A 57,671-nucleotide genomic window follows, 5' to 3' on the forward strand; every position below is an offset into this window, starting at 1 on the left:
CAGAAACTTCCTTGGCATTTTCTCGGGTAGTCGTGGCATTGAATCCCAAATCAATATGCCCTTCATATGGGGGGGATGTCGTGATTTCTTTCAGTTGGAGGCGTGTGCGAACGCCGGAGATTAAAAGAGGCTTCTGGGGAGTCGTTTCTAATAGTTGGATGCCTTTTTTAATGCGCCCTTTTCCCCCTGTCAAAATCACGATCCCCTCTGTCAGAGGGTGAGTTTCTTTAAAATGATGAATTTGGTAGAGGTAGAGAAAGAACCCTCCTACCCATGCGATCAAGAGGCAAGAGACAAGTGTTTTGAAGAAAGCGCTCCAACTCATCTTATTCCTTTATCTTAGAGGCCATTTTTAAGGGCTATCCTAACACTTAATCGGGCAGAAATCATAATAAAAAAAGTGATGATCAGGGCCGTTAAGGCAAAGACAAACGTGGCAAACGAAACGGTGATGAGTTTATCTAAAAATAAAATGCCAGAGCCAAAAAGGGCAATACTTATTAAGGTAAGCGCGCCCAGAACAAGACTGATAAGGCTGCCTCTCACGCCAATGCGGAAGGCGTGGGATTGAAACTGCCCTCCAATATAAGACTTCGTTGCCCCCACGAGATAAAGAATTTCAACCACATTGCGGTGGATGATGAGGCTGGTTTGAGAGGTGAAGGCAATAATAGAAATCGTGCCGAGAATAATCATGCTGACAATCCCAAAGCTGATGGCTTGGGTGGATTTGGCAATGTTGAGCACAATATTTTTTATGTCTTTATGGTCTTCCACTTGAGCATGTGGGGCGAGGGCGGAGAGGTTTTTTTTAAAAGAGTTCAGATGAAAAAGGTCTCGTTTAGAGATCTGGATTTCTAAAATTTTAGGCAGAATTTTTAGATCTTCTTCTGAAAAAGTGTTAGACCCTAGCTGTTCTAAAGCCTCTTTCAGGGAAAGGGCTTTAATGGATCCGAGTCCAGGGGTTGATTGGATGAGTTGAAAAATTTTGAACTCGGTTTCAATGTTGGTTTCTTCATTTTCCTCTCGCGGCGGCATTTCAAGAATGAGAGAATCGGTTAATCCTTGAACCCACTGGGAAGTGAGTTGATTCACCGATAGTCCAATAACAATGGCAAGGCTGGCCAAATAAATCATGAGTCCAATAATCCAAGGCAAAAAACGACTGGAGGGATCGGCATTCAGAGGCAAATCGGTATGAGTCTTCATTTTACCTCTCTTCCAGGAGAGCGTCGGTTATTTAACAGAACGGCTTGCCCTTTTTTTAAGAAAATTTCAGGATGATGAAACTCTTTGGCAAAAGAACGATTGTGGGTGGCCAGAATAACCGTGGTGCCAGACTTGTGCAGCTCTTCAAAGAGATACAAGATTTTTCTGGCTGCTTCTTCGTCCACATTGCCGGTGGGCTCGTCTGCCAAAAGGAGTTTGGGTTTTCCCATCACGGCGCGGGTAATGGCCGCGCGCTGTTGTTGGCCGCCCGAGAGGGTATGGGGAAAACTGTTTAAAACATCTTCTAAGCCTACCCAAGCGAGCAGCTCTTTGGCCTGTTGGCGCGCCTTGCGAGGATCTACTCCCCGAACTTTTAGGGGTAAGGCGACGTTTTCAACGGTTGTCAGATGGGGCAACAAACGAAAATCTTGGAAGACAATCCCCATTTTCCGACGAATGTGGGCAATGGAATGGGGAACAATCCGGGATAGATCCTCACCAAATAAGGATAAATGCCCACTAGTCGGGGGAATACCCATGTAAATAAGCTTTAACAGAGTTGATTTTCCCGCTCCACTGAGCCCCGTCAGAAAATAAAACCCTCCTTCGATAATATCTAGGTTCAGCTTGGAGAACAGGCGCACGTTTCCTTTAAAGGTAAGGCCAGTATTCTGAAAAGAAACGATATTAGGATGAGGTGTGATCATAAGGAATCATGATAAAGCATGCGGGGGTGAAAAAAAAGCATGAAAATAATCCCGTTGCAATTTAGGGGAGGAGTGATTAAATTGAACAAGTACGAAAAATCAGCAAATGCCATGTATACACAAGACATCAGAAGTTCTTTTTTAAGATTTTTTCAAAAAAATGGTCATCAAGTGGTGCCGTCGAGTTCCCTTGTGCCGCACAATGATCCTTCCCTCATGTTTACCAACTCGGGCATGGTGCAGTTCAAAAATGTTTTTACAGGGCTGGAGACTCGTCCATACTCCACGGCCACGACAGCTCAGAAATGTGTACGGGCAGGGGGCAAACACAATGATTTAGAGAATGTGGGGTACACGGCGCGTCACCATACCTTTTTCGAAATGTTGGGCAACTTTTCCTTTGGTGATTATTTCAAAGAAGAGGCCATTACCTATGCTTGGGAGTTGCTGACAAAAGAATTTAAGATTTCTCCTGAGAAATTATACATCACTGTTTTTTCGGAAGATGAGGAAACTTTCACTCTTTGGAAAAAGATTTCAGGGGTTTCGGATCACAAGATTATTAAAATCTCCACCTCGGATAACTTTTGGTCCATGGGCGATACAGGCCCCTGTGGACCGTGTACAGAAATTTTCTATGACCATGGAGAGCATATCTCTGGCGGACTCCCCGGAACGGCCGATCAGGATGGCGACCGGTTTGTGGAAATCTGGAATCTGGTCTTTATGCAATACGAGCAGCAAAAAGATGGCTCTCGTCTCCTGTTGCCGAAAACGTCAGTGGATACCGGGATGGGACTCGAGCGTATGGCTGCGGTTCTGCAAGGTGTCACGAATAACTATGACACAGATGTGTTGAAGTCTTTGGTGGTGGCTGTGGCAGAAAAAACACACACCAAGCTAGAGGGAGAAGCTCTTGTGTCTCAGCGGGTGATTGCGGACCATCTGCGCGCCAGTTGCTTCTTGATTGCGGAGGGGGTGCTGCCTTCTAACGAAGGGCGTGGGTACGTATTGCGCCGCATCATGCGTCGGGCCATGCGTCACGCGTATATGTTAAAGGCAAAGGAACCTTTGCTCTGCCAGTTGGTCCCTTTTTTGATCGAGAAGATGGGAGAGACCTACCCTGAGCTCGAGCGTGCGAAGGAATTGACCACCTTGACCCTGAGATTAGAAGAAGAGCGTTTTAGTGAGGCTTTCTCGCGAGGGCTCAGGGTTTTGGAAGAGGAAGTGAGTCAGTTGGGGGGGGCCGTTTTATCTGGGCAAGCTGCCTTTAAATTATACGACACTTATGGATTTCCTCTGGATTTGACCCAAGACATTCTTAAAAATAGGCACATCGATGTTAATACGGATGAATTTACCTTGTTGATGCAACGACAACGGGAGGCCGCACGAGCTTCGTGGGTGGGATCGGGAGACAGTCAAACAGAGACCCTATGGTTTGATCTCTGGGAAAAATGGGGAGCCACCGAATTTGTGGGGTATCAGGTTGACACCATTGAAGCCACTGTTCTAGCTCTCGTGAAAGACGGCCAAAAAGTCTCTACCCTGAAAGAGGGTGACACAGGGTTTGTGATCGTAAATCAAACCCCCTTTTATGGAGAATCGGGGGGCCAGATGGGGGACGAAGGCACTCTCTCTACCCTTACCGGGAAAGCAATCGTCACCAACACGCTCAAAAAGGTGGAAGGTCTTTTTGTCCATGAGGTAACAATCAAGCAGGGTCAGGTGGCTGTGGGCGACCAGGTGATGTTGAAAATTGACAAAGAGCGTCGCACAAAATTGCGAGCCAACCATTCAGCAACCCATTTATTGCATGAAGCTCTGCGGCGGTTGCTGGGGTCTTCTGTGATACAAAAAGGATCCTTGGTGGCGGAGGATCGTCTGCGATTTGATTTTAGCTATCCCCAAGCGGTGTCGAAGGAAATCTTGTATCAAGTGGAGCAAGACATTAATGCCCAAATCCGTGGGAATGCTTTGGTCTCAACCCAGATCTCGAGCCCTGAAGCGGCCATGAAGGCGGGGGCCCAGGCCTTGTTCGGGGAGAAGTATGGCGACGAAGTGCGCGTGGTTTCCATGGGGCATGAGCATGATCTCTATTCTGTGGAGCTCTGTGGCGGAACCCATGTGGAACGTTTAGGCGATATTGGCGCCTTTAAGATTATGGCTGAGTCAAGCGTGTCGTCGGGCGTGCGTCGTATCGAAGCCATGACGGGGGCCGCGGTGACTGACTATGTCCATGACATGGAAGAGACTCTCTTTACCCTCGCGGAGTCTTTGAGGTCTTCGGTGCGCGTGTTGCCAGATCGCCTGAAGGCGTTGTTGGAAGAACGCAAGAGCTTGGAAAAAGAGATCAAAAGTTTACGGTCTTCCAGGGGGAAAGCTCAGGGTCAAGAAACGGTGGAAACCATCAAGGGAATTTCCTTTGTGACACATCATACCAAAGACATGCCCGGTGGAGAGCTGAAACCCTTCATGGATGTACTCAAGAAAAAAATCGGGTCGGGGGTGATTTTGTTGACTTCCGTGACAGATGACAAAGCAACGGTTTTGGTGGGTGTGACGGAAGATCTGAGGAGACGGTATGATGCTAAGGATTTGATTCAACCTGTCGCCATGGCTCTCGGGGGCAAAGGCGGTGGTCGCCCTGATCTCGCCCAATGTGGGGGCAGTGCGGATAAGATTAGGGAAGCAGCCGCAGCTTTGAAGCTCACTCTTTAGTTATTTCATTTTCCTAAACACCAAATTCTTTATGACATCTTCAACGCCTAAATCCTTCAAATTCTCTTGTTTCAAAACCTTACTAACCCCATCCGTGGGGCCGCACAAATCGACCCCCGAAGAGTACGAGAAAAGGTATAAGGATGGGCATCCACTGAAATAGCAGAGGTGCATAGGGCCGGTGTCATTACCGAGGGCGCCGATGGCATGGCGGGCAATTTCGGGAATGTCAAAGAGGTTGGTTTTCCCCAACAAACTGAGGGCAGAAGGGCAGAGCGCGTGAATTTCTTCCCAAGCCTCGCGCTCATTTTTCGTGCCGAGCACGACAGGGGTGATCCCCTTGTCTGTTAGGTGCTGGGCGACTCTGCCGTAAAAAGAGGCAGGCCATTTCTTATGATCTTGACCGGGGGAGGTGCCTGGCACCAGCAGAAAATATTTTTTGGGGAGATGAAGCGGCTTAATATCGGCTCTCAACCAACTGAGATCGGGTTTAAGCACCTTTTTAATGCCAGCGACTTCAAGTTGGGTTCTGTTGATTTCCAAAATATGGTTTCCATAGACAGAGGGAACATCATAGTGGAAATCACAGCCTGGGAAGATCCCACTCCACTCTGGGCTGGGGTTAAAAAAGTGTTTCATGATTTTTAAGTACCACCGCGTGCGTTTCGACCGTTGGAGATCGTAAACGCGGGCAAATTTTTCTTGCCTCAGACGACGGAAAAGAGAAAGGATTTTAAAAGGATGTTGCCAAGGGCGTAGGCGATCGTCAATCCAGACCTCATCAAAGTAGGGAGACGCTTCAGCAAGGCGTTTAAAAGGGGGGGAGGTTAAGAGAACAACTTTATCTTTTTTGTGATGGTCTCGGATGGCCTTAAAAGCCCCCATGGCAAAAATCATATCACCCAGGGCGCCATGTTTAATGACAAGAATCCCCTTTTGCATTATTGAAACAAAACTTCCTGGTATAATTTGAGGGTTTTAGTCAGCATGGTCACGTTATCGAAATTTTTTCTCACATGGGCCATGGCAGCTTCTCGGATCTGATGGCGCTCATCAAGGGTCATATCCAAAACTTTTTCGATCACATAAGCGAGGCTGCGGCTGTCTTCGGGAGGAAATAAAAAGCCTGTTTTTCCTTCCACCACAATTTCTTTGGTGCCCCCATGGTTGCTACCGATAACAGGACAGCCCATAGCGCCGGCTTCAGCGGCGGTGCGTCCAAAGGTTTCAGGCTGGGTAGAGGGACAAATGGTGGCGGTGGCGAGTCTGTACAAAGCAGGCATATCTTTGCATTCATTAATGATGAACAAACGATCACGCAATCCATAGTTTTTCGCTTGTTCCTCTAGTTCTTCTACAAAGTTTTTCTTTTCTGTGGATCCTACAAATAAACAAATAAAATCCTGGCGATTAAGACGTGACATGGCGTCTAATAGAACTTCGTGGCCCTTTAATCGTGTAATGCGCCCCGGAAGGAGGAGAATGTATTTATCATCTGGAAGTTGCATTTGATTCATGATGGCTTCCATGCGGGCATCTGTCATTTTATCAGGATTAAAAACATCCAAATCTACCCCGCGCAGGATTGTGGTAATTTTTCCAGGGTTAATATCATATTTTTTTTGAATGTCTTGAGCTATAAACTTTGAGACAGCGATCACACGTTTGCCCCGGATCATAACGCTGTTGTAGAGCTTTTTGAACCTGTTTTGAAAGGGGTGAGTGCCATGAAAGGTGGTGATAAAAGGGACCCTCGTTTTTTTGGCGGCAAAATAGGCGCTCCAGGCGGGGGCGCGACTGCGGGCATGTACCACTTGGATCTGGTGATTTTTAATAATGCGTACCAACCGAGCAATGTTCATCCAGATGGTAAAAGGGTTCTTGGAGTGCAGAGGCAGATACTCGTGAATAATACCATTTTTGCGAAGATGGGAGACCAAACGTCCCCCATAGGAGGCGATCACGGGAAAGTGCCCTTTTTGTTTGAGAGCAATGGCCACGTCAATGGTGCCACGTTCCACGCCACCCATTTCTAGAGCAGGCAATACTTGTAAGACTCGGAGCTCACTTTTTTTCTTCACGTGTCAGATATCCTTATATTGGGAGTCATTATATCATATAGCTGGCCACTTATAAACTGAATACATCGTCACCGCGTCGCTCCTCGTTCCTCGTCTCATTTTAAAGTATCTCAGCTATAGATCGCTGTAAAAGGAAGAGAGCGTGCGCGGATATTCTCAGTTAATGGGAGGGGAGAGGGAGGCGCATCATTGGGAAATTCTTTAGTCTTTCCGTGCTTTAAGACTTGACTTTTGTGTCAAGACTGCTAAAAGAGACACTTAAGTTAAAAATGCTATGACCAATTTTTATGGATAAGATGATGTTTGCAATTATTCGCACAGGCGGAAAGCAGTATAAAGTTTCAAAAGATGCCAAGATTGTGGTGGAAAAGTTAGAATCTGCCGTTGGGTCTCAAATTATTATCACAGACGTTTTGATGGTGGGAACTGATACATCAACGGTGATGGGCAATCCCGTCCTTGAGGGGGCTCAAGTGATCACAACGGTTGAGAAGCACACGCGGGATGATAAGGTCATTGTTTTTAAGAAAAAGCGTCGTCATAACTATCGTCGTAAAAAGGGCCACAAGCAACATAAGACCATGTTGCGCATAGTTGATATCTTGCACGGTGGCAAAGTTTTAGCCGCGGCAGAAAAGCCAGCGGTTGTCAAAGAAGCGAAAGCTAAGGTTGAAGGTGCTGTAAAAAAGGCGCCGGCTGAAAAAGCCAAACAGGCTCCAGCAGCAAAGAAAAAGGATTAAGAAATGGCTCATAAGAAAGCGGGCGGTAGCTCTAGAAACGGAAGAGATTCGGCAGGACGTCGACTCGGCCTTAAAAAATTCGGAGACCAAGCGGTTATTCCTGGAAACATTATTCTGCGTCAACGTGGCACCAAAGTGCGTGCGGGAGAAAACGTGGGCATGGGGCGTGACCATACTCTCTTTGCTTTAACGGCGGGACGTGTGGTGTTTAAGCGCAAAGCACAAGATCGGATGTACGTATCCGTCTCTAGATTTTTGTTGTATGCAATGAATTGAAGTTGAAAAACCCAGGGCGAACATTCTGGGTTTTTTATTAGAGTTTTTTCGTACAAATGAAGAGAGGGAAAAATGAAGTTTCTAATTGTTGTTAGTCTTGTCTGTGGGTTGGTAGGGATCCATGCCCCTTTATTAGCTTCAAAATCAGTTTCATCAGAGAAGGGGTATCCTTTGCCAATTCTATCAAAGCATAAGGTCGCCAGTAATTTTCAAAAAGCCAAAAAAGGGTTTGAAGATCGCTGGAAAAAGTTTTCTAAAAATAGAAAGTTTATGCCTTTTAATCCCAAGCTTAGTGACGCTGAAATCGAAAAGAAGTTCGATAGTTTGAAAGATACAAGAAACAGTCTCTATTATGAAAACCCCTCTGAACAGCCCTTATTTGCTACAACAGATTTTGAACGAGCGCAAGACTTGCTCACCTCTGGTTTTTATAAAGCTCCGCATCTTTTAGCTTTTGAATATAACTGCAGCCACCCAAGTTTTAATTCGAGCAATGTAATTGTGAATGGGCATAGATTTTTGGCCCTAGAGGGGCCTCAAAAGTCTGCTCACGTTAGAAACTTCCTGCAACTATTGGTAAATTATAATGTGAAACATGTGATTCGGTTGACGAATGATATGGAAAAAGGAGTTTTCAAGACTGAAAACTACTGGAAAGACTCCCTGCAGACGAATAAAGAGGGGCCAGACAAGTTAGTCTATAAAATTCCAGAAGAGGAAAACAACCTGCCTTATTCATTTAACTATTATGCCATTGATCACTGGGGAGATAACTCAGGAACATGCCCTAAAGGGTTGCTTGATTTTGTGAAGCGGGTAAGGAAAGGCTATAATCCAGGAGATCTTATTGCGGTTCACTGTAGCGCAGGTGTGGGAAGGACGGGGACTTTTATTACAGCCTTCTTGCTTCTGGATGACATTGATCGGCAACTTAAAAAGGGTATTAAAAAAGAAAAGCTAAAATTAAGCATTGAGGAGTTGGTTTATAAGCTCTCTTTGCAACGAGCCTACTTGGTAGGAGAGCGATCACAGTATGTAACCTTGCATAGACTGGTGTCACTGTACTTACAGGAAGTATGAACAAACGAAACTTTTGTTAATAAAGCATTCAAGAGCGACATAAGGTCAGAACCTCTCGTTAAGGGGGGGGCATCCAGTGCATACTTCCCGTTGCGCAAGCAATAACATAGATGGAAAGATATTTAGAAAAAGCTCTTAGAAAACCTAAAAGGAAATTGGTGGCGGGGGCAGGATTCGAACCTGCGGCCTTCAGGTTATGAGCCTGACGAGCTACCGGGCTGCTCTACCCCGCGACAAGAAACCTCAACCGATTGAGATTAAGGGATGTATACCATACTTTTCAGGAGCATGTCTATCCCCTTGACGCTAAAGGCAAAATATTCCTTAACTGCGAAAAAACAGGTGTTAAGGATCTGCCCAATTCATCTTGCTTTTTCTCTAAAAACCTTTGATACTAAAGAAAAGACGAAACGAACCGGGGGCGTATAATGACAATAATGAACACGTGGAAATTTTACCTATTACCAATCATTCTCAGCGTTTGCGTTTTAGAGGTCAGAGGGGCTTATGATAGTCCCAGAGGTAATCCCAGAGATACCCCAAGAGATACCCCAAGACTTCGCCGGACGGTGACTGTTGCCCCACAGAATGTTCGCGTACGCAAAAATCCGAAAATAAAAGCGTCTGACGTTAATTTTGATATAAACACAACCAAAATCAACCGAGGGATGGAGCCGACGATTGAGCGACTCGCCAATGAGATGGCCATTTTGGTGAACAATCTTTACAAACGACGGGAACTTGACGAAGTTAATGTGCGCTCATTGGTGCGGATTCGTTTTTATCTTGCGGCGGTTTATAGAGAAACAAGGAACCAAAAATTGAAAGCTAGAATTCTGGAAGCAGTGCGCGAAATTAATGAAGAGTTACGCCATCGCTTAGACTTTGAAGAACGATATAAGGCGGGACTCATTAAAATTCCTGCTCGTACAAGTCCTATGGCTCGATCCGTGGGTACCCAAACAGAGAATATTGGGATAGTTCCGCGTCAGTCTCTTTCTTACTCTAGGCCCACACCACCGCTTGTTGAGTATGGTCCTCAACCCCAAACAAGGCAGCCCAGTGAGCTTAGGGCCGGATCTATTTCTAAATTAAGAGGGGCGGCTGATCGGGCACGTGAAAGAGTCTCGGCAAGAAAGCAATCTGTGGCTCCGTCTATACCTCCTCAAAGCACTGAAAAGTTGGTGGCGTTAATCCAGCAGGGGAAGATTGATAAACGTCAGCTGACGCGTGAAGATCAGGCACGCCTCGAGGCATACTCCCAAAATCTTCCTGTGCCAGTTTCGAGCGTAAGGCCACAAGCCAATCCTGTACCCCCAATATCCTTGATACCTCGCGCAGAGCTCCCTGCCAGATCTCGTGCCTTATTAGATTTTGTGGAGAGTGGCAAACTTAATCCAAATCAGCTTTCACCGAAAGATCGGGCTATGGTCAATGCGTATCTCGGCGGTAATGCACCGGCTCTTTCCCAACAGGCGGCAGGACCTTCTCGTTTGACGAGGGGCAGTGGTGTTTTTCAGTCCCAACAGCCTGAACCGCGCCCTCAACAAAGACCTTCTCAGCAGAAGCCTGTTGGGTCTCCTGCCAGCGTCACGAGCCCCGATTTCACTCAATCGGTGATAGCCAACCGGGGACGCCGTTTACAGGCTTTGTTAGATAAAAAGTATATCGACTCCGACCAATTAGGTGAAGAGGATAAAAAAATCTTAGAAGAGTATCGGGCAAGCCCAGAGTATCTGAAACGGTTACCTCCCCCTCCACCAGAGATGCTTGCGCAACCATTTGAGACGACTACAACAGCAGAAAATATACCGCCTCCACCCCCTCCACCTTCTTAATCCAAGATGAGGTTGTTAAAAACGATAAAATTAACCTAAGGTCAATAAAGAGATGAGGCACAGCAGACAAACTCTTGGAAAGGATCAGATAAAAAAAGGTCTTTTTCTTCTTCTCATTCTTTTTTGGGGGAATGAGGGGTTAACTGATGCCGCGGCAGATGACAGCTATTTGAAAAAATCTCCCACTTCAGAACTTAGCGCAGAAATGGATAAAGACAAGACAGATGAAGCGCCTAAAGAGGAAGAGGGGCCAAAGCACGAAGAATTAGAAAAATCATCTAAGCAGAAAGAAGCAGAAGAAGAACAGGCAGACGCTAAAAAAGATTTAGAAGAGGCAGAAGGGCGAGAAGCCGCCGCACAGAAAAAACAAGATGAAGCAGATGCTGAGTTAAAAAAACTAAGGGCGGCAAACCCTCAAGACAAAGAGGCCATTGCTGCTGCTGAAAAAAAGAAAGAGGAAGCCAGGCAAGAAAGAACAGAAGCTGCGGCAGATCAGAAAAAGGCGAAAGACAAGGTTGCCGCTGCTGATAAAAAGATAGAGACGGCAAACAAAGATCAAAAGAAAGCTCAAGACGCTGCCGATGCTGCGAGTGACGCAAAGTACGAAGAAGGTCAAAAGCAGAAAGCGGCAGATGACGCTGATAAGCAGCTTGAAGATGCCAAAAAAAGCAAAGACCCGAAAAAGATCAAAGAAGCGGAAGATAATAAGAAAAAAGCTGATGCTGAGTTGAAAACAGCAAAAGATAAGTCTGCTAAGACTGCACGCAAAGCCGAGTCTACAAAGAGTGCCACCCAAACCGTTGAAGAAAGGAATGCCAACGCGGCTCAAGCAGCGCAAAATGAAAGTCAAGAGGCTCAAGACAAAGCAGATGAGGCGGCTCAAGACCACGAAAATGCGAAACAAGACGTCTCAAATGCCCAAGACAAACTGAATAATGCTAAAACTCCAGAAGAAAAAGCGGCTGCTAAGGCAGACTTAGATAAGGCAAAGAAAAACGAAATGGAGGCAGCAGATAAATCGAAAAAGGCACAACAAACAGCCGATAAGGCTAAAGAACGAGAAGATGCTGCTTTGGCGAAAACAGAGACGACGGAAGAAACAAATGCCCGTCGTGCGGCGGCAGCTCAAGCAGATCATGAAGCTGCTCAAGAAAAACTACAAGATGCGGAAAACAAGCATGCGGACGCTCAACAAAAAGTATTGGATGCCCAAGCAGACTTAGATGTGGCCAAGAAAAAAGATGATAAGAAAGCCATAGCGGATGCACAGGAGAAATTAACCCAAGCTAAACGTGAAGAGTCTGCCGCGGGTAAAGACTCTAAAGCTGCCGCAGCCAACGCGGCGGCAGCAGAGAAGAAGGCCAATTCTGCACTGGCTAAAACAGAAACCGCTGATCAAACAGCCAAGCGTCAGGCCGCAGAAGCCGTAGGGACAGAAGATAAGGCAAAATCAGAGCTAACGAAGGCGCAGCAAAGCCAAGCGAATGCTCAATCCGATGTGGATCAAGCGAAAGCAGATTTGGTAACGGCTGAGAAAACATCAGGTCCTAATTCTCCAGAAGCTGACAAAGCAAGAACTGATTTGAGTGCAGCCCAATTTAAACTTCAAAAAGAAAAGGGAATGGTGGCGCAAGCACAGGGAAATCTGACTGGGGCAACGGCGGCAGCGGACCTCTCTTTGTCTAGAATCGAATCAAAACAAGAGGCAGCTCAGCGCAGAGCCAGTGCAGCCACGGCGCAATGTGATGATTTGCAACAGCAGGTATTAGCATCGCAGGCCAAGATTAGTTCTTTGAATCAACAAATTGTTGCGGCACAGGCAACGGGAGATACGGCAAAAGTTGCGGAGCTCTCTGCTGAAAAAAGAACAGAACAGAAACATCTTGATAAACTGAATCAGCAATTAGAAACAGCCCAAGAGAAGAAAAGGCAGGCCCAAAAAGATCTTGAAAGAGCTCAGCAAGACATAGATGCGGTTGAAACAGCTAAAGCAGCCTTTGAAACAGCTCTAAAAAATCAACAGGAGGCAGAAAAGAAGGTGGAAGAGGCAGAGGCAGCCTTGAAAAAAGCAGAAGCCGGAAGCAATGTGAATGCCATTGCGGCAGCTAAAAAGAACTTAGAGACGGCGAAGTTTAACTTGTCTCAAGCCGAAAACGATGTTTTACAAAAAGAAGGGGAATATAAGAAAGCATTGTATAAAACAGAAACAGTCTATCAGTTGCGGCAACGTAGGGAAAAAGAACTTAAAAAGGAAGCTGTTGATTTGGAAAATCAAGGGACGAACTTATCGTCAAGTATCCAAGAAAAAAAAGCAGCCTTAGAACGGGCGATAGCTGCTAATGATCGGCCGACGGCAGATCGACTGGCGAGAGAAATTGCGGCCGATGAAGATAATATGGCGTCCATGGAACAAGACTGGACAGAAGTTCAACAGAACAGACGTCAACTCACGGATCAAGGGAACAGAATGAGTCAGAATGAGGATTTTGAAGAAGGGCAACCCCCAGAACAGGATGATCGTGGGCCTCAAGGCGATTCCGAGGAGGGGGAAGATTTTGGAGAAGAAGATCTGGGAGAGAATGGACCTGAAGGAAACCAGGGGCCAGGTATGGAAGAGTCCGAGGAAGAAGTGGACGAAAGAGATTTAGAGTTGGGAGAATTAGAAGATGGGACTGGCCGACCTGGTTTTGGCCAATCCCCCCAATTTTCGACGAATCCAAACTTTGGAGGTCCCACTCCTTCCTTTGGAGGGGGATATTCCCCAACTTTCGGGCAATCAGGGAGCCCGTTTGGGGCTCAACCAACTTTTGGACAGAGTCCTCAGTTTTCTAGTCCAAATTTCTCTAATGGGCCCTCCTTTTCTGGTGGCCCTTCTTTTGCTACTCCGTCCTTTGATACACCTTCTTTTGGAGGAGCGTCCAGTCCCTTTGGTCAAGGGCCTGACTCTGGTCAAGGGGCTAATAAGGGAGCTGGAAATTTGCTTTGGGCGCCTTCGACCTCACGTGAGGGTCTTTATAAAGTAGAAAATGTACAAAGAAAATTTGATAAAACAGCTCTTCAGATTACAAAAGACAAAATTGAGGCTGTCAAAAGAACTAAGATGGCTTTGAAACGCGCGCAAGAAAATTTGAGAGAAGTAGAAAAAACAGAAGATTTGAGAAAAATAATAACCGCTCAGATTCAGGTGGATAGAGCGCGGCGAGACTATTATGAGGCGCGAAATAATGCGAGCCCTCTTGGAGTGCCTGTAAAAAGAAAAGATGGATGGTGGGATTCTTTCGGAGCAGATGAGAAAAACTATAGAATTGACGAGGAAGCAGGAGGTGTTGAGGCGTACGACCTAGGTGTTTCAGAGAACGTGGGAGACTTTGTGGAAGCCAGAACGCTGGCTGATCGAGTCTATTCTGAAAGCTTTCCCCGAGCAAGAAAACTGCAAGTATTAGAGAAGATCGGATTTGTGGTTCAAAATCCTGTAGGGGCACTTCGTCGAGCTTTAAACCGGTTTTAGAATCGTTTAGCGGCGCTTTTCAAGAAAGGTTAGTAAGTTCCAAATCGGATGGTCGGGCTGGAAGAATCAGTGTTCTTTGGTCTAGAGACAGGATTGTGAGATTCAAGAGGGGGAGTACTTGTTTCAATCGTCCAAGCGGACTTATCATTGAGGAGTTTTCTCAGAAGGGTATTATTCATAGAGTGTCCTGAGCAATGACCTTCGAAGGATCCAATGAGGGGCATCCCGGCCAAATAAAGATCGCCTACCACATCTAAGGCTTTGTGTCGGGCACATTCATCGGGGAAACGCAGCCCTTCAGGATTTAAAACTTTGCCTTGATCAAAGACAACGGCGTTTTCTAGGGAACTTCCTTTGGCAAGCCCCGCATCATACAACTTTTGAACATCCTCTAAGAATCCAAAGGTGCGTGCGGGGGCAAGCCCCTCTGAAAAATCTTGTAAAACATCTTGGGACTCATAAGTTTCAAAGGTATTTGTTCCTCGATTGCGGAAGGTATAATTCAAAGAAAATCCGGTGAGGCTTGGTCTGATTTCAGCCCAAATGTCGTCCGTGCTCAGGGTGATGGTTTTCAAAACTCTTAAGTAATGACGAGGAGATTTTTGTTTGGCGGTTCCAGTGGTGTCAATCGTCTCGAAAAAGGGCTGTGCACTTCCATCTAGAATGGGGATCTCCGGGCCATTAATCTCAACGAGGAGATTGTCAATCTTCTTGGCCGCAAGGGCAGCCATGAGATGTTCAATGGTGGCAACAGATGCTCCATAATTATTGGAAACTTTTGTACAAAATTGTGTGTCTGTTACATAGCTCCAGAGGGCAGGAATAATGTTCTGAGTTTGAGGAAGATCTACCCTTTTAAAAACAATGCCATGGTTTTCTGGGGCGGGGAAAAGAGTGATGGTGGTTGTGTTTCCAGAGTGGGCGCCAATGCCGGTGAGTGAAATGGCATTTTTAATTGTTTGTTGATACATCTTGTTTTCCTAAAACATCCTACCTTTACTGTAAGCTGTTCTGCGCGCGACAGGAAATCAACATATGTTTCATTTTGTTACTAATGGGTGTATCAATTGGCCATGCTACCACCCTTGTGCACAAAACTCCCTACCCTCTCCTCGGTTCAACCATAAAGAGGGCGGCAATCTCAGCGCGCAGTTCTGGGATGCCATGACCCTCAAGAGAAGAGGAGAGGATAATTTCGGGATAGAGAGCAATAAACTCTTTTGTTTGGGCTCTCAAAGACTGACGGATGGATTCCTTTTCAACTTTCGTGAGTTTGTCCGCCTTCGTTAAAATAATCTGGTAAGAGACAGCGGATTTGTCGAGGGCTAAGAAAAGGTCTTTGTCCGTGGGTTTCAACCCATGGCGACTATCAATGAGTACATACACCCGCTTTAATGTCGAGCGGCCTTGCAAAAAGTCAAAAATGAAAGCCCCCCATTCCAGACGCTTTTCTTTGGACACCTGGGCGTATCCATACCCGGGGAGGTCAACCAGATGCCCCTTATTGCCCAAATTAAAAAAGTTAATTTCTTGGGTGCGTCCGGGGGTATTGGAAACGCGGGCTAGTTTCTTTTGGTTGACGAGCGCATTAATCAGAGACGACTTGCCCACGTTCGATCGCCCTGCAAAGGCTACTTCACTGAGAGACTCTGCGGGCAGGTTTGCGACGCGCGTGGCAGCGCCCTGGAAATCACACGTTTGGGCAAAGAGCCACCTCCCGGTTTCAATCCAGGCCTCATCCTCTGCGGGGAAAAGGGGTGCTTGGGGGGTCACCCTATTTCTTTCCCTTCTTCTTATGGTCCATCTGCATGATGGCCCATTGCTGTGCAATGGCCAGGATGTTGGTTAAGGTCCAGTAAAACACCACACCTGCTGGAAATTGGGCCAGCATGTACGTAAAGATAAACGGCATGATCAAAAACATTTTTGATTGCATAGCATCCATGGGCTGGGGGCTGAGCTTTTGTTGCAAGAACATAGTCCCTCCCATGAGAAGAGGCAGGGCGCCAATCATCAAGAAAGAGGGGGGTGCCCAAGGAATCAGCCCAAACAAATTAAAGAAGCTGGTGGGGTCTGGGGCTGACATGTCTTTAATCCATCCAAAGAGAGGGGCATGACGCATCTCGATGCTGATCAACAAGACTTTATAAATGGCAAATAGTACTGGGATTTGCAGGAACATGGGCAAGCATCCTGATACAGGATTTACCTTGTGTTGTTTATAGAGCGCCATCATATCTCGGTTGAGCTTGACCTTGTCGTCCCCCGCTTGCTCTTTAATGCGCGTGAGTTGAGGCTGAAGATCCTTCATCTTTGCCATGGATTGATAGGATTTATTGGCAAGAGGGAAAAGCAGGGCCCGAATCATCAACGTCAGAACAATGATGGAAAGGGCAAAGTTGCCCAAAACGTCGTACAATTTCTGTAATACAAAGAACAACGGCTTGGTGATGAAGTAGAACCATCCAAAGTCTATGGCGAGGTCAAAATGCGGGATGTTCAGCGTTTTTTCATATCCGTCCAGAATATCCACCGACTTCGCGCCGGCATAGAAATGGAACGTGTTTTGAACTGTCATCCCTGGCTGTACTAGGGTGGCCGGGCTCGTGAAATCAGCTTGATAGCGATTTTGTCCCTCTGTCCCAACAGAGCGGAACTTTGCCGTCACATTCTGAGATTGGAAGGGCACGAGCGCCGTGAGCCAATATTTGTCGGTAAATCCAAACCAGCCGCCTGTGCTGCCGTAGGTAAAGGCTTTCTCGTTTTGGATATCCTTAAACTTTTCTTCTTTGAGTTTGCCTTCTAAATATCCCACCGCGCCTTCGTGCAGGGCATAAGAGTTGCTATTCTCTTCCGGATTTGTACGCGAGATGAGTCCAAAAGAATGGGCTTGGAAATTATGGGTTGATCCATTTTGAATGCTGTCTGTCACGGTGATCATATACTGATCGTCGATGGTAACGAGGCGTCGGAATTCAACACCTTGAGGATTTTTCCAGGACAAAGTCACAGGGTTTCCAGGAGATAGGGTAGATTTGTCGGCGGTCCATACGGTTGTGGCTGTGGGCATTCCAATTGTTTTATCAGGACTCACCCACCCAGATTCCATATAATAGGCATGGGCTGTACCAGCCGGAGACAAAAGACGCACTGAACCACTGTCAGGGTTGGTTGTTTCTTTATATTGGGTCAAAAGCAAATCATCTAAGCGCGCGCCCGTTAAGGACAAAGACCCACTCAACGTATTGGTTTTAATCGCAATTTGTGTGCCTTTTTTGGCCTCTTCATAGGAAAGAGGAACGGAGGACAGCGGTAGGGGGAGATCTTGAGCCACTGTCTGTTGCGGAGCCGCCTCCGCCGTTTGAGCTGGTTGCTGCTGGGTCACGGGGTGCTGATGACGTTCATAAAAATAATAGTATCCAGCAAAGATGGCGAGAGATGCCATCATGGCAAGCATTAAATTTCTTTTTTCTGAGTCCATGGGAGGTCCTTTCTGATGCAGTGAGGGGGTACGGGATCGTACAAAGGGGTGGCGGCGTTTTTCCAAGGATGACAGCGCAAAATGCGCTTTGTTCCCAGGAAAGTTCCCCTGAATACTCCGTGAGTTCTGAGGGCGTCTTTCATATAAAGAGAGCAAGAAGGGGCATAGCAACACCCTTCGTTCACCAAGATAAACTTAAGAAGATACCGATAGATGTCTATCAAAAGGAGCAGGACAAACAAAATCACCTTTTGGAGAGAGAAGAGAATTTTTCTAGCGGTCTTTGTCATCTTTTAACAATTTTTTTTCAAACAGCGTCTTATATTCTTTAAAAGCCCACTCTAGCATTTTGGCGAGATCTTGAAAGGGCTCTTCGATACAACCAGCCCTAGAGATAATCACATAATCTAAGGGCGGCAGGTGGGGATCTTTTTTTATATAGCCTTGAATGAGGGCACGGAAACGGCGTTTAATCCGATTTCGGCACACAGCATTGCCATTTTTCTTTGTCACAATAAATCCAAATCGGGGAACAGCTACATCTTCTGTGAGAGGAGGGCATGCTTGTATAATAAAAGATTTTGTAACGAGTTTCTTTCCTTGTTGCTTAACACGCAAAAACTCATGTTGTTTCTTAAGACTAATGATAATCTTAATACCTTATTCTTAAGCGGAAAGCTTCGCGCGACCTTTAGCTCGTCTATTGCTCAGAACCTTGCGCCCACCGACGGTTGACATGCGAGAACGAAACCCATGGCGGCGCTTGCGTACCAGCTTACTTGGTCTGTATGTTGTGATCTTCATTTTCTATTCGTCTCCGTCAACTAAAAATATATAAGCTCGATATATAGCCGTAGACAACGGAAAAGTCAATTCCCTATTCGTGTATCCAAGATTTGAATCCCTCACCCAGTCTCACATGTGTTTGGACTTTGACAGTTTAGTTAATCATTAACGCTGTGTTTTCATCCTTTATATCATCGACAGGAATCCCCGCGTTTGCGGCCTCAGTGCGAAGGGCGGGTAATAAGTTCCCAATGCCTTTATGAGTGACTTTATTTGCAATAAATAGGCGTCGTTCAGAGAGCATGTTCTGTAATTTATCAGGATGAATAATAACATTGTTGTAGGAGTTGTTTTGATCAATAAATGGTTGTAAAAAGGTACCGATTCCTCCCACCCCTCTCTTTCTCCAAAGCAATTTAAAAGTACCTTTTATGTCCCTTTTTGCTAAGTCTTGATCTGCCTGTGCAGCCTCAGGGTAGTTGCGGGCATGCTCTTTCTCTTGTTGGATATTTTGTCCTACCTTCCGATAGCCTTCGATAATGGTATCATCCTCCCTCTTCAGGTAGTTCAAAATATCTTGAAAATCCTCTTGAAAACCCACTCTAGATCTCAGGCCAGTTTGGCCACTCTTCTTTAGGAGATGATCTCTCAATATTTTTTGTACGGCTTCTTCAATTGGAATAGGAGAGTGACGCCGATGATAGGCAGTAATATTTTCCGCCAGGCTTTGTCGAGGATCATAAGGGCGTGTCTGCCACACAGCCTTATATAAGCTTATGCGATCATTCGCACTGAATCGAGACAAGAGAGCAGGCTGAGGACATTCATTCCGACATGTGTCCTTGATTATAGGATCTGCTGCTTGTAAACAGACGGCATGACAAAATTGATAGAGACAATTACCATTAGCCTTCACACACCCAAGCTTTTTTTCGGCTTCAAACCCTTCAATAGTCCGGCATCTTTTACTGCTGTGCATCCCACAGGGAAAGTGCGATCGAGACTGTGTTGTGCCTTCTGACTCTAAAGCTAAAAAAGAGATTATAACACCAAAAATGAAGAGAAAAATTGTGCGCATAGAACCCCCACCTTTTTAAGTCTAAGGGTTCTAAAAACAGCTGTCAATACTTGGAGTTCATACAATAACACCCTATTCGTATTTTTGGGTTATGGCATTGACACTGGCCCGATCAGAGGATTTGTACCCTTTGGTTCTTTTCTTGATTTCCGGGGGGATGGAGAGTTGCTGAACGATTACCTGGGTATTATCGTTTTTTTTTTCAAACAATCCAGACGAAAAAGAATCGGGTAATAATTTTTCCAAATACGTGCTGGTGAGGCAGGTCAATTGCCATACTTTAGAATCGTTAAAGGCGTTCTTTTTGTGGAGCGTATGAAGATAGGCCCGATCAACGAGGCAAATCAGGGCCAGCAAAAATAATCCCGTAATAATCCCGAGCACAACGCCCAAGCTTCTGTCCAAAGCCCCAAGAGGGCTTCCTCTCACGCTGGAGGAGATAAAGCTGGTGCCTAAGCGAAAGGTGATGAGGAGGACCAGAAAAATGGCTGAGGCCGTGACAATGCTGGCCAGCGTCTCATTGGTTACATGCTGCTGCGTAAAGGGCTTGAGCCAAGGGTAGAGATGCAGGGTGCAAATACCAGCTCCCACCCAGCTGAGGATGGAGAAAAACTTCTCAGTAAATCCTGCAATGAACCCAAAGACGGCAAAGAAAAGAAGGATGGCCAGTAAAACAATGTCGACCCAATTAATAAACTCCATGATGCTCCTTCTCCTTGGGGGAGGGCTGTTGATACGAGACCAGGGCGAAAATTTCTCCCAATGTCTTTAATTCCTTTAAAGCAAATTTTTTGGAAGAAGACAAATCTTCTTTTTTGTTTTGTTTGGGCATGATCGCCCCTTTGAATCCTAATTTCTCTGCCTCTTTCAGTCGGGAGGCTATTTGGCCCACAGGGCGAATCTCGCCAGACAATCCAATCTCGCCAAAAACCACGTAGTCTTCAAGGATGGGTTCGCCGCTGAGGGAGGATAAAAGGCTGGCGGCAACGGCCAAATCAGCGGCAGGTTCTAGGATGCGCAACCCTCCGGCCACATTAAGATACACATCTTTGCCGGCAAAGGACACGCCACACCGGGCTTCAAGCACCGCCATCACCATGGCCAAGCGCCCACTATCCCACCCAATGACGGTGCGACGGGGGGTCCCCAAAGAAGAGGGTGCCACAAGACTTTGAATTTCGACGAGCAAAGGGCGGGTTCCTTCAATGCCGGCGAAAATGCACGAGCCATTAATACCCTCACGATCATGGGAAATAAAGGCAGCTGAAGGGTTTTCAATTTGTTGAAGACCCAGATTGGTCATTTCAAACACGCCAATCTCATCAGTGGGGCCAAAGCGATTCTTAACAGAACGCATAATTCGGAACTGGTGACCACGGTCGCCTTCGAAATACAACACGGTATCCACCATGTGTTCTAAAACTCGAGGCCCGGCAATGTTTCCTTCTTTGGTGACGTGTCCCACCAGAACCAAAATGATATTTGATTTTTTTGCCACTCGAATCAGCTCTTGGGCACAAGTGCGTACTTGGGCCACCGTCCCGGGGGCGGATTCTAGGGTATCTAAATACATGGTTTGGATAGAGTCAATAATGGCCACACGGGGAGGATCTTTAGTTTCCAACGCTGCAATGATGCGCCGCAAGTCTGTATCGGAGGCGAGGTGCATAGGGGATTCGTCCACCTTGAGGCGCTCGGCTCGTAAGCGGATTTGATCAAGGCCTTCCTCCCCAGAAATATATGCACATTGGTGATTTTGCGAGAGCATGGCCACTACTTGCAGCAAGAGCGTTGATTTGCCAATGCCAGGATCGCCGCCCACCAACAAGACAGACCCGGGCACCAAACCACCCCCGCAGACTCGGTCAAACTCCTCAATCCCTGTAATATACCGGGGGGGAGGGGAAGTCTCCCCTTTTAACTTATGAAATTCAAGGGGGCGCGTGGACAGATCTCGCTTAAGTCCCTTGGGGACAGAAGAGATTGCTTCCTCATGAAGAGAATTCCATCCTCCGCAATCGGGGCACCTTCCCACCCATTTTGGATGCTGGGTGCCACAGGCATTACAAACGTAAAGGGTGGATATCTTACTCACGACGAGACGCGCTTCTTAGCTGTAGCAGAGATAAGGTGGGTGGGGGTTTTTTTAGGGGCAGGTTTAGGCCTCTTGTGTACATGACCCGTAATAAATTCGTGGACCACCCTGTTTTTGGTTTTATCCAGTTCGCTGGCTTTGCCTACCCAGACCAATTGTCCATCTTTTAACATGGCTATTTTATCAGCCACATAACGAGCGGTCGTAACATCATGCGTAATGGTGATGCTGGAAGCCCCCAGGCTTTGGACTGATTCCACAATGAGGCGATCGATCACGCCACACATGATGGGATCAAGGCCGGTTGTGGGCTCGTCAAAGAAAATAATTTGGGGATCGGATGCAATGGCGCGCGCGAGTCCCACTCGCTTTTGCATGCCGCCCGAAAGTTCGGCTGGAGAAAGCTCCATCACCCGGTTATCCACTAGGCCCACAGCTTTGAGTTTTTTCTTCACCAGCGTTTTGACTTTTTCGAGGGGTAATTTCTGATTGTAAATCAGCTCAAACCCAACATTCCGCCAGACGCTCAGACTGTCAAACAAGGCAGACCCTTGAAACAGCATACCAAATTGGTGACGCACTTGGTCTCTTTCTTTAGAGCTCATGGTCAACACATCTTTACCGTCAATAAGGACTTTGCCTTTATCTGGCGTTATGAGTCCGATAATGCATTTCAGAAGAACAGATTTGCCACTGCCCGAGCCCCCCATGACCACCAGAGACTCTCCCGCCATTATCTCAAAGTTGATGCCGCGGAGAACATAGTTGCTGCCGAAGCTTTTGTGCAAATCTACGATTTGAATTTTAGGTGTTTTAGGGGAAGGGGCTGGGGCAGGGTTCATTTTGAAAACAATACAGAGGTTAAAAAATAGTTTAGAATTAGAATCATAATGGAGGCAGACACGACAGCGTTCGTGGTTGCTTGACCCACTCCCTGGGCGCCCCCTCGAGAGCGATATCCTTGATAGCAGCCCGCAATAGCAATCACAAACCCAAACACGCCCGCTTTTTGAAGACCAGAAATCACATCTTCAGCTTCCAGGTACTTAAAGGTTTGCTCAATATAAAGGGCAGAGTTAAAGTCTAGTTTGTGAATGCACACAATATATCCTCCTAGCACGCCGATAGCATCAGCACAAAGAACAAGGAGGGGCAACGAAATAACGGCAGCGATGATGCGAGGGACTACCAGGTATTTATAGGGATTTGTGGCAAGAGTTGTGAGAGCATCAATTTGCTCAGTCACGCGCATGGTACCGATCTCCGCTGCCATGGATGCCCCCACGCGTCCTGCCACCATAAGCCCCCCCATCACGGGCCCGAGCTCTCGAGTGATGGAAAGAACCACCACCGTGGCAATAGCACTTTCAGCAGAAAATCTGGAAAATCCTGTATAACTCTGTAACGCTAAAACCATTCCTGTGAAAATGGCAGTGAGGCCCACAACTGGTAGAGAAAGATACCCAATTTTGTACATCTCGAGGCCAAGCTGCCTCCAATAATAAGGCGGGCGGAAACAGCTCAACACAGATTCAAAGGTAAAGACAGAGAAGTCTCCCACATACCGGAAGAAGCTGAGGGTTCTGGCACCAATTGAACTAAGCGTTAATAAGATCATTGTTTATATACACGGTTACATCTTCGTCCAAGGCGGGTGAGCATTTCGTGTGGACTAGATCCCGCGGCCTTGGACATCTCGTAGAATGACATGGGATCATGAATGAGGTCAACCCATTCTCCCACACGACCTATAGATTCAGGGATACCTGTTATGTCGATAACAGTCAAATCCATTGAAACGCGCCCTATAATGGGGACGGGATGATTGTGAAGCCAGAAATGATTCCTATTGCTGTACGAAACTGGGATACCATCCGCATATCCTGCCCCTATGCTGGCAATGCGGCGAGGATTCACGGCTGTGTAGGTGGCGTTGTAGCCCACGCTTTCCCCTTTTTTCAAGGATTTTACTTCTAAGATTTGGGCCCGCATGCGAAGAGCCATGGGGAGCTTTTTACTGATCTCTGTTTCGGTGGAGGGTGTGATGCCATAGAGGTAAATACCAGGACGCGTTTGATCAAAAAAGTACTCAGCGCCTAAATTAGTGCCCTTTGAGGCGACGAGGGAATACTTGGATCTCGGGAAATGTTGGATAATGGATTTAAAGAGGGTGAGCTGCTGTTTATTTTGAGGACCCTCCAAATCATCGGCGGACGCCAAGTGGCTCATCACCCAATCAACTCTGTCAGCGGGAATGATTTTCAGAACATCGGCCACACTTTCGGCGGGTAAAGATAGACGCTTCATGCCCGTGTCAAAATGTAAAACATAATGGGTGCCCCCATGCTTTTTATAAAGTTTGATTTGGTCGAGGCTGGTGAGAACGGGAATGATATTTTTTTCAAAAAGAAGAGGAAGATGTTCTTCAATAAAGCAATTAAAAACATAAATAATGGCTTCAGGGGGCAAGACTTCGCGGAGTTCGATTGCTTCATCAATGGTGGCCACATAAAATTTGCGACAACCGGCCTGGAAGAGGGCTTGTGCGACCGGTATCGCTCCCACGCCATACGCGTCAGCCTTTATCACGGCAGACGTTTCTGTTCCCGTTATTTGGTGGAGGGTTTTATAGTTGGCAACTATTTTCCCAAGATCAATTTCTAATTTTAAAAAGGGGTTTAAGTTCGTCATTTTATTTCAGCGGCTTTCTTAAGCTTCATCCTCACCTTTTCTAGTATCAAACATAGAACGATTGAAAGCAAAAAGAATTTGCTGATTCCCTTGATTTTTATTTTGAGAGGTTAAGAATAGATTGTCATCAAATCTTTCTTCTGTAAGCGTTGTTTCTCTGTCCCTTGGACATCAAGAACAATCTCCCCGTCTTTGAGCGCCATGATGCGCGTTCCATATGTGAGGGCATGCTGAATGTTATGGGTCACCATCACAGCCGTTAAGCCTCGGTTTCTAATCTCTTGGTTAGTTAGTTCCATCAGGGCGCTCGCAATCTTGGGGTCGAGGGCGCTGGTGTGTTCGTCCAGCAACAAAAAGTCTGGATCTTGTTTGAGTACGAGGCCAAGCGCGAGGCTTTGGCGTTCACCTCCCGACAGTTTGCTTACTTCTGTGGCCATTTTGTGAGGCATATGGGGGTGGAAGTCCTTTAAATAAAATGAATACGCCCTTTGTTCCGATTCAGGAGAGATCTTAAAAAGAGAGGGATTCACTTTCTGCTCATTCAAACAACAATTTTCTAAAACAGTTAAATCATGGAACAACGTCTGAGAGGTGTCTTGGGAAAGATACGCCAAACTTCTGGCTTCGTTTGTAACCTTGCCGTTTGGGGCTTGGTACTCTCCGCTCATGAGCTTCAGGAGAGAACTCTTGCCTGACCCGTTGGCTCCCAAAATAAGGACAAACTCTTTTGGTTGAAGGGTAAAATCCAGCCCCTTCAAAATGGGCTTTTCCTGGGAGGGAACGACAAAGGTAACGTGAGCAAATTTAAGCATGTCGGGCTCCTTTCAGAAGGTGGGGGGAGCGTAAGCAGATAATCAGGATGATGCCGAGACAGAGCCTTAAGTTGACCGGGTCGATGTTAAAGGACAGCAACAGATGGCTGATGAGGAAGTACAAATAGATTCCGGCAAAGCAGGCCATAATTTCAAGGAAAGGGTTAAATTCTTTGCTCTGTCTTACGTGCAACAATAGGTGATGGCCGATGACCACGGCGCCAATTCCCACCAGCGCCATGCCAAATCCCATATGAATGTCGGCATAGCCACTGAATTGTGCCGTGAGGACGCCACAAAAAGAGGCCAAGCTGTTGGAGAGCATCAGCCCTATGAGGCGATAGGTCTCGGGGTTCTTGTCGTATTTCTTGAGCAGAAGGGGTTGATACCCAAAGGCTCGGAGGGTGAGGCCCAACCTTGTTTTCAGAAGCAACCCCAGCGTAACGGTCAAGAAGATCCCCAGTATGCCTAGAATCAGAAGCTTAGCATACGAACCCAACGAAGATTCTACGGCACTGAGAAGATCATATCCCAAAAGGTTGATATTGGGCCGCCCCATGATCTGTAAGTTAACGCTGTAGAGCATAAACAGCATGATGATGCTGGACACGAGCGCGTTCATCCGTCCTTTCCTTTGCATGAGGGCCACGCTCAGTCCACAGAGAGCTCCTCCCATGATGGCCAAGAGGAGGGCGAGGACGTGATTATCACAGAGGATGAGGAGGCGCGCATAAATCGCGGCCCCCAACACGAAGCTTCCCTCTGCGGTGAGGTCTGTGGTTTTCAGAATCTGGTAACTCACATAAATGCCAAGCACCAGAGGATAAAGAAGGAGGCTTTGTTCTAAGCTGGCTAAGATCATTTTGAGGTCTCCGTTTGGATGAGAACCAATCGATAGTGGTGTTGGGTTGAGATCTTTTCCAGAAGTGGTTTTAGGGTCTCATTCTTTTCCAGGAACTGGACATTCACAAATATCTTGAGGTCTGAAAGATGCTGAATGGGAATGGTCTGGATTGGTGTGCCGGTCAAAATCTTGACGGCCAATTTCCCGCCTTCAATCCCAATGTCTTTTTCAGTGACACCAAACCCCAAAGAGGCGCCCTTTTTAATCGTTCCTTCATCCGAGGTGATCAGCAGGATCTTTTTGTCGTCACATACCTTCTTCAGCACCGTCACCCCACTAGCCACCAAATTATCTTTGAACATCACAACCGAGCCCGTGTCTTGGGGGAGAGAATGGCTGATGGTATAGAGGTCATTGAGGGTTTGGATCATCAGGCGCTTCACGGGAATCTGCTGTGCCTTTAGCAGCCCCTCCAATTCCGTTGCCTCTTTCACCCGACGATCGTCGGCACTATAAATCACGACAACTCTGGAAGAATCAGTGTGGATGGCTTTTAAGAAAGAGACGAACTGAGTGGGCTCAATCTCGTCCAAGACCCCAGTGATCTGATGCCCTGTGCGATCGGCTTCTCTGTACATGGCGGCCAAAGAGAGGATGGGCTTGTCTTTGATCAGCTTGAGGGCCAATTGGGTTGTGGTGGTGGTCACGGGAACAACAAGGGCTGCCTTTTCTTGGGCCAGTTGTTGGAAAATAGAGCGCTGAAGGTTGGCGTCACCCTGGGCATTATGAACCTTGTAAGAAACTTTGCCGGGTAACTGGGCAGAGAGTGTTTCTTCGAACCCTGCCACAATATCATTCAGCGCTTGATGTTCAATGGGAATCACCAGATGTACCGCGAGGGTCTCAGAGGGGTGCGCGTCTAAAAATTTAACTTTGAGTCCATAGATGGTGAGGCCGAGAGTCATCATCAAGAGACTTATTTTAACTATTGTTTTCATCCTAAAAATCCTTTTAAGTTTGTCGTAAAATTAAAGCAATAAGGTTGAGAAAAAGACTTACAGAGTGGCGCACATGCGCCATGGACCCATGACAATAAGAGCAGCAAATAAAAAGAGATTTGTGAGGTAGAAGGTGGATAACATAGTAAAACTTTCTAAAAATAAAAATACAAAAAAGGGCAAGACGCTAGAGAGAGCGCCGCCAACTGTATTTCTTATTTAAGAAAATTTCATATATCATGCCTTTATATTTATGGATGTTCAGAGAATTTGTCAACTATTTAAGGAATGGAACTCCACAAAGAAAAATCCACACCTTAAACGACGACAATTTAGGTAGCTAGGTCAATGTGGTCTTGTCATTCTATATATGTAGCTGAGATGTGGAGAAGGAGGGTGGCTTTAGTCACAGCTATCCTGAAGGAGAGAGAGCTGTTTAAAAAAGTTGCATGCGTTATCTTGTTATATATCCTTAAGGACTATTATCAGGTATCAGCCTCTAAATTTTATGCGCCTTAAAACCACGGGGTTAACCCCGTGGAGCGGTTTATCACCACCGTGCGGGCTGTAAGGGCTGTAAAACACCTTTTGTACTTAAAATCATGAAAGTTGCACGTGGAAAGAGGATCTCGATTGATCTTTTCAAACCAGGTTCCCACTCACGACTTGTTCCCACTAGAGACGGATCTACGATCCAAACAAAAACTTTTAAGTTTGGAAAAACATGCCTAAGGGCCAATAAGAGCCTATTAAAAAAATTATTTCTACCGGAGGGTAGATGCTCCAACCTATACCAAAAATAAGGATCAAACATCAAGGTGGTGATACTATACACATCTCCTTTATACTGCTCGATCTCTTCGATGAGATTGAGAAGGAATTTAAAAGCCTCATCTTTGCTCATTTCATCTGCTGCAGGACTCCTTCTTATAATAACATTCTGCAAAAGCTTTATTTTCTCTTGAGCCGCCTCTGCGTTAGGATTATACCCCGGGCGGAAAGAAGAACGCACTAGATCCTTCCTTAGATCGGATAGAACCTTAGATGTATCACTCCCCGGATTCAAATCAATGAAAGTAGAGCCAAGGGATTGCCCTTTTACATCAATGGGATCCTTATGTTGTGGGCCAGCAGTTGCCGCGTTAACAGACAACGAAAAAGTCGACGTAACTGCAATGAAAACCATAGTTTTTAATGATATCACCATAAACTCCCCATATTAAGAATACATAGTTTATTTTTATCATTTATTAATGTTAAAAACAATGAATTCTTATAAGTTTCAGATCTATCTGAATTTCTGCACTAACTATAAGGTATGGTGGGCAGTATCCATCGCGAGTTGTTTTTTCGCACGGCGCGCCTCGGCATAGGATAAATACGAAGTGCTACCAATGATAACAGCAGCCCCCATATGCACGATGATACCGGGGAGTTCATTAAAGAACAAATACCCAAAGTCGCAAAAACGAGCTCTGTATACCGGAAAGGTACGAGAAGAAACGCGCAGTATATCTACGCTAGCGACGAGTAACGCTGTCATAAAATTATAAGAGGTTAGCTATATTTTAATAATTTTATGAGAGATAACAGACCACAAAAAACACAAAGATGAAGGGCCTTGGCAGAATGCTGAAATCTGCGGTAGTGGTGGGCACTACGGGATTCGAACCTGTGACCTACTGATTAAGAGTCAGCTGCTCTACCAACTGAGCTAAGTGCCCCCGAGTGGGGAAGGTATGACTGGATGTACCAAATATTTGGTCTTTTGTCGATAGAGTTCTTTTACGGCCGGCCCAGGGGATAAGAGGGTGATCTTTGTTTTTCAAGGAAGGCAAAGCATATTTTAATGGAAAAAATCCTGGTTTTTGATAGGATGGAAAAATCTTTTTTAAAAGTGAGGGAATTTTATGTGGAATAAATCATTCATTATTGTTGTGTTTTCAAGTTTTTTCTTGTCCTGTATCGCGCTGTGGAGAGCGTCCGTTGGTCCGTCAGCAGAGCGTGTGATGGAATCGGTCTTGTCCGAAATGAACAAGCAGCCAGAAGTGGTGGCTAAGATTGTGATCGAAGGGGCCAGCAAGCTCCAAAAAACGCAGGAAGAGCAAGATCGACTTCGGCGAATAGAAAAAATAAGGTCCAAAAAGCTTGAGCTTTTGCAAGACAAACACTCTCCTTTTATGGGAAATCCAAATGGGGATGTGGTTATTCTTTCTTTCTTTGATTACCATTGTGGATATTGTCGATCTGCCCATGACACGCTGCAAAAACTGTTGGCTCAAGATAAGAACATCAAAATAATTTACAAAGAATATCCTGTTTTAGGAGATTTAACGTTGTCTCGGGCGGCACTAGCTGCTCAAAAGCAGGGTAAGTATTCAGATTTCCACACAATTCTGATGAAATCAGATGCAAATTTTTCCCAAGAAAACCTCATTGAGTTGGCTCATAAATTAAAGATTGATGTAAAAAAGTTTAGTACTGATATGAATAGTATGGAAACGGAAAACCGTATTAAGCAGAATATGAGTTTGGGCCAGTCTCTTGATATTTCAGCCACACCCACCTTTGTCTTTGGGGATAATGTTATCCCGGGCGCTATTTCTTTGGCGGAATTTCAGGCAGAGATTAGAAAAGAACGCCTAAAGAAAGCACGTTAAGACTTGCTAAAGTTAAGATCGTCGAAATATAAATTTGGGTTTTGGCAAGCGACGTCCCTCGTTGTAGGGAATATCGTGGGCTCTGGTATTCTGATGTTGCCAGTGGCCTTGGCGTATTATGGCACATTTGGTCTCTTTGGGTGGGCGCTCACATCCTTGGGGGCCATTTTTCTTGGTCTTGTCTTTGCCAGCTTAAGTCATCGGTTTACAAAATCAGGCGGTCCGTACGTATATGCTCGCGAAGTTTTTGGGCGGTTTTTCGGATTTGAGGTGGCATGGACGTATTGGTTGGCTAACATCATCAGTAATTTGGCAGTGGTTATTGCCTTTGTGAGTTATCTGTCGGCCGCTTACCCTGTTTTGAAAGAACACCCTTTGTATGCCTTTGGGGTTGGATTGATAGCCCTTTGGGTGTCTGTGGCCATAAACCTGATTAGCCTTAAGCTTTTTGCACGGATGCAGGTGTTGGTCACCGTTGCAAAAGTTTTGCCGTTAATAGTTCTTTCCGTCGTTGGTATTTTCTATGTGGATTGGTCGAATCTGTATCCCTTTACATTGCCCATGGGGATTACGCCTTGGCAGGCTATTCTGGCCACCATGTCGCTCAGCATTTTTTCTTTCATTGGTATTGAGTCAGCCACCATCCCTTCCGAGCATATAGAGCATCCCAAAAAAATTGTGGCTCAGGCAACGGTGGTGGGCACGCTGATCTCTGCCGTGATTTATATATGGATTGCCATGGTAATCATGGGGATATTGGGCACGGGGAAGCTTTCCATGTCTCAAGCTCCCTTTGCGGATGCGGTTGGATCCATGTTTGGATCTGGGTCAGCTCGGGTCATTGCGCTTATGGCTGCCTTTTCTTGTTTCAGTACGTTAAATGGGTGGATTTTGCTTCAAGGGCAAATTCCTCTGGCGGTTGCGCGCGACAACTTATTCCCCAAGATTTTTGGATACCAATCTTCCCAGGGAACACCCGTTGCGGCGTTATTAATTTCGGCCTCTTTTATGAGTCTTCTGCTCTTTTTAAATTACAGCGCTTCTTTAATTGATCAATTTGCCCTGATTATTCATTTAACCTCCTTCTCGATTCTGCTGCCCTATCTTTTTTCAGGCTTGGCGGATCTTGTCCTGCTCTGGAGAGAGGGCAGAAAAGCCCAATTTTCGTGGGGATCTATTCTCGTGGCTGTGGTTGCCATTCTCTATGCGGGGGTGGCTATTTGTGGTGTAGGCTTCCAAAGCTTTTTAATGGGCGTTGGGCTTGTGGTGATTGGTGTCCCCATTTTCTGGATCATGAAAAAAGAAGCCTAAATCATTCCCCCCCATCGTGGAGGCTTGAAAAGAGTCCTCTTGCATTTCAAAACGGCATCGGCTACACATCTAACACAGATAAAGGGGCGTATAGCTCAGTGGTAGAGCACTACGTTGACATCGTAGGGGTCACTGGTTCAATCCCGGTTACGCCCACCATCTATTGATCAATAGAAACAGGTAGAAGTTCCCTAGAGAAAAACAAATAACTAGACCCGTTAGCCGGGGGATGGTGTGGATCGATTCGCATCACTTTGAAGGCCGTGGGGGCGGTCGGGCTGAGTTGGTAGAAATAGTACCCTTCCTTCTTCAGTCGATTGATCCAGGATTGGTGTTGGCTTTGAGCTAACGAAAAGCTGGGGACGATCAGGATGGGAGGCCACTTGGACTGGGCGAGGAAGTCATATCCGCCGGCGAGCGCCTGCGACACATCAATGTCGTTTTCGATCAATAGAAAATCTATGGCGGGGAGGGAGAGGTTGTCCAGAGGTTTTAATTGGATGTCATAGCAATGGGTGCCCGTGAGCCCTTGCTCGTAAGAGGTGTTCACCGTCGTGTCATCAGAGGTCACGGAGGCCGCCTCCAGGCAGACAGAGAGAGTCCCTTCTTTCTCAGAGGGGATGAGAGGGAAGGGCTGGATGGTGGAATCAAGATTGTGTAATGTGGCGTTCTCTTTTAAGAGAGCAAAGAATTTGGGATGTCCTTCAAAGGCCAAAATTTTTCCTTTATCGTTCAATTGCTTGGCGATTAAGAACGTATGAAGGCCAGCGTGTGTGCCCAGATGCAAAACAGTGGCATCCTGCGCCACGAGCTTTTTCAGCATGAAGGGAAGGGTGGCAGATTCTTTTTCTGTGAGAGATCTATCCAAACTTAAGAGGGGAAATCCATACCGGGAATATACTAAAAACCGCTGGTCAGAAAGCTGATAAGATTCTAAAGAAGCTAAACGTCGTTGGGTTGCGTGATGAGTCTTATAATAGAAAATAGTAAATCCGACCAAACAGAGAGCGAAAACCGCACTTAAAATTCTTGAAACTGAAATCACGTTAACCTCCTACTACCTTTTTCAGGTTTAAGGACAAACAGGATTAAGTCAATAATTTTCTTGAAATTCACGTGCAATTAATGTATACAAAATCCAACTGAGAGGCTCGTTTGGGTCTTTTTTATAGTAAACATCTCACACAAGGGTATGGGGATTCCCCTCCGGTCTTTGGATTATCCAGAGCAGATCTTGTGGAGGATTAACCGGAGAAGAATAATGTCTAAAACAACTTTTACCATGCGTCAGCTATTAGAAGCCGGCGTGCACTTTGGTCACCACCCTCGTCGTTGGAATCCGAAAATGGCCACGTACCTATTCGGCGTTCGTAACAACGTTCATATCATTGATTTACAGCAAACGGTTCCTTTATTGTACCGTGCCTTAGAAGCTATCAAAGAAATTGTTTCTAAGGGAGGCCGTATCCTTTTTGTGGGAACGAAGCACCAAGCTTCAGGGCCCATCGCGGAAGCGGCCACATCGTGTGGTCAATATTATGTGAACCATCGTTGGCTTGGTGGGATGCTGACGAACTGGGGAACCATTTCTAAGTCGATTAACCGTCTTGAGGAATTGGAAAAGAAGCTTGACCAACAGTCTGGTTTTACAAAGAAAGAACATCTCAAGCTTTCAAGAGAAAGACAAAAACTAGAGATGACTTTGGGGGGGATTCGTTCCATGGGAGGTCGTCCGAACGCTTTGTTTGTGATTGATACCAATAAAGAGGCTTTGGCCATTGAAGAAGCACATAAGTTGGGCATTCCCGTTATTGCGGTCGTAGATAGCAACTCAAACCCTGAAAAGGTGGATTATGTGATTCCAGGCAATGATGATGCAAGCCGGGCCATTAACCTTTATTGCCAGCTTGTTGTGTTGTCTGTTTTAGAAGGTCTTCAAGCAGAGATTAGAACATCAGGTGTGGATGTGGGGACGGTACAGGCTCCCATAGAAACCATCGCAGAGTTTGAATCCGTAGAAGTTTTGCCAGAAGCAGGATCTGTCACAGAAGAGATCATTGTTGAAACCCCGCAAGAAGAATCTCAAGAATAATTTAAGGTGAGTAAGAAAATAAAGAGTAAAGAATAATGCAAATTACAGCTGCCCTTGTCAAAGAATTAAGAGAACGTACGGGTGCCGGAATGATGGATTGCAAAAAAGCCTTGAGCGAATGTGGGGCTGATTTGGAGTTGGCCATCGATTGGCTTAGAAAGAAAGGCTTGTCTGCTGCTGCTAAGAAAGCTGATCGTATCGCTGCGGAAGGGCTTATTGGCATTGCCGTAAAAGGAAATGTGGGTGTGGCCGTTGAAGTAAACGCTGAAACCGATTTTGTTGGCCGTAATGAGCAATTCCAAAATTATGTTCGGCGGGTATCAGAAGCAGCCCTCGATATGGATTACTCCGTTCCTTCTCTTTTGGCGAAAACGTTTTCTGCTGAAACAGGAAGGACAAACCAAGAAGAACTCACCCATTTGGTAGCCGTCATTGGCGAAAATATGGGGCTGCGTCGTGTCTCCAGATTGGTTGTTTCGTCCGGTGTTGTGGTGGGATATGTGCACAATGCAGTGGGTGAGCATCTCGGGCGAATTGGTGTTTTGGTTGCCTTGGAATCCACAGGTAATGAATCTAAGCTGACGGCCATGGGGAAACAGATTGCCATGCATGTTGCGGCGATGAGCCCTCGGTCTCTTTCCATCGAAGAATTGGATCCTGCCTTGGTTGAACGTGAAAAGGCCATTATTTCAGAGCAAGCTAGCGGATCTGGAAAGCCGGCAGAGGTTATGGAGAAAATGGTCGCTGGTCGGTTGCGGAAATTCTACGAAGAAGTTGTGCTGCTAGAGCAAACATTTATCATGGATCCGGATAAAAAAGTTAAAGATATTATTTCAGACTATGCCAAAGAAATGGGGTGTTCTGTTTCTTTGGTTGCCTACACGTGTTTTAAGTTAGGCGATGGTATTGAAAAGAAAGTTGATGACTTTGCGTCAGAAGTTTCAAAGCTTACCAAGTAAGACGTAGCTTTTAAATTTTTGCAGCAAAGATATTTAAGGGGGGCTTCAACATGAAGCGAGTATTGGTTAAATTATCAGGAGAGGCGTTGAAGGGAAACTCTTTAACGTCTTTTTCGCAAGACGTCATGACCGACATTGGTCACAAGATTGAATCCTTGCGAGCGAAGGGTATTCAGATTGCCATCGTTGTGGGCGGAGGGAATATCTTCCGTGGAAAGGAAGAAAGTATTTCTTCTTTGAATCGGTGCCAGGCGGATCAGATGGGTATGCTCGCCACCGTTATTAACGGGATTGCTCTTCAAAGTATTTTAACGGATCTAGGCATTAAAACGCGCGTGTTCTCGGCGCTCCCTCTCTTGGGTGTTTGTGAGACTTTCAATCAGCAAGCAGCAACCGAGGCCCTTGATCTGGGCCAGGTGGTCATTTGTGTTGGAGGAAGTGGTAATCCTTATTTTACCACGGATACAGCTTCTGTTTTAAGAGCCTTAGAGCTCAAGTGCGATGGATTGATGAAGGCTACAAAAGTAGATGGGGTTTATGATTGTGATCCCCATCACAATAAAGCGGCCAAACGGTTTGATAGGCTCTCCTATGCGCAGGTGAAGGAGAGAAATCTAAAGGTTATGGATGCAACGGCTATTTCTTTAGCAGCGGAACATAATCTTCCTATTATGGTTTTTTCTTTACTGGAAAAAAACTGTTTTGAAAGAGTATTAAGCAATCAGCTGACCCACACCGTTATTTCTTAGGAGTTTAAAATGACAATGGATTTTTCAATAGATTTAAGAAAAAGAATGACCGGCACCCTCGAGTCTTTGAAGAAAGACTTCAATAGCTTGCGGACAGGGAGAGCCTCAACAGCCCTTTTGGATAACGTGATGGTGGAAGTTTATGGGGCCTCCCTGCCGCTCGCTCAAGTGGCCACCATTACTGTTCCTGAAGCGCGCATGCTTTCCGTGCAAGTTTGGGATAGAGGCGTTGTCAAGAGTGTAGAGAAAGCCATTATGGAAGCGGGATTGGGATTAAACCCTATCTGTGATGGACAACTCATTCGCTTGCCTTTGCCAGACCTCAGTGAAGAAAGAAGACGCGAGCTTGTAAAAGTCGCTGCCAAATATACCGAAGCTGCAAAGATCAGTATTCGTAATGTGCGGCGTGATGGAATGGACGAATTAAAACTAAGGGAAAAAGGGGGGGATATCTCAGAAGATGATCTGCGTCGTTCTTCAGAAGAAGTTCAAAAAATCACGGATGACTATATCAAGAAAATTGATGAGCTCTTTTCCCAAAAAGAGCGAGATGTTATGAGTCTTTAATGTCTTTGAATGTGGCAATCATGCCACGGCATGTCGCCATTATTATGGATGGAAATGGACGGTGGGCCAAGGCAAAGGGCAAACCCCGCATGAGGGGCCATCAGCAAGGGGCTGAAACCTTGCGCGCCATTATTGAAGAATCAATTCAGCTCGGTGTGTCCTACTTAACTGTCTATGCATTTTCCACAGAGAATTGGAAAAGACCCGCTGAAGAAGTCAAGGGCCTGATGACGCTTCTTAAACTTTACTTAGAAAAAGAACTCAAAACACTGCAAAAAGAAGGTATTAAGGTCAAATTCATTGGGGGTCGGACCTCTTTGTCAGAAAATATTTTAGATGTTATTCGGACGGCCGAAGAAAAAACGAAAGATAATAGCCGGTTTACCCTGATCGTGGCTTTTAATTACGGGGCGCGCGATGAGATTATAAGAGCTGTGCGTCACCTAGTCTCTGCCTGTGAAGACCATACCCTGAAGGCAGAAGAAATTTCGGCAGAGACATTTTCTGATTTTTTGGATACAAAGGGGGTTCCCGATCCGGATTTGCTCATCAGAACCAGTGGGGAGTACAGAATAAGTAATTTTTTGCTTTGGCAATGTTCGTATGCAGAGCTCTTTTTTACAAAAACATTGTGGCCTGATTTCTCAAAAGAAGAATATAAATCAATTCTCCATGACTTTTCCCAACGAGAAAGACGGTGTGGAAAAACGTCAGAACAGCTTAAAAAGGTATAGTTAAGGATATGCATTTATGATGACTTTAGACTTAGAAAAATTTTCAGACCTGCAGAAAAGAATAGCCTCTGGTTTTATTATGATTACTTTGCTGGGACTTATTTTCTGGGGGGGCATGTGGCCTTTAAAAATTTTGGTTCTTTTTTTGGTGGGAGCCCTCAGCTTTGAGTGGGCAAAAATCTGTAAGTTTTCTTTGAAAGCTGTTCCTTTTCTCATCATGATCCTAATCTATGCGGCGGGATACGCAACGTCTGTGAGTCGATCCACTCTTGGGGTGGGGGTTCTTTTGTGCCTGGCAAGCTTGGGGGTTTTTCTAAGCTGGCTTTCTTGGTATCGTCGATTTTTGTGGTTTACCTTAGGGCTTCTTTATATCGGACTGCCGTGTCTCTCTATTTTCTGGCTTCTTGATCACCTAGAAGATGGGGTACTTATTTTGGCGTGGGTTGTCTCCGTTGCGGCCGTTAATGATATGACCGCCTACTTCATCGGAAACTGGCTTAAGGGCCCTAAGTTAATGGAGGCCATCAGCCCGAGCAAAACATGGTCAGGGTTTTTTGGAGGTCTTATTTGTTCAAGTTTAATGGGAGGATTGTTTTATTTCTTTATTCAATCCAATATTTCTTTGCAGCAATTCATGGGACTTTGTGCCGTTGTAGCTTTGTTTTCGACCATCGGCGATTTATGTGAGTCTAAAATTAAAAGAGTTCACAAAATTAAGGATAGTGGAGATATAATCCCAGGGCACGGAGGACTTTTTGATAGACTAGATGGATTTCTGTTTGTTGTACCGTTTTTAACATTAGCCATTTTCCTCTGGCCTCAAATTGTGTTATTTACTTGGAAGTAAATTAGAAGATAAAGGTTATTTTTATGTTGTTAGAGTCTTTGATTCCTATTGTGTCGTGGATCTTTCCCTTTTTGGTTGTGCTCACTGTTTTGGTTTTCGTTCACGAATTGGGCCATTATTTAGTTGCCCGTTACAATGGAGTGAAAGTTGAAGTGTTTTCAATAGGATTTGGACCTGAACTCTTTGGATGGATGGATTCCAAAGGCACACGATGGAAATTCAGTCTTATTCCTTTAGGGGGATATGTGCGTATGTTTGGAGATGCGAATGAGGCTAGTGTGCCTGATTTCGAACAAATAAATGCCTTATCCAAATCTGATCGTGAGCAGACCTTGATGGGAAAGACGGTCTGGCAAAGAATGGTGGTATCCATTGCGGGGCCGGTGGCGAACATTTTCCTTACGTTCATGCTTTTTTCTTTGGTCTTTTTCTTTTACGGTAAAGCCAGTGAAACACCAATCATTGGCGACATAGTGGCAGGCAGCGTGGCAGAAAAAGCGGGCATCCAGTCGGAAGATCGAATTGTTCGGATAAACGAGTTTATGCCGCACTCCTTTAAAGAGGTTCAAACCTATATCAATAACCATCCCAGTGAACGTCTCTCGGTTGAGGTTGAACGGGGGGGAAGCTCTCTTACATATCAAATCACGCCAGAGGCTATGGAAGTGACAGCTCATAAGAAAATAGGATTTATCGGAGTATCTCCCCTAAGAGTGAAAAAGTCCTTATGGGACGCCCCTTATGAATCCTTAAAGTCTGTGGGGGTTATGAGTGCTGATTTGCTCAAGTCGTTGGCTGCCATTGTGTCTTCTGGGGAAAATGCTGGAAAATTGGGCAGCGTTTTGAGTATTGCAAAAATGTCTAAAGACAGCCTACATGGGGGTCTATTTTCCTTATTCTTTTTTATGGCGGTGTTGTCTTTAAATTTAGGCATCATTAACTTGCTGCCCATTCCTATGCTGGATGGGGGTCATCTTTTATTCTACATCATTGAAGTTGTTCGCGGAAAACCAGTGGGAGAAAAAGGCCAAAACATTGCTTATAAAATTGGATTTGGTGTCCTACTTTTTGTTATGCTATTCACTTTATGGAATGATCTTACTCGTTTTAAGGTGGTTGAATACTTTTTAGCTCTCTTCAAATAAAGGGGCGATTCTAAGCGAGAATCTTACAACTTGAAATAGTTAAGAAAACTATAAAATAAATAAGATTTGATATTAGGTTTAGCCTCGTGCTATTTACAATAAATAACTTAAGCCCTGTCACATTGCGACTTTTTATCGTAAGAGGGAAACGAAAGAGGAATTAGCGTGTTTTTCCGAACAGTCTTTAAGCGTTCTGTTTTTTTTGTTTTTGTTGTTGTTTGGGGATGTTTTTCAGAGCCAGTTTCTTCTTTTCATGTGGAGGGAAATCAGCGAATAGAATCAGAAACAATCCTGAATTCTCTGACCATTAAGAAAGGGTCATTCCCGACAGAATCAGACATGGATGAGAGTCTGAAGGCTCTTTATGCCTCTGGACATTTTTCGGATGTTTCCATCAAACAGATTGGTTCCTCTCTGGTTATCACCGTTGTTGAGAACCCCAGTATTAACCGCATTGTGTTTGAAGGAAATAGTGCCCTGAGCGATAAGATCTTGAACACAGAAATGCGCATCAATCCTCGTGAGCTTTTGGATAAATCAAAAATTCAACTAGAAGTTCAAAGAATTATGGCTTTTTATCGAGCTAAGGGGCACTTCGGAGCGAAGGTGACTCCCAAGATTATTACAAGAGAGCAAAATCGGGTGGACATCATCTTTGAAATAGAAGAGGGCACCTCGGCAAAAGTACAACAAATTAACTTTACAGGGAATAAACGTTTCAGCGACGATACTCTCCAGCATGTTCTCATGACCAAAGAGAAAAAATGGTGGCGTTTTTTCGCGAATGACGATTTCTATGACCCAGATCGTTTGGAAGCTGATAAAGATAATTTGAGAAAATTCTATTTATCAAAAGGATATGCAGATTTTCGAGTTGTCTCAGCTGTTGCAGAACTTGTGCCTTCTCAAGATGGGTTCATTATTTCTTTCACTCTTGATGAAGGGGAGCGCTATCGGTTTGGGGAAATTTTAGTTAAAAGTGAGATTCCTGGTTTGCATGTGCAAGAAATGCAAAAAAAGATTCAGTCTGCAAAAGGGGATTGGTATTCTTTCTCTGTCATTGAAAAAGATAGAGATACGTTAAATAATATTGCGGGTGATCATGGATATGCGTTTGTGGACATCCGAATTATTCCGGTGCCAAACGAAAAAGAAAAAACAATCAATCTTACCTATCAGCTTTTGGAAGGCCCAAAAGTTTTCATCAATAAAATCGACATTATGGGGAATACACGTACCATTGATTCAGTCATCCGCCGCCAACTTTTCTTGGCTGAAGGGGATGCCTATAACTCTACAAAGCTAAGAAACTCGAACCGACGATTAGAGAATCTTGGATTTTTTAAGAAAGTTAATATTCAACAGAAACCTGTTTTGGGAGATGCGACAAAAACAGATCTGGAGATCGAAGTGCAAGAACAATCAACAGGAGAAATTAACTTTTCTGCCGGATACAATACTGCAAGTGGCCCTTTTGGAATGATCACTTTTATTGAGCGCAACCTCTTTGGGCGTGCGTATGAGTTTAGCTCTCGTCTTTACTATGGTAAAAAAAATAAAAGCCTTAACGTCTCCTTGGAAGATCCGTATTTCCTCAACAAAGAACTGCTCGTGGGCGTTGGCGCGGTTCGATCCCAAGATGACCAAGAATCTGAAAGCTCTTACAAGCAGACTTCCACGGGGGGGCGTGTATGGATGGAGTATCACCTGTCCGAACCGTTGACCCAACGTTGGTCTTATGGATTATCTGAAGATAACTTGGGGTCGATACCCGCAACAGCGGCTCCTCAGATTCGAGATCAGGCAGGCAAAAAGACCACCTCTTCTGTTACCCATGGATTGAACTATGATAAGAGAAACTTTCGCTTTAACCCGTCCGAAGGATATATTGCATCCATGTCTAACCAATGGGCTGGCCTTGGAGGGAATCTTAAATTCTTAAAGAATATCGTGAGTGGTGCAATTTATTACATGCCCATTGATGACTTAATCCTCAGCTTAGATGGTCAATTGGGTATCCTGAATGGAATTGGAGGACAACGGCCCCGTGTTTCTGATAAATTTACCTTAGGAGGCACCAGCCTCAGAGGATTTGATTATTCCGGTGTTGGTCCACGATATAAAGCTGGATTTAAAGAAGCATTGGGGGGAGATAGGGTGATTTCAGCAACGGCTGAAGCTACGTTCCCCATTGGTATTTCAAAAGATTTTGGGATAAGAGGGGCTCTTTTCGTGGACGCGGGGACCACATGGGACTCAAAAGAAACCGGCAGTACAGTCTACAATAATAAATCATTACGTATGTCAGCAGGATTTGGATTTGGGTGGGCGTCCCCGATGGGGCTCATTCGAATCGACTTTGGGTTCCCTTTCATGTCGAGACCTGAAGATAAGAAAAGCATGTTGCTCATCAACTTTGGCACTGGCAGATTCTAATGCCTTTAAAAAAGAGCAAAAACAATACTCTGATTTTTTTTGTGTTTGGATTCATTCTTTTATTAGGAAGTATGGGATCTTATTTCTTAGTTTGGCGTGAAAATTCTGTCTGTCCTCAATCAGGCACCAAAATCGGCCTGCTGAATGGAGATAGGCTTTGGACTCAATTACCGATGATTATACATTTAAAAGAAGATCTTCATAAGAATCTCACGATCCATCAAAAAAAGTTCTCTCGTCTTGAAGCTGAATTAAGAAAAGAAAACCAAGAGCTCATAGAGGCACAACGGGCATTAATCTCAAATTCTAAGAGTCATAGAACCAATCTAGAACAGAGACAAAAAGTGTTTTCTGCTAAAGTTATGAACTTACAAAAGAATGCAGAAGACACCCAGAAAAAAATTAATAGTTTATATGAGCAATCCATGATCGTTATTAAAGAAAAAATCAATCTATCTATCCAGAAGATTGCCCGTCAAAAAAATCTATCTTTGGTTTTATATGAAAACCAAGTAGCCTATCATAAGGCAGCTCTGAATATTACGGATGATGTTTTTAGGGATCTGAAAGACTTTCAGTATCCTCCTTTAAAGTGGTGAGTTTTATGCCAGATACCAGATTCTATCCAAAACCCTCTCTCGTTTCTTTAAAAGAAATAACTGATTTTTTGGGAATTTCTTGTCCGGAAGAAAAGAAAAAAATTTCCGGAATTAATACCTTAGAAGAGGCGACCGAAGGGGAGATTGTGGCTTGCTTTGACAAGAAAGCTATTTCTGCTTTGCATTTAACAAAAGCAGGAGTTTGTCTTGTCAGTGAGGATCTTTTGGACGCCGTGCCAACGACTATAATCTCCCTATGCGTTAAAAATCCAAAGGTTTCCTTTGCAAAAGTAGCCCATTTTTTATATCCGCATGCTCGAACTGTCAGTATAAACGAGGGAAGACAAGAGTCGAAAATTTCCAATTCTGCCTCTGTTGCCGCGACCGCCTTTATCGGGAAAGGAGTGGAAATTGGAGACCATACAGTTATTGGGGCAGGAGCCTATGTGGGTGACGGGGTTAAGTTAGGGAATAACTCTTGTATTCATGACCATGTTTCTCTGATGAAGACAATTATTGGGAATGGTGTACATGTTCATTCGGGCGCCCGCATCGGGGGGGAGGGCTTCGGTTTTGCGAATGAAGGAGCAGAACTGGTCGACATTCCCCACTTAGGGCGTGTGGTGATTAAAGACAATGTGCGCATTGGTGCTAATACCACCATTGATCGTGGCGTGTTGGGAGATACCCTGATCGAAGAAAACTGTCGTATTGATAATTTAGTACAAATCGCGCACAATGTTCATCTGGGAAAAGGGTGTATTATTGTGTCCCAAGTGGGCATTTCGGGCAGCACACAAATTGGGGACTTTTCTATTTTGGCCGGCCAGGTGGGGTTAGCTGGGCACCTTAAAATAGGAAAACATGTTACCATTGCGGCTCAGAGTGGTGTTATGAGAGATATCCCAGATGGAGAAACGGTAGGGGGGAGCCCTTCTATGCCTATCCGAGACTGGCATCGCCAAGTCATTTATTTATCAAAAATTATTAAGAAGTAGGAAGAAAAATGCTTGTTTTAAACATACAGGAAATTCAGAAACTCATTCCTCATCGTTATCCCATGCTCCTTATTGATCGGTTAGAGAAGATCGTTAAGGGGGAGAGCGCGGTGGGTATTAAAAATGTGACCATGAATGAATGGTTTTTTCAGGGGCATTTCCCTGAAAATCCGGTGATGCCAGGTGTTTTGATTGTGGAGGCCATGGCTCAGGCAGCCGGAACTCTGGTGATGTATTCTACAGAGAAAAAAGCCAGCGATAAACTCGTCTATTTCATGACGATTTCTGAAGCAAAATTCCGGAAGCCTGTTTTGCCGGGGGATACTTTAGAGATCTTTGTGGAGAAGATAAAAGGAAGAGATCCTCTCTGGAAGTTTTCTGGCAGAGCACAGGTTAATGGTGTTCTTGTCTCGGAAGCCATTTTTTCTGCCATGATTGTGGATAAGCCAAATGAGTAAATCTGTTGTTCATCCCACAGCTATTGTCTCTAAAAAAGCCATTATTGGTAAGAATGTCCACATTGGACCCTATTGCTGCATTGGAGAAGACGTTGTTTTAGGAGATGGCGTGACACTCCATTCTCATGTGGTGATTGAGGGGAAAACCTCAGTGGGAGAAGGGACGGAAATTTTTTCTTTTGCTGTTATTGGAGCAGCCCCCCAATTTTTGAGTTCCCTTCCGGAATATTCTAAAATAACGATCGGAAAAAACAACAAGATCCGAGAACATGTCACAATTCATGCGGGAACTCAACCGGAAGGAACCCTGGTGGGGGATAATGGATTTTTTATGGTGGCGTGTCACATTGCCCATGATTGCCGGGTCGGAAATAAGGTCGTCATGGCTAACAATGCAACGCTCGGTGGCCATGTGGAAATAGGAGACAATGTTATTCTTGGTGGACTGTGTGCCATTCACCAGAAAGTGCGCTTGGGGAAGGGCTGCATTATTGGAGGGGTCTCCCCCGTTGTGGGGGATGTTATTCCTTATGGATCTGTGATGGGGAACCGTGCGGTTTTGTGTGGACTAAATCTAGTGGGGTTGCGCCGTCATGGAATAGATCGTGAAAGTATTCACAAGCTGCGGACAGCCTATCGGTTATTATTTGCAGACGAGGGAACACTGACCGAACGTATCCAGGGGACTGTAGAGCTTTTTTCAGAGGATCCGATCGTTATGGGGGTCGTAGAATTTTTGCAGCAAAATGCTGCCAATAACTTGCGTCCTCTTTGTCTGCCGAGGTAGACTATGGAGAATCAACCCCTTGGTATTGTTATGGGTAAAGGAGACTTGCCCTCTCTTCTCATCGACTTCTGTAAAAAAAATAAACGTCCCTATCTTCTATTTCCGATCAAATATCAAGTTGACGTGTCTTTTATAAGAAAGCATCCTCATGTGTGGGTTTCTTTTGGTCAGATCAAAAAGAATCTTGATTTGCTTAGAAAATACAATATTAAAGAATTGGTTTTCGTTGGGACTGTTCAGCGTCCTCGGCTCCTTTCTTTGAATTTGGATTGGATGGGCTGGAAATGGTTAGTAACCATTGGTTGGAAAGCTTTCGGAGATGATGGGTTGTTGTCAGGCATTATTGGGCTCTTTGAGAAGGAAGGGTTTAAAATTGTGGGAGCTCATCAGTTGATTCGAGACTTGTTGATGCCTCAAGGAAAGTTAGGAAAAATAGATCCAACCGGTGAAGATAAAAAAAATATTGCTTTAGGATTTGAGGCTGCCAAAGAATTAGGACGTCAGGATAGAGGGCAGGGGGTGATTGTGGAAAATGGATTCATCCTTGCGAGAGAAACCATGGAAGGCACAGATTGGATGCTGAAAGAAACAGCTCCCTTGCTGAGCAAGACAGGATCAGCCATTTTGGTAAAGGTTTCCAAACCACAACAAGAGAAAAGAGTAGACCTCCCCACTATTGGACCAGAAACTATAGAAAATTTAGCGCGTTACGGGTATAAAGGAATCGCCTTAGAGGCGGAAAATGGATTTCTTTTGCATCCAGAAAAAGTCATAAAATTGGCTGATCAGAAAGGGATTTTTGTTTACGGTGTCACAGAAAAAAAAGTTTAAAGTCGTCCTCGTTGCAGGCGAGCCTTCCGGAGATTTTCTGGGAGCACAACTGATGAAGGCCCTCAAGAAAAAAACAGATTTCATCGAATTCTTTGGGATTGGGGGCTATTTAATGGAGAAGGAAGGCATTCGCTCTTTTTTTCCTCTTTCAGACCTTTCCATCATGGGTATCTTTGAAAACTGGCGCCAAACGCTTAAAGCCTGGAAACGGTTAAAAGAAACAAAAAATCTAATTGTTGGGATTAATCCGGATCTTGTTGTGACCATGGATTTCCCGGGGTTTAATTTTAGATTGGGAAAAGGATTAAGAAAACGGTTAAAGGAGACTCCTTTGATTCATTATGTGGCTCCTACCGTTTGGGCTTGGCGACCGGGACGTGCTAAGAAAGTATCTAAGTTCTTAACCCATCTTTTAACGCTTTTTCCTTTTGAGCCTCCTTACTTCAAAAAGTACAAACTACCCACCACCTTTGTGGGACATCCCGTCGTAGAGTTGGGGTTTGATGAGGGCAGTAAACAGCGTTTCATGAAAAGGTACGAAATTTCTAAAGAGGAAACCTTATTAACCATTTTACCGGGAAGTCGGATAGTGGAATTAAAACATCATCTGGATATTTTTCAGAAGACAGTGGATATGATAAGCACTCGTATTCCGCGGTTGAAAGTCGTTATTCCAACTTTGCCTGATTTGGAAGGCTACCTGAAAAGCCATTGGTCTTCTTCTGTTCCCATGATCTTGGTTACCGAGATTCAAGAAAAAAAAGATGCGTATGCTGCAAGCTCCATGGCCATTGCGGCCTCTGGCACCATCGCTTTAGAGCTTGCCCAGGCAAATCTACCCATGATTATTGCTTATAAAGTGTCTCCCGTGAGTGCTTGGATCATCAGAGCGTCAGTGCAGGTAAAATATTGCTGCATGGTGAACATTTTGTTGAGGAAGTACATCGTTCCTGAGTTTTTACAAAAAGACTGTACACCCACCAAATTATGTTTGGAAGCTTTGAAAATTCTGAAAAACCCCCAAAAACGTCAGCAACAGTTAGAAGCTTTCGCCCGCGTGAACGAGCTTTTAAGGCCGGCAACTATGACTCCCAGTGAAAAGGCCGCTTCTGTTGTTTTGCGTTACTTACAACCAACAGAAGGGGGATAATTTCCCAAAAAGATTTGCAGTTTTTGGGAAATAAGGTATAACCAACAGAACAGAATAGCTGACAATATATGGGTACGGTGTTGCTTGCGTAGAATACCGTGCGGTGCTCCTTGGCTTTTAAAGTATCGGAGCCATGCAAAACGCGAAAGAGGGAACGACTTATGATTATGACCGGCGGTTTTTTTTCTTATGATAACTTATTCTTGATCATTCTATGTTCAGGCATTTTAGCCCTGTTTTATGGGATGTGTGTTTCACACTCTATTTTGAAATTGCCCGCTGGAACCCAGCGCATGCAAGAGATTGCGGCTGCCATTCAGGAGGGTGCCAAAGCGTACCTTAATCGCCAATATCAAACCATTGCCGTGGTGGGCAGCGTCATTGCTATAGCTCTCTGGCTGTTGATGGGGCTTCATATTTCCTTAGGCTTTATTTTAGGAGCGGTTCTCTCTGGTGTTGCCGGGTATATTGGTATGTATATCTCTGTACGTGCCAATGTGCGGACGGCAGAAGCGGCTAGAACAGGGCTTGAGAAAGCATTATCCCTTTCTTTTAGATCTGGAGCGGTCACCGGCATGTTAGTTGTGGGGCTCGGACTTTTAGGGGTGACGGCTGCTTTTGGGGGTCTTGAACGCCTTGGGTTTGAAACACGTAAGATTCTTGAAACTTTGGTAGCGCTCAGCTTTGGGGCGTCATTAATTTCTATTTTTGCCCGGTTGGGGGGAGGCATTTTCACCAAGGGCGCTGACGTGGGGGCGGACCTTGTGGGGAAGATTGAAGCCGGTATTCCGGAAGATGATCCTCGTAATCCGGCGGTTATTGCCGATAACGTGGGAGATAACGTGGGCGACTGTGCTGGAATGGCGGCAGACCTTTTTGAAACCTATGTGGTTACGATTGTGGCGACCATGTTGATGGGGGCTATTCTCTTTACGGGAGAGGCACAAAAAACCCTTATGATTTACCCTCTTTTGATTGGGGCAGTCTCAATTATTGGGTCATTGCTTGGGACTTTCTGTGTGAAATTAGGGTCCGATAATAACATTATGGGGGCTCTTTACAAGGGGTTCATTGCCAGTGCAGTTTTCTCGGGTATCTTTGTGATGGGGTTAACTTATTTTCTCTTCGATGGGGTGATGGTTGAAGTAGGCAATGTGCTGATTACAAGAGATAATATGATTATGTGTAGCGTGATCGGGTTATTGGTGACAGGTGCCTTGGTGTGGATCACAGAGTATTATACGTCCACGAAGTATCGTCCGGTTAAAAGTATTGCGGCGGCTTCTCAAACAGGGCATGGAACCAATATCATTCAAGGGTTGGCCATTTCTATGGAGGCAACAGCCCTTCCCGTATTGATTATTTGTGCAGGGATTATTTCTTCTTACCTGACAGCGGGACTTTATGGAATCGCTGTCGCTGCCACCATCATGCTGTCTTTGGCGGGGATTGTGATTGCTTTGGATGCGTATGGTCCTGTGACAGATAACGCCGGAGGTATTGCGGAAATGTCTGACTTGCCAGAATCTGTACGCAAGGTAACCGATGCGTTGGACGCCGTGGGAAATACCACGAAAGCCGTTACAAAGGGATATGCTATTGGATCTGCAGCGCTTGCCTCGCTTGTTTTGTTTGCGGCCTACACAGAAGACCTAAAACACTATTTTCCAAATATCACCTGTGGCTTTGACCTCAGAGATCCGTATGTGGTGGTGGGGCTCTTCTTGGGCGGATTATTGCCATACCTCTTTGGTTCCATGGGTATGATGGCGGTTGGTCGTGCAGCGGGGGCTGTGGTGATGGAAGTGCGTCGACAGTTCAAAGAAATCAAGGGGATCATGACAGGTAAGGCAAAGCCAGAGTATGGAACGGCCGTTGACTTGCTCACCATTGCAGCCATTAAAGAAATGATTTTGCCGTCGTTGTTGCCCATTGTTGCACCCATCGCTCTTTATACAGTGATCTACTATGTAGCGGGCATGTCCCATGCGTTTGCCGCTCTTGGGGCCATGCTTTTAGGCACAATCGTCACGGGCATCTTCGTCGCCCTTTCCATGACTTCTGGAGGAGGTGCGTGGGATAATGCCAAGAAGTATATCGAAGAGGGACATTTTGGGGGCAAGAATTCTCCGGCGCATCATGCTTCCATTACGGGGGACACGGTGGGTGATCCTTACAAGGACACAGCGGGCCCCGCCATCAACCCCATGATTAAGATTATCAACATCGTGGCGTTGCTGCTGCTCGCGGCTCTCGCCCGGTTCTAATAGAAGCCTACTTGTAAACTAAAGGCGTCGTCTTTCTTTTTAGAGGAGTGCGGGGTTTTTTGTTATCTCTTAACTTTAAATAAAAAAGCTTACATAAAAAGATGCCTGTCAAAAAATGACAGGCATTCATAGTTTAAATGATGAAGGACTAAACCGATCTTTTCGGTTTTACTAACTCTGCAAAATATTATGGCATTTTCATGATGATATCCTCCTCTTTTTGTTGGACTTTCTGTGTGCAAGATAGATCGTCTTTTTCTTAAAGAAAAGTTGACTTAAAAGAAATTTTCAACTCTGGCATGACTCATAATTCTACACGGCCAGTCATCTGAATAAAGTTCTTGTTTTGAGAGTATATAAGCAGTAGAAAAGAATGAATATTTTGAAAGGGGATACAATTATGACTTTACTAAAGACGATGTCTTTCATTGCGGTTACATCAGCATTTTTGTGCACTGTTAATGCAGCCTCTTCTGCTGAAGATGCCACTCAAGAACGGTTTAATCCTACTGTTTCTAGAGTAGGAGACATTGGGGATTGCATTGATCTTCATCCGGGATTAGATAGAAACCAAATAGATTTGGCTCTGCTCAATCCAAATGGTAACCTGAAGATGATTTTACGGAGAGATCCTAACAGCATCTGGAACGGAGGGGATGAAGCTGAATTCATTAGAAACCTTACTGGCTCCCTCCGACTCCTGCCCGATGCGAGTCTCAGCAGCATTACTGAATTTAGACTCGATCCTTGGTTTCTTGACCCAGAGAGCCGACGAGCTTATGTGGGTCTCTTAGCAACCCTTCGGTGTGTTTCTCCAAATTTGAAAACTTTTGTATGGGTAAGGGATGGACAATGGGGGCAGAGTCGTTTTTGGACAGATGATTATATACAGTTAACCAGGGATGTATTTCCAAATTTGAAAATGACTGATTTCAAGGTATTGAATCTAAAGGGTCAGCTAAAAAATAATTTCAAATGGATTGATGGTCCAAATGGAAAACGAGGTCTTGCCAATAATCAGGATTTCCTTGAATTCAATTCAGAGCTCAGATCTGAGTGGTAACATCTAGCACAGAGGAGGAGATTTCTCTTCAGGAGATATTCCTTATTGTAGATTTTTAAACATTAAACCTGAAGTGGAGAATGTCGCCGTCTTGAACGACGTATTCTTTTCCTTCTTGGCGGAACTTTCCCGCTTCCTTGGCGCCGGCTTCCCCTTTGCAGTTAATAAAATCTGCGTAGGCGATGGTTTCGGCGCGGATAAATCCTCGTTCAAAGTCTGAGTGAATGCAGCCAGCGGCCTCTGGGGCGGTAGCTCCTTTAAAAGTGGTCCAAGCGCGCGTTTCTTTGGGCCCACAGGTAAAGAAGGTTAAAAGATTTAAAAGCCCGTATCCTTTCTCAATCACGCGGTCGAGACCTGATTGGGTGAGACCCAGTTCGTTGAGGAACATCTCTTTTTCTTCACGGGAGCCAAGCGTAGAAATCTCTGACTCAATGGAGGCAGAAATCACCACAGAGGAGGCATTTTCTTGGCTTGCCATGACGGCCACTTTTTGTGTCCAATCATTGCCGGTGCTCGCCTCTGATTCTTGAACATTGCAAACGTACAAAACAGGTTTTAGGGTGATGAGGCCAAATCCGTTGGCGATCAGGGATTCTGCTGACGTAAGCGAGACAGATCGTGCGGGGCGTCCGTCTTCAAGAGCCGCCAATAATTTGGTGCAAATGAGATCTTCTTCCTTAGCGTCTTTGTCTTGTGATTTCAGTTTCTTGGAGAGGGCCTCTTTTCTTTTGGTCAGAGAGGCCAAATCGGACAGCATCAATTCAGTATCAATAATTTCTTTGTCGCGCAAGGGGTCAATGCTGTGCTCCACATGGGTAATGTCAGCATCTTCAAAGCAGCGCAACACATGAATGATGGCATCAACGGATCGGATGTGTCCCAAGAATTGGTTGCCGAGACCTTCGCCTTTGCTGGCACCCCTCACAAGCCCTGCAATATCCACAAATTCGAGAGTTGTGGGAATGATGGCTTCTGATTTAGCAATGACAGAAATTTTAGAGAGGCGTTCATCGGGCACGCCTACTTTTCCAATATTGGGTTCAATGGTGCAAAAGGGATAATTGGCGGCCTCTGCCTTAGCAGTGGAGGTGAGAGCGTTAAAAAGAGTTGATTTTCCCACATTGGGCAATCCAACGATGCCACAGTTAAATCCCATTACTTTTCTCCTAGTACGGAAGGAACATAAGTTTCCATTGCTTCTAAAAGTTTTGGAAAATGTTCGGCCATTTTGTCATATAAAGGAACCAGATCTTCCAGTTCTCTCTTATCAAAGTCATTGAGTACGTAATTAGACACATCCTCTGCATGAAGAGGGCGGCCAATACCAATGCGGAGACGCCAGAAGTTAGGAGACCCGAGCATTTGTTCAATGTTTTTAATCCCATTATGCCCGCCGGAGCTTCCTCCCTGTTTTACGCGTATCTTGCCAAATTCGATATCTAAATCATCATGAATAACCAAAATTTCTTCCGGCGGAATTTTGAAAAACTGGGCAAGGGCAGCAACGGATTGACCCGAGACATTCATAAAGGTAAGAGGCTTTAGAAAGTATAATTTATGGCCCTGGATCGTCCCTTCAGTGAGGGCACCTTTGAATTTGGGCTGATACTCAGGAAGAGAAAAAAAATCAACTAAATGATCTAAAAATAAAAACCCAGCGTTGTGCCGGGTTTTTAAATATTTTTCGCCCGGATTTCCAAGGGCGGCAATAAGTTTCATTGTTACTCAGATTTGCTGCTGTCGTTAGGGGCCGCGTCTACTGTTGTAGGCGCAGTTTCTGCAGATTCATCTGATTCTGAGGAAACTTTTGGCTGAGTCAGAGTTAGAATTGTTTCAATTCTCTCTGGGTGTTCAACTTCCACACCGGCTGGTAATGTCAGATCAGCTAAGTGGATGGTAGAACCAATCTTCATCCCACCTACATCAATGGCGATGAACTCAGGAATAGATTCAGGCGAACAGGTGATGGGAAGGGAGTGGCGCAGAAGACTTAAAAGCCCTCCTTGCTTTAATCCTGGCGCTTTATCTTCATTTAAGATCTTAATGCTAACTTCTAGGCGAATACGGCTGTCCACGTCTACGGTGATGAGATCAATGTGTAAAGGGCGATCACTCACAGGGTGTTTTTGAACACTCTTAATCAAAACTTTCTTAGAAGCGCCGTCTACAGACACTTGGAAAAGGTGGCTTGAAAAGCCTTTTTCTTTCATCTCTTTCACAAGAACGCGCTCTTCAACAGACATGTTCTTGGGAGACTGATTCTTTCCATACAAAGAAACAGGCACATAACCTGTCAGGCGCAATGCTCGTGTGGGGCCTGTTCCAAGTTCACTTCTCACTTGCAAACTGAGAGATCTGATTTCAGTCACTTTAACGTCTCCTTAACCAATACTCATGGCATTCAATAAAAAACATATATCTGATTTTCTACGCGTTCTTGCCTTGAAGATCAAGAGAAAAATGGGATTTTAGCCTTAGATATCAATGTTTTTTGCGAGACTTGCGTTTTGTTGAATAAACTCGTAGCGTGTTTCGGGTCTCTTCCCCATGAGATTTTCCACGAAAAGTTCCAGTTCTTCCGGGGTTTTATCCTTTACATGAAAGAGCTTGACTTGAAGAAGAGAGCGCTTGTTTTTATCCATGGTGGTTTCGCGAAGTTGAGCTGCGCCCATTTCACCCAAGCCTTTGAAACGGCTAATGGAAACTTTACCCGCATTTTTGAATTCTGTTTTTAGAACATAGTCTTTTTCTTTATCGTCGCGGACATAAACAGACTTTGATCCATTGTGTACGCGATAGAGGGGAGGTTGGGCCAAATAAAGATGACCATTTTCAATCATGGGGCGCATCTCTTTATAAAAATAGGTCATTAAGAGAGAGGCAATGTGCGCGCCATCCACGTCAGCATCGGTCATGATGATGATCTTTTCGTACCGAAGCCGTTCTTCGTCGTAGGCAGAGCGTGTGCCACAGCCAAGAGTCTGCTCAATATTGAAAATCTCTTGATTGTTTTTGATTTTATCTGTGGTGGTATGGGCAACGTTCAGAATCTTTCCACGGAGAGGCAAGATGGCTTGGGTTGCTCGATCTCGGGCTGTTTTGGCGGATCCGCCCGCGCTGTCACCCTCCACTAAGAAGAGCTCTGTCCCGTTTTTGGTTTGTTGAGAACAATCGGCTAATTTTCCAGGCAAGCGCAATCTTTGGGTGGGCGTCTTTCTGAGTTCTTCTCGTTCCTGTTTTTGACGTTCTCTCATCTCTGCGGATTCAATCATGGAATCTAAAAGGGTATGAGCCATGTCTGGATTGCCACTCAGCCAATGGTCAAAATGGTCCCGTACAGCAGCTTCCACAAGTTTTGTGGCTTTAGGGCTGGATAATTTTTCCTTGGTTTGGCCTTGGAATTGGGGATCCTTAATGAAGACAGAAACAACGCTGATACTTTTCGAAAATACATCATCTGCTGTAATTTTCGAGGCCCTTTTGTTTTTTGCAAAATCGCCGAACTCTTTCATTCCCTTTAAGAGGGCATGTCTGAATCCCTGCTCGTGGGTTCCGCCCAAGGTGGTGGCGATGGTGTTACAATAAGATGTAAACGAACCATCTCCTCTGCTGACCCAAGCCACAGCCCACTCAATGCGTCCTTCCTTGTGGGGAAAATCCATGGCGCCTTGGAAGAAAGAGGGCGTAATCAGTTCCCTTTTTTCTAGTAAAGTTTGTAAGAAATCGGAAATACCGCCTGGAAAATGAAACGTCTCGGTTTCGGGGGTGGACCCAGCGATTTCAGGATCGCAAGACCACAAGATTTCTACGCCGCGGTGAAGATAGGCCCGGGAACGTGCCATTTTATAGAGAACGGATGCCTTAAAATCTGAATGTTTTTCAAAAATTTCGGCATCAGGTTTAAAGGAAATCAGGGTGCTGGATTCTACTTTTTTACCCACTTCTTTTTTAACTGTTAACTTTGAGGTGGGATGTCCTTTTTCATAGTTTTGGTGCCAAATTTTACCATCTCGTGTTACCTCGACGCGGAGATGTTCGGACAACGCATTCACCACAGAGATACCGACTCCATGAAGTCCTCCAGAGGTTTGGTAAACTTTGTCAGAGAATTTTCCGCCAGAGTGCAGGGTGGTTAAAATAACTTCTAACGCCGATTGCTTAGGAAATTTGGGGTGAGGGTCTATGGGAATACCGCGTCCATTATCTTTGATGGTTAAATAACCATTTTTGGCCAAATGAATCTCTATGTGGTTAGAAAAACCGGACACAACTTCGTCCATGGCATTGTCCAGAACTTCGGCGGCTAAGTGATGGAGTGCTTTCTCATCTGTGCCCCCCACATACATTCCAGGGCGTCGACGGACAGGCTCCAGGCCTTCCAACACCTCAATATCTTTGGCAGAGTATTCCTGAGAACGGCTCTTTTTAGGAGATTTTTCCATTTTTTCTAATAAATCGGACATGCTTTGATTATGGGTTATATTTTTTTTAGGTGCAAGAGTATCTAATGTTTGAATTGTTCTTTTAACATTCTGTGTTCTAAATTGTTTTCTTTGTTAAAGAGCAGTGTGGCTTTTTTGTTTGAAGCTTTAAAAATTCTGACTTTTTTAACATCTTTGATTTCTATGAAATCTGCCACCAGGGAGACGGGACGGCTCTGTTCGTTGTGAATCTCTATCTCGATAACCGCGGTATCACTGAGGACGGCGCCTTTCCATCGACGGGGACGGAAGGGGCAAATGGGGGTTAAGGCCAATACATTGCTTTCTAAAGGCAAAATAGGACCATTGGCGGAATAATTGTAGGCGGTGCTTCCAGCTGGGGTGGCGACCAGGATGCCATCGCAAATCAAATTCTGTAAATATTGGTGATTATTGATGGTGATAGCAATGTGGGCAGCTTGGGCGCTCGCGCGCGTTAAAGAAATTTCATTAAAGGCATGGCGCGTCATTTTAACGTTGTGACTATCCTCAATTTCTGCGGTGAGAGAAGACAGGGTGACGGAATAGCTAGAAGAAATAAGATCGTCTAAAGAATCAAGCTCAGAGTCTAAGATGGTGTTCATTAAAAACCCGAGCCCTCCACAGTTAATTCCATAAATATGTTTGGAGTAGGGAAGGGTGTGTAGGGTGTGTAGTAGGAATCCATCGCCCCCTAGAACCACAACAATGGAGGCGTCTTCGAGAGAATGATGGGGAAACTTTTGCAACAGAAGTTTGAGATACTTCTGAGATTTTTGAGTTTTATTGGCGATGAAATGAATTTTTAACATGGGATTTTATTTCTAATATAATTTAAAATAACCGTAAAGCCTTATATGGTTTCAGTCCTGAATTTTAAAAATAAAAAATGGGGCGGGTTTTACCCCACCCCACAAAGTCTAACAGGGAGGCTTTTACGTCTAAGTGACGTAAAAATTCAAGAACCAAAGTTCTCAAACTTCTGGGCGTTGCGCCCAGAACTGGCTAGAGGTTACTCTATGATTTAACTGATAGATTGTTTATGGAAGAAAATCCATGGTTCAATGGTCTTGTTTCTTATGCGATTCTTGCATGATTTTTTCGCCAAAATACACAAGACTGGTCTACTGTAATGGGGTATAGTTTAAATACTTAAAATGGAGAATGTCAGATATCAGTATCTTTAGGTCATTATCTAACGCTTTGCATAGGTCTTTTTTTTGTCGGAGTATACGGTGCATTGGTAAATCGGCGCCAAATTCTTGCGCTGTTCCTTGCCTCTGAAATTGCCTGTGCAGCCGGTCTTTTGCTTTTTGTTGTTTTTTCTAAATATCAGCAAAACTTAAAAGGGCAGGCTTTTGCGCTTATCTTTTTGGGTGTTATTATTATTCAAACCATTATAGGGATTGGTCTTATTCTCAATCTTTATAAAAAACGACAAATCTCATTTGTGGAATTGGAAAAGAAAGATGAACTTTTTTAATTTCTTTTTATCTTTCTTATTTATGACACCTCTTTTCCTCTCAATATCTCAATATTTTTTAGGGAAAAAAGAGGATGAAGGCAATTTGTTATATGTTAATTTAACCGGTACCTTCCTGCTGGCGCTTGCCTTTTCAGGAATGTTTATCGGGGTGCCTTTAAGTTCCTCGTGGAAGGTGTCTTTCATTTCTGTTGATTCTCTGCAGTTACATTGGGGGGGAGCGTTTACCAAGATTTCTTCGGTTTTCCTTTTAGTATGTTTGTGGCTGAACGTCTTTTCAAAAGGGCTTATAAAACGTCTTTTATTTGTGGAGGATGCCTCTCAAGCCCGTCTTTTTTTGTATTTGGATCTTTTCTTGTTGGCAGCGTTCATTAGTATTTCTGCAGATTATTTTTTGCCTCTTTTTGTGGGGTGGGAGCTTTTGGGCATTGTGGCGTACTTGCTTCTGGGTTTTTGCTATGAAAGCAGTGCCTCGAATCAGGCGGCTTTCACAGCTTTTTTGTACGATAAAATCGGATCCATCTTTTTATTACTTGGGGGGAGCCTGTTGCTCTTTTCTTACGGAGACATTAGTTTTTCAGATCCTCAGTGGGGATCGATTCGCCAAAGCTTTATAGGTCTTTGTTTTTTTATTTCTATTTATTGTAAGATGTTCCAGTTTGGAGTAAATACCTGGGTGTCGCGCTCCACAGAGATTCCCGCTCTCTCTCTCTCTGTTGTGGCCAATTTTCTTTTTGGTATTCCCGCTTTTGTGCTTTTGTGGAAATTGCATTTTTTAGAGGTAGATTTTTTTAAAACACTTTCTCTGTACCTCGGGATAGCAACCTTTGTTTTTGCCATCGGGATGGCTTTGATGGATTCTCTCTTTAAAAGGGTAACGACATACATAACCATTGCGTATTGGGGATTGATTCTGTCTTTCTCCACCTTTGGGTTTTATGAGATTGCTTTTGCCTGCTTGTTGGGGCTTTCTCTGATGCAATTTATTCTTTTTGGGATAGAAAAGGTTTTGTCTTCAGAAAATAAAGAGCCTTTTCATCTAGGGACAGCCTCTTTGAACCGCTCTCCTAGAGGGCTCTTCGTTGGATTAATAGTTCTTTTAACAGTGTGTCATACGGGTTTGTTGGGAGTCATGGGTGTCATCGCCTTTGGTTCCGCAGAGGGGGCATCCTGGGTGATAGGAGGGGGAATCTTCTTGCTGTCTTTGTCGGTTTGGAGGGTTGCGTTCTTGTTGTGCCAATCTTCCCTTGTCAGAAGAGAAGCGCTGGAAAGTATTGAAACAGATCAGCTGTGGACGATCTTCTTTTTTGTGTTAAGTGCAGTGACTCTTGTGGGGGGGGCTGTCTGTTTTTGGTTGTCGGTAAGAGCTCCCTTTTTGAAGAATGATTTTTCTCACGGGATAACAGCCTCCCTTTTTATAGGCAGCGGTATTATTTTGAGCGGAGTTACTGTTTTTTTATTTAAAAATATGAGACGCACCATAGAAAAAAATGTAGGGTGGGGATATCAGTTGTTTTTAAAGCAGGCGTATCTAGAAACTTTATATACTTTTGGTGTGGTCAAGACGTTCAAGTGGATTTCAACAGTGCTTTCCGAAAAAGTAGACGAATTTTTAATCGAACAACAAGCTTTTGTGGGTAGCATATCCGGCTTAAATGGGCTACATCGGTTAATATTCTGGGTTCAGACGCAAACTTTTTCCTTTTATTTGTTTTTTTTAGTTTTAAGTTGTTCAAGCTTACTTCTTTTCCTCATGTTGAAATAAAAATGATTTTAGCCGAAATTCCTCTCCTCTCCCTGATCATCTTCCTGCCTGTTCTGGGATCTTTTTTTATTGCCATGGTGGATAAAAGTGTGTCCTCCATGAACACACGATACGTTGGGCTTTGGGTGACGGGAACTGTGTTTTGTATGACAGTTCTTTTGGCGATTCTTTTCTCTTTTGAAACAACAGGCTTCCAATTTATAAATCGACTCGTGATTGCCGAGAAATTGGGGTTAGAGTATTTTGTGGGGGTAGATGTATTGTCTCTGCCGTTTGTGATTCTCACAACCCTTATTTTTCCTTTATCCATTGTGGCATCTTGGGACCGGGAAGTTAAAAATTTGAAATTTTTCATTTCTCTGATTCTTATTTTAGAAACATTGATTCTGGGCGCTTTTTGTTCTTTAAACATGCTCGCTTTTTATATTTTCTTTGAAAGTGTCTTGGTTCCCATTTGTTTCTTGGCCGGAATGACGAATATGGAAAGTAAGATTGATGTTGCGTTCAGAAGTGTGCTTCATACGTTGTTGGGGTCTGTCTTTCTATTGGTGGCTCTTTTAAAAATATTTGATGTGACAGGTACTTTTACCTTCACAGAAATTCTAGAGAGGACTTTTCCTTACCAATTGGAAGTCTGGTTGTTCTGGGGGTTCTTGATTTCCTTTATGACAAAGGTTCCCATTGTTCCTTTTCATACGTGGTTACCAAATGCTTATGCCGAGTCTTCATCCCCTATTTCCATGATCGTTTCAGGTGCCGCCTTAAACTTAAGCGTGTATGGGATCTTAAGGTTCGTGCTTTTTTTATTCCCCCGCGCCTTAGAGGCTTTTGCCCCCTGGTTGCAAGGTCTCTTCTTAGCCTCATTTCTTTACACAGCGTTTGCAGCTTATACCCAAAAATACGTGCGTCGTTTTCTGGGCTATCTAAGTATTTCGCAGGTTTCTTTTGCTTTAGCGGGGGTCTTTTCTTTGAGTCTCGTGGCAACCACAGGGGGTGTTTTTAACCTTTTTATCCATGGGCTTCTTTTCCCTGCCGCCTTTTATATTATGGGCCTATTGTACGCGCGCCTTAATACGGATCGTATTAAGTTCTATGGGGGTATTGGACAAGTGATGCCACAATTTTCAGTCGCTCTTTTCTTCGTATGCTTAGCCCTCGGAGGAATTCCGGGGTCTGTTTCCTTTATAGGTAACTTCTTAATGATCGGAGGCATGTCCACGCATATTCATTTGGCGGAAGGCATTATAAGTGTATTCGGATTATTAGTGTACAGTATATGTCTTGTTTGGTTTTATAGAAGAATCATTTTCGGAATGATTACAGAAGCCATGGTGCGGGGGTTAAAAGACTTTGATCAGAGGGAGA

Annotated in this window: 53 protein-coding genes and 3 tRNA genes (2 of these 56 running past the window's edge); 28 read left to right on the forward strand and 28 right to left on the reverse strand. The window is 44.8% G+C overall.

Features of this window, described 5'->3' with window-relative positions; genetic code table 11:
- The 3 genes in view from A2621_02520 to A2621_02530 are tightly spaced (at most 14 nt apart) and all read right to left on the reverse strand, a layout consistent with a single transcriptional unit that may run on beyond the window.
- A protein-coding gene (locus A2621_02520; protein ID OFW89754.1) for a hypothetical protein crosses the window boundary here: on the reverse strand, positions 1-325 show its 5' portion. Its footprint begins 248 nt before the window's first position; only the first 325 of its 573 coding nucleotides appear in the window; its start codon is at positions 323-325; the stop codon falls past the left edge of the window.
- A gap of 14 nt (positions 326-339) precedes the next feature.
- Entirely contained in the window at positions 340-1,209 is an 870-nt protein-coding gene (locus tag A2621_02525; protein ID OFW89755.1) for a hypothetical protein, read from the reverse strand.
- On the reverse strand, positions 1,206-1,916 hold the full coding sequence (locus tag A2621_02530) for a cell division ATP-binding protein FtsE (protein OFW89756.1): 711 nt from the start codon (positions 1,914-1,916) through the stop codon (positions 1,206-1,208). Before A2621_02530 ends, A2621_02525 begins: the two co-directional genes overlap by 4 nt.
- Before the next feature lie 111 nt (positions 1,917-2,027).
- Here A2621_02530 and A2621_02535 point away from each other — a divergent pair, with 111 nt between their 5' ends.
- A complete protein-coding gene (locus tag A2621_02535; GenBank protein OFW90121.1) occupies positions 2,028-4,637 on the forward strand; it encodes an alanine--tRNA ligase in 2,610 nt (869 codons plus the stop codon).
- Here A2621_02535 and A2621_02540 read toward each other — a convergent pair whose 3' ends face one another.
- A complete protein-coding gene (locus tag A2621_02540; GenBank protein ID OFW89757.1) occupies positions 4,638-5,579 on the reverse strand; it encodes a hypothetical protein in 942 nt (313 codons plus the stop codon). It lies immediately after the preceding gene.
- Positions 5,579-6,718, reverse strand: a complete 1,140-nt coding sequence (locus tag A2621_02545) for a hypothetical protein (protein ID OFW89758.1) — start codon at positions 6,716-6,718, stop codon at positions 5,579-5,581. Before A2621_02545 ends, A2621_02540 begins: the two co-directional genes overlap by 1 nt.
- Positions 6,719-7,017: 299 nt before the next feature.
- Between A2621_02545 and A2621_02550 the strand changes: the two genes are divergently transcribed.
- The 3 genes from A2621_02550 to A2621_02560 all read left to right on the forward strand — a co-directional run bounded on the left by A2621_02550 (position 7,018) and on the right by A2621_02560 (position 8,814).
- Positions 7,018-7,458: a 50S ribosomal protein L21 gene (locus A2621_02550; protein ID OFW90122.1), complete on the forward strand. Its 441-nt coding sequence runs from the start codon at positions 7,018-7,020 to the stop codon at positions 7,456-7,458.
- 3 nt (positions 7,459-7,461) lie between these two features.
- A complete protein-coding gene (locus A2621_02555; protein OFW89759.1) occupies positions 7,462-7,734 on the forward strand; it encodes a 50S ribosomal protein L27 in 273 nt (90 codons plus the stop codon).
- Between the two features lie 72 nt (positions 7,735-7,806).
- On the forward strand, positions 7,807-8,814 hold the full coding sequence (locus A2621_02560; protein ID OFW89760.1) for a hypothetical protein: 1,008 nt from the start codon (positions 7,807-7,809) through the stop codon (positions 8,812-8,814).
- 156 nt (positions 8,815-8,970) lie between these two features.
- Here A2621_02560 and A2621_02565 read toward each other — a convergent pair.
- A tRNA-Met gene (locus A2621_02565) sits at positions 8,971-9,047 on the reverse strand.
- Between the two features lie 204 nt (positions 9,048-9,251).
- On the opposite strand from A2621_02565, the gene A2621_02570 reads away from it, so the two are divergent.
- Positions 9,252-10,652, forward strand: a complete 1,401-nt coding sequence (locus tag A2621_02570; GenBank protein ID OFW89761.1) for a hypothetical protein — start codon at positions 9,252-9,254, stop codon at positions 10,650-10,652.
- Positions 10,653-10,704: 52 nt separating this feature from the next.
- Positions 10,705-14,160, forward strand: a complete 3,456-nt coding sequence (locus tag A2621_02575) for a hypothetical protein (protein OFW89762.1) — start codon at positions 10,705-10,707, stop codon at positions 14,158-14,160.
- A gap of 29 nt (positions 14,161-14,189) precedes the next feature.
- On the opposite strand, the gene A2621_02580 is transcribed toward A2621_02575, so the two are convergent.
- From A2621_02580 to A2621_02655, 16 genes are all read right to left on the reverse strand, one after another.
- Positions 14,190-15,131, reverse strand: a complete 942-nt coding sequence (locus A2621_02580) for a UDP-3-O-[3-hydroxymyristoyl] N-acetylglucosamine deacetylase (GenBank protein OFW89763.1) — start codon at positions 15,129-15,131, stop codon at positions 14,190-14,192.
- A gap of 130 nt (positions 15,132-15,261) precedes the next feature.
- Positions 15,262-15,933: a hypothetical protein gene (locus A2621_02585; protein ID OFW89764.1), complete on the reverse strand. Its 672-nt coding sequence runs from the start codon at positions 15,931-15,933 to the stop codon at positions 15,262-15,264.
- A 1-nt stretch (position 15,934) separates the two neighbouring features.
- Positions 15,935-17,641: a membrane protein insertase YidC gene (locus tag A2621_02590; protein OFW89765.1), complete on the reverse strand. Its 1,707-nt coding sequence runs from the start codon at positions 17,639-17,641 to the stop codon at positions 15,935-15,937.
- Complete coding sequence (locus A2621_02595) at positions 17,617-17,931, reverse strand: hypothetical protein (protein ID OFW89766.1); 315 nt, start codon at positions 17,929-17,931, stop codon at positions 17,617-17,619. The genes A2621_02590 and A2621_02595 overlap by 25 nt, the downstream gene beginning before the upstream one ends.
- Positions 17,915-18,259, reverse strand: coding sequence for a ribonuclease P protein component (locus tag A2621_02600; protein OFW89767.1), 345 nt, complete (start codon positions 18,257-18,259; stop codon positions 17,915-17,917). Before A2621_02600 ends, A2621_02595 begins: the two co-directional genes overlap by 17 nt.
- Positions 18,260-18,581: 322 nt before the next feature.
- On the reverse strand, positions 18,582-19,505 hold the full coding sequence (locus A2621_02605) for a hypothetical protein (GenBank protein OFW89768.1): 924 nt from the start codon (positions 19,503-19,505) through the stop codon (positions 18,582-18,584).
- Positions 19,506-19,577: 72 nt separating this feature from the next.
- Positions 19,578-20,207, reverse strand: a complete 630-nt coding sequence (locus tag A2621_02610; GenBank protein OFW89769.1) for a hypothetical protein — start codon at positions 20,205-20,207, stop codon at positions 19,578-19,580.
- Complete coding sequence (locus A2621_02615; protein OFW89770.1) at positions 20,194-21,600, reverse strand: DNA repair protein RadA; 1,407 nt, start codon at positions 21,598-21,600, stop codon at positions 20,194-20,196. Before A2621_02615 ends, A2621_02610 begins: the two co-directional genes overlap by 14 nt.
- Positions 21,597-22,442, reverse strand: coding sequence for an ABC transporter ATP-binding protein (locus A2621_02620; GenBank protein OFW89771.1), 846 nt, complete (start codon positions 22,440-22,442; stop codon positions 21,597-21,599). Before A2621_02620 ends, A2621_02615 begins: the two co-directional genes overlap by 4 nt.
- A complete protein-coding gene (locus A2621_02625; GenBank protein ID OFW89772.1) occupies positions 22,439-23,218 on the reverse strand; it encodes an ABC transporter permease in 780 nt (259 codons plus the stop codon). The genes A2621_02620 and A2621_02625 overlap by 4 nt, the downstream gene beginning before the upstream one ends.
- Positions 23,215-24,291 carry an alanine racemase gene (locus A2621_02630; GenBank protein ID OFW89773.1) on the reverse strand — a complete coding sequence of 359 codons (1,077 nt, stop codon included), beginning with the start codon at positions 24,289-24,291 and terminating at the stop codon, positions 23,215-23,217. The genes A2621_02625 and A2621_02630 overlap by 4 nt, the downstream gene beginning before the upstream one ends.
- 110 nt (positions 24,292-24,401) lie before the next feature.
- On the reverse strand, positions 24,402-25,103 hold the full coding sequence (locus A2621_02635) for a hypothetical protein (protein ID OFW89774.1): 702 nt from the start codon (positions 25,101-25,103) through the stop codon (positions 24,402-24,404).
- The gene (locus tag A2621_02640; protein ID OFW89775.1) at positions 25,096-25,965 is read right to left on the reverse strand and encodes a hypothetical protein; all 870 of its coding nucleotides are present in this window, start codon (positions 25,963-25,965) and stop codon (positions 25,096-25,098) included. Before A2621_02640 ends, A2621_02635 begins: the two co-directional genes overlap by 8 nt.
- Entirely contained in the window at positions 25,962-26,945 is a 984-nt protein-coding gene (locus tag A2621_02645; GenBank protein ID OFW89776.1) for a hypothetical protein, read from the reverse strand. Before A2621_02645 ends, A2621_02640 begins: the two co-directional genes overlap by 4 nt.
- Positions 26,946-27,495: 550 nt before the next feature.
- Complete coding sequence (locus A2621_02650) at positions 27,496-28,152, reverse strand: hypothetical protein (protein ID OFW89777.1); 657 nt, start codon at positions 28,150-28,152, stop codon at positions 27,496-27,498.
- A gap of 441 nt (positions 28,153-28,593) precedes the next feature.
- Positions 28,594-28,669 (reverse strand) — tRNA-Lys (locus tag A2621_02655).
- Positions 28,670-28,855: 186 nt separating this feature from the next.
- Here A2621_02655 and A2621_02660 point away from each other — a divergent pair.
- The 3 genes from A2621_02660 (at position 28,856) to A2621_02670 (ending at position 31,075) form a co-directional block, all read left to right on the forward strand.
- Positions 28,856-29,605: a hypothetical protein gene (locus A2621_02660; GenBank protein OFW89778.1), complete on the forward strand. Its 750-nt coding sequence runs from the start codon at positions 28,856-28,858 to the stop codon at positions 29,603-29,605.
- A 3-nt stretch (positions 29,606-29,608) separates the two neighbouring features.
- Complete coding sequence (locus A2621_02665; protein OFW89779.1) at positions 29,609-30,916, forward strand: hypothetical protein; 1,308 nt, start codon at positions 29,609-29,611, stop codon at positions 30,914-30,916.
- 84 nt (positions 30,917-31,000) lie between these two features.
- A tRNA-Val gene (locus A2621_02670) sits at positions 31,001-31,075 on the forward strand.
- A 1-nt stretch (position 31,076) separates the two neighbouring features.
- Here the strand turns inward: A2621_02670 and A2621_02675 are convergent.
- Complete coding sequence (locus A2621_02675) at positions 31,077-31,961, reverse strand: hypothetical protein (protein OFW89780.1); 885 nt, start codon at positions 31,959-31,961, stop codon at positions 31,077-31,079.
- A 216-nt stretch (positions 31,962-32,177) separates the two neighbouring features.
- Between A2621_02675 and A2621_02680 the strand changes: the two genes are divergently transcribed.
- From A2621_02680 to A2621_02755, 16 genes are all read left to right on the forward strand, one after another.
- Complete coding sequence (locus tag A2621_02680; protein OFW89781.1) at positions 32,178-33,008, forward strand: 30S ribosomal protein S2; 831 nt, start codon at positions 32,178-32,180, stop codon at positions 33,006-33,008.
- Positions 33,009-33,043: 35 nt separating this feature from the next.
- Positions 33,044-33,967 (forward strand): translation elongation factor Ts, encoded by a 924-nt coding sequence (locus A2621_02685; protein OFW89782.1) that lies wholly within the window; start codon positions 33,044-33,046, stop codon positions 33,965-33,967.
- A 50-nt stretch (positions 33,968-34,017) separates the two neighbouring features.
- A complete protein-coding gene (locus tag A2621_02690; protein OFW89783.1) occupies positions 34,018-34,716 on the forward strand; it encodes a UMP kinase in 699 nt (232 codons plus the stop codon).
- A 9-nt stretch (positions 34,717-34,725) separates the two neighbouring features.
- The gene (locus A2621_02695) at positions 34,726-35,283 is read left to right on the forward strand and encodes a ribosome recycling factor (GenBank protein ID OFW89784.1); all 558 of its coding nucleotides are present in this window, start codon (positions 34,726-34,728) and stop codon (positions 35,281-35,283) included.
- A gap of 5 nt (positions 35,284-35,288) precedes the next feature.
- On the forward strand, positions 35,289-36,017 hold the full coding sequence (locus A2621_02700; GenBank protein ID OFW90123.1) for a di-trans,poly-cis-decaprenylcistransferase: 729 nt from the start codon (positions 35,289-35,291) through the stop codon (positions 36,015-36,017).
- A gap of 16 nt (positions 36,018-36,033) precedes the next feature.
- Positions 36,034-36,864: a hypothetical protein gene (locus A2621_02705; GenBank protein ID OFW89785.1), complete on the forward strand. Its 831-nt coding sequence runs from the start codon at positions 36,034-36,036 to the stop codon at positions 36,862-36,864.
- Between the two features lie 23 nt (positions 36,865-36,887).
- Positions 36,888-38,009, forward strand: coding sequence for an RIP metalloprotease RseP (locus A2621_02710; GenBank protein OFW89786.1), 1,122 nt, complete (start codon positions 36,888-36,890; stop codon positions 38,007-38,009).
- 255 nt (positions 38,010-38,264) lie between these two features.
- Positions 38,265-40,445 (forward strand): outer membrane protein assembly factor BamA, encoded by a 2,181-nt coding sequence (locus A2621_02715; protein OFW90124.1) that lies wholly within the window; start codon positions 38,265-38,267, stop codon positions 40,443-40,445.
- Positions 40,445-41,044: a hypothetical protein gene (locus tag A2621_02720; GenBank protein OFW89787.1), complete on the forward strand. Its 600-nt coding sequence runs from the start codon at positions 40,445-40,447 to the stop codon at positions 41,042-41,044. The genes A2621_02715 and A2621_02720 overlap by 1 nt, the downstream gene beginning before the upstream one ends.
- 5 nt (positions 41,045-41,049) lie before the next feature.
- Positions 41,050-42,042 carry a UDP-3-O-(3-hydroxymyristoyl)glucosamine N-acyltransferase gene (locus A2621_02725; GenBank protein ID OFW89788.1) on the forward strand — a complete coding sequence of 331 codons (993 nt, stop codon included), beginning with the start codon at positions 41,050-41,052 and terminating at the stop codon, positions 42,040-42,042.
- Between the two features lie 8 nt (positions 42,043-42,050).
- Positions 42,051-42,500, forward strand: coding sequence for a 3-hydroxyacyl-[acyl-carrier-protein] dehydratase FabZ (locus tag A2621_02730; GenBank protein ID OFW89789.1), 450 nt, complete (start codon positions 42,051-42,053; stop codon positions 42,498-42,500).
- Positions 42,493-43,287, forward strand: coding sequence for an acyl-[acyl-carrier-protein]--UDP-N-acetylglucosamine O-acyltransferase (locus tag A2621_02735; protein ID OFW89790.1), 795 nt, complete (start codon positions 42,493-42,495; stop codon positions 43,285-43,287). The genes A2621_02730 and A2621_02735 overlap by 8 nt, the downstream gene beginning before the upstream one ends.
- A 3-nt stretch (positions 43,288-43,290) precedes the next feature.
- Positions 43,291-44,118 (forward strand): hypothetical protein, encoded by an 828-nt coding sequence (locus tag A2621_02740; protein ID OFW89791.1) that lies wholly within the window; start codon positions 43,291-43,293, stop codon positions 44,116-44,118.
- The gene (locus tag A2621_02745; protein OFW89792.1) at positions 44,096-45,268 is read left to right on the forward strand and encodes a lipid-A-disaccharide synthase; all 1,173 of its coding nucleotides are present in this window, start codon (positions 44,096-44,098) and stop codon (positions 45,266-45,268) included. Before A2621_02740 ends, A2621_02745 begins: the two co-directional genes overlap by 23 nt.
- 167 nt (positions 45,269-45,435) lie before the next feature.
- Entirely contained in the window at positions 45,436-47,535 is a 2,100-nt protein-coding gene (gene hppA, locus A2621_02750; protein ID OFW90125.1) for a sodium-translocating pyrophosphatase, read from the forward strand.
- Positions 47,536-47,908: 373 nt separating this feature from the next.
- Positions 47,909-48,598 (forward strand): hypothetical protein, encoded by a 690-nt coding sequence (locus A2621_02755; GenBank protein OFW89793.1) that lies wholly within the window; start codon positions 47,909-47,911, stop codon positions 48,596-48,598.
- A gap of 55 nt (positions 48,599-48,653) precedes the next feature.
- Here the strand turns inward: A2621_02755 and A2621_02760 are convergent, their stop codons facing one another.
- The 5 genes from A2621_02760 to A2621_02780 form a co-directional block, all read right to left on the reverse strand.
- Positions 48,654-49,754, reverse strand: coding sequence for a redox-regulated ATPase YchF (locus A2621_02760; protein OFW89794.1), 1,101 nt, complete (start codon positions 49,752-49,754; stop codon positions 48,654-48,656).
- The gene (locus A2621_02765; GenBank protein ID OFW89795.1) at positions 49,754-50,317 is read right to left on the reverse strand and encodes an aminoacyl-tRNA hydrolase; all 564 of its coding nucleotides are present in this window, start codon (positions 50,315-50,317) and stop codon (positions 49,754-49,756) included. Before A2621_02765 ends, A2621_02760 begins: the two co-directional genes overlap by 1 nt.
- Positions 50,318-50,319: 2 nt before the next feature.
- On the reverse strand, positions 50,320-50,967 hold the full coding sequence (locus A2621_02770; protein ID OFW89796.1) for a hypothetical protein: 648 nt from the start codon (positions 50,965-50,967) through the stop codon (positions 50,320-50,322).
- A gap of 105 nt (positions 50,968-51,072) precedes the next feature.
- Entirely contained in the window at positions 51,073-53,061 is a 1,989-nt protein-coding gene (locus A2621_02775; protein ID OFW89797.1) for a DNA topoisomerase IV subunit B, read from the reverse strand.
- A gap of 41 nt (positions 53,062-53,102) precedes the next feature.
- Entirely contained in the window at positions 53,103-53,870 is a 768-nt protein-coding gene (locus A2621_02780; GenBank protein ID OFW89798.1) for an NAD kinase, read from the reverse strand.
- A 428-nt stretch (positions 53,871-54,298) separates the two neighbouring features.
- Between A2621_02780 and A2621_02785 the strand changes: the two genes are divergently transcribed.
- The 3 genes in view from A2621_02785 to A2621_02795 are tightly spaced (at most 2 nt apart) and all read left to right on the forward strand, a layout consistent with a single transcriptional unit that may run on beyond the window.
- Positions 54,299-54,541, forward strand: coding sequence for a hypothetical protein (locus A2621_02785; protein ID OFW89799.1), 243 nt, complete (start codon positions 54,299-54,301; stop codon positions 54,539-54,541).
- On the forward strand, positions 54,528-56,306 hold the full coding sequence (locus A2621_02790) for a hypothetical protein (GenBank protein OFW89800.1): 1,779 nt from the start codon (positions 54,528-54,530) through the stop codon (positions 56,304-56,306). Before A2621_02785 ends, A2621_02790 begins: the two co-directional genes overlap by 14 nt.
- Before the next feature lie 2 nt (positions 56,307-56,308).
- Positions 56,309-57,671, forward strand: partial view of a hypothetical protein gene (locus tag A2621_02795; protein OFW89801.1) — the 5' portion only. Its footprint extends 149 nt past the window's final position; the window shows 1,363 of its 1,512 coding nt (coding positions 1-1,363); its start codon is at positions 56,309-56,311; its stop codon lies off the right edge, out of view.

The organism is Alphaproteobacteria bacterium RIFCSPHIGHO2_01_FULL_41_14 (assembly GCA_001767855.1).
In the GTDB taxonomy this organism is placed as follows: Bacteria; Pseudomonadota; Alphaproteobacteria; order UBA7879; family UBA5542; genus 2-01-FULL-41-14.

Bases quoted from the DNA above. Each gene is read 5' to 3' on its own strand.
- hppA (OFW90125.1), top strand. From the start codon at position 45,436: ATGACCGGCGGTTTTTTTTCTTATGATAACTTATTCTTGATCATTCTA.
- A2621_02690 (OFW89783.1), top strand. From the start codon at position 34,018: ATGAAGCGAGTATTGGTTAAATTATCAGGAGAGGCGTTGAAGGGAAAC.
- A2621_02650 (OFW89777.1), bottom strand. From the start codon at position 28,152: ATGGTGATATCATTAAAAACTATGGTTTTCATTGCAGTTACGTCGACT.
- A2621_02620 (OFW89771.1), bottom strand. From the start codon at position 22,442: ATGAACCCTGCCCCAGCCCCTTCCCCTAAAACACCTAAAATTCAAATC.
- A2621_02680 (OFW89781.1), top strand. From the start codon at position 32,178: ATGTCTAAAACAACTTTTACCATGCGTCAGCTATTAGAAGCCGGCGTG.
- A2621_02705 (OFW89785.1), top strand. From the start codon at position 36,034: ATGATGACTTTAGACTTAGAAAAATTTTCAGACCTGCAGAAAAGAATA.
- A2621_02580 (OFW89763.1), bottom strand. From the start codon at position 15,131: ATGTATCAACAAACAATTAAAAATGCCATTTCACTCACCGGCATTGGC.
- A2621_02660 (OFW89778.1), top strand. From the start codon at position 28,856: ATGTGGAATAAATCATTCATTATTGTTGTGTTTTCAAGTTTTTTCTTG.
- A2621_02550 (OFW90122.1), top strand. From the start codon at position 7,018: ATGTTTGCAATTATTCGCACAGGCGGAAAGCAGTATAAAGTTTCAAAA.
- A2621_02535 (OFW90121.1), top strand. From the start codon at position 2,028: ATGTATACACAAGACATCAGAAGTTCTTTTTTAAGATTTTTTCAAAAA.
- A2621_02730 (OFW89789.1), top strand. From the start codon at position 42,051: ATGCTTGTTTTAAACATACAGGAAATTCAGAAACTCATTCCTCATCGT.
- A2621_02590 (OFW89765.1), bottom strand. From the start codon at position 17,641: ATGGACTCAGAAAAAAGAAATTTAATGCTTGCCATGATGGCATCTCTC.
- A2621_02560 (OFW89760.1), top strand. From the start codon at position 7,807: ATGAAGTTTCTAATTGTTGTTAGTCTTGTCTGTGGGTTGGTAGGGATC.
- A2621_02525 (OFW89755.1), bottom strand. From the start codon at position 1,209: ATGAAGACTCATACCGATTTGCCTCTGAATGCCGATCCCTCCAGTCGT.
- A2621_02640 (OFW89775.1), bottom strand. From the start codon at position 25,965: ATGATCTTAGCCAGCTTAGAACAAAGCCTCCTTCTTTATCCTCTGGTG.
- A2621_02760 (OFW89794.1), bottom strand. From the start codon at position 49,754: ATGGGATTTAACTGTGGCATCGTTGGATTGCCCAATGTGGGAAAATCA.
- A2621_02575 (OFW89762.1), top strand. From the start codon at position 10,705: ATGAGGCACAGCAGACAAACTCTTGGAAAGGATCAGATAAAAAAAGGT.
- A2621_02725 (OFW89788.1), top strand. From the start codon at position 41,050: ATGCCAGATACCAGATTCTATCCAAAACCCTCTCTCGTTTCTTTAAAA.
- A2621_02735 (OFW89790.1), top strand. From the start codon at position 42,493: ATGAGTAAATCTGTTGTTCATCCCACAGCTATTGTCTCTAAAAAAGCC.
- A2621_02790 (OFW89800.1), top strand. From the start codon at position 54,528: ATGAACTTTTTTAATTTCTTTTTATCTTTCTTATTTATGACACCTCTT.
- A2621_02540 (OFW89757.1), bottom strand. From the start codon at position 5,579: ATGCAAAAGGGGATTCTTGTCATTAAACATGGCGCCCTGGGTGATATG.
- A2621_02710 (OFW89786.1), top strand. From the start codon at position 36,888: ATGTTGTTAGAGTCTTTGATTCCTATTGTGTCGTGGATCTTTCCCTTT.
- A2621_02630 (OFW89773.1), bottom strand. From the start codon at position 24,291: ATGACGAACTTAAACCCCTTTTTAAAATTAGAAATTGATCTTGGGAAA.
- A2621_02645 (OFW89776.1), bottom strand. From the start codon at position 26,945: ATGAAAACAATAGTTAAAATAAGTCTCTTGATGATGACTCTCGGCCTC.
- A2621_02555 (OFW89759.1), top strand. From the start codon at position 7,462: ATGGCTCATAAGAAAGCGGGCGGTAGCTCTAGAAACGGAAGAGATTCG.
- A2621_02775 (OFW89797.1), bottom strand. From the start codon at position 53,061: ATGTCCGATTTATTAGAAAAAATGGAAAAATCTCCTAAAAAGAGCCGT.
- A2621_02695 (OFW89784.1), top strand. From the start codon at position 34,726: ATGACAATGGATTTTTCAATAGATTTAAGAAAAAGAATGACCGGCACC.
- A2621_02755 (OFW89793.1), top strand. From the start codon at position 47,909: ATGAATATTTTGAAAGGGGATACAATTATGACTTTACTAAAGACGATG.
- A2621_02765 (OFW89795.1), bottom strand. From the start codon at position 50,317: ATGAAACTTATTGCCGCCCTTGGAAATCCGGGCGAAAAATATTTAAAA.
- A2621_02720 (OFW89787.1), top strand. From the start codon at position 40,445: ATGCCTTTAAAAAAGAGCAAAAACAATACTCTGATTTTTTTTGTGTTT.
- A2621_02605 (OFW89768.1), bottom strand. From the start codon at position 19,505: ATGCGCACAATTTTTCTCTTCATTTTTGGTGTTATAATCTCTTTTTTA.
- A2621_02740 (OFW89791.1), top strand. From the start codon at position 43,291: ATGGAGAATCAACCCCTTGGTATTGTTATGGGTAAAGGAGACTTGCCC.
- A2621_02570 (OFW89761.1), top strand. From the start codon at position 9,252: ATGAACACGTGGAAATTTTACCTATTACCAATCATTCTCAGCGTTTGC.
- A2621_02780 (OFW89798.1), bottom strand. From the start codon at position 53,870: ATGTTAAAAATTCATTTCATCGCCAATAAAACTCAAAAATCTCAGAAG.
- A2621_02635 (OFW89774.1), bottom strand. From the start codon at position 25,103: ATGCTTAAATTTGCTCACGTTACCTTTGTCGTTCCCTCCCAGGAAAAG.
- A2621_02685 (OFW89782.1), top strand. From the start codon at position 33,044: ATGCAAATTACAGCTGCCCTTGTCAAAGAATTAAGAGAACGTACGGGT.
- A2621_02530 (OFW89756.1), bottom strand. From the start codon at position 1,916: ATGATCACACCTCATCCTAATATCGTTTCTTTTCAGAATACTGGCCTT.
- A2621_02610 (OFW89769.1), bottom strand. From the start codon at position 20,207: ATGGAGTTTATTAATTGGGTCGACATTGTTTTACTGGCCATCCTTCTT.
- A2621_02625 (OFW89772.1), bottom strand. From the start codon at position 23,218: ATGATCTTATTAACGCTTAGTTCAATTGGTGCCAGAACCCTCAGCTTC.
- A2621_02595 (OFW89766.1), bottom strand. From the start codon at position 17,931: ATGACAAAGACCGCTAGAAAAATTCTCTTCTCTCTCCAAAAGGTGATT.